This is a genomic window from Bradyrhizobium sp. B039 (assembly GCF_038965675.1).
Classification (GTDB): domain Bacteria; phylum Pseudomonadota; class Alphaproteobacteria; order Rhizobiales; family Xanthobacteraceae; genus Bradyrhizobium; species Bradyrhizobium diazoefficiens.
The window spans coordinates 4,525,361-4,583,031 of sequence record NZ_CP152416.1 but is presented as its reverse complement, the minus strand read 5'-3'; the positions used below and the strand labels follow the sequence as shown (position 1 = coordinate 4,583,031).

The 57,671-nt window shown below is 65.2% G+C and carries 46 protein-coding genes, 2 tRNA genes and 1 pseudogene (2 of these 49 running past the window's edge); 13 read left to right on the top strand and 36 right to left on the bottom strand.

Annotation, left to right across the window (positions count from 1 at the left end; translation table 11 throughout):
• Both AAFG50_RS21400 and dusB read right to left on the bottom strand, forming a co-directional pair.
• Positions 1-590, bottom strand: the 5' portion of a protein-coding gene (locus AAFG50_RS21400) for an ATP-binding protein (protein WP_011087259.1). The gene continues 586 nt to the left of window position 1, outside the view; the window shows 590 of its 1,176 coding nt (coding positions 1-590); it begins with the start codon at positions 588-590; the stop codon falls past the left edge of the window.
• Positions 587-1,588 carry a tRNA dihydrouridine synthase DusB gene (gene dusB, locus AAFG50_RS21395; protein WP_028174063.1) on the bottom strand — a complete coding sequence of 334 codons (1,002 nt, stop codon included), beginning with the start codon at positions 1,586-1,588 and terminating at the stop codon, positions 587-589. The genes AAFG50_RS21400 and dusB overlap by 4 nt, the downstream gene beginning before the upstream one ends.
• 279 nt (positions 1,589-1,867) lie before the next feature.
• On the opposite strand from dusB, the gene AAFG50_RS21390 reads away from it, so the two are divergent.
• On the top strand, positions 1,868-3,064 hold the full coding sequence (locus AAFG50_RS21390; protein ID WP_011087257.1) for a bifunctional 2-C-methyl-D-erythritol 4-phosphate cytidylyltransferase/2-C-methyl-D-erythritol 2,4-cyclodiphosphate synthase: 1,197 nt from the start codon (positions 1,868-1,870) through the stop codon (positions 3,062-3,064).
• Positions 3,065-3,067: 3 nt separating this feature from the next.
• The gene (locus AAFG50_RS21385; RefSeq protein WP_028174064.1) at positions 3,068-3,676 is read left to right on the top strand and encodes a CinA family protein; all 609 of its coding nucleotides are present in this window, start codon (positions 3,068-3,070) and stop codon (positions 3,674-3,676) included.
• Between the two features lie 133 nt (positions 3,677-3,809).
• Here AAFG50_RS21385 and AAFG50_RS21380 read toward each other — a convergent pair whose 3' ends face one another.
• Complete coding sequence (locus AAFG50_RS21380; protein WP_129557617.1) at positions 3,810-4,010, bottom strand: hypothetical protein; 201 nt, start codon at positions 4,008-4,010, stop codon at positions 3,810-3,812.
• A gap of 189 nt (positions 4,011-4,199) precedes the next feature.
• Here AAFG50_RS21380 and AAFG50_RS21375 point away from each other — a divergent pair, with 189 nt between their 5' ends.
• From AAFG50_RS21375 to AAFG50_RS21350, 6 genes are read left to right on the top strand one after another with little or no spacing between them, the layout of a single operon-like run.
• Positions 4,200-4,811: a c-type cytochrome gene (locus tag AAFG50_RS21375; protein WP_231166733.1), complete on the top strand. Its 612-nt coding sequence runs from the start codon at positions 4,200-4,202 to the stop codon at positions 4,809-4,811.
• An 11-nt stretch (positions 4,812-4,822) separates the two neighbouring features.
• Entirely contained in the window at positions 4,823-6,067 is a 1,245-nt protein-coding gene (locus AAFG50_RS21370; RefSeq protein ID WP_161534963.1) for a cytochrome c, read from the top strand.
• Positions 6,068-6,085: 18 nt separating this feature from the next.
• Entirely contained in the window at positions 6,086-6,262 is a 177-nt protein-coding gene (locus tag AAFG50_RS21365; protein ID WP_028174068.1) for a hypothetical protein, read from the top strand.
• Positions 6,259-6,822: a cytochrome c oxidase subunit II gene (locus AAFG50_RS21360; RefSeq protein ID WP_028174069.1), complete on the top strand. Its 564-nt coding sequence runs from the start codon at positions 6,259-6,261 to the stop codon at positions 6,820-6,822. The genes AAFG50_RS21365 and AAFG50_RS21360 overlap by 4 nt, the downstream gene beginning before the upstream one ends.
• The gene (locus tag AAFG50_RS21355) at positions 6,809-8,431 is read left to right on the top strand and encodes a b(o/a)3-type cytochrome-c oxidase subunit 1 (protein WP_028174070.1); all 1,623 of its coding nucleotides are present in this window, start codon (positions 6,809-6,811) and stop codon (positions 8,429-8,431) included. The genes AAFG50_RS21360 and AAFG50_RS21355 overlap by 14 nt, the downstream gene beginning before the upstream one ends.
• Positions 8,431-9,246, top strand: coding sequence for a c-type cytochrome (locus AAFG50_RS21350; protein ID WP_028174071.1), 816 nt, complete (start codon positions 8,431-8,433; stop codon positions 9,244-9,246). The genes AAFG50_RS21355 and AAFG50_RS21350 overlap by 1 nt, the downstream gene beginning before the upstream one ends.
• A gap of 110 nt (positions 9,247-9,356) precedes the next feature.
• Here the strand turns inward: AAFG50_RS21350 and AAFG50_RS21345 are convergent, their stop codons facing one another.
• Both AAFG50_RS21345 and lipA read right to left on the bottom strand, forming a co-directional pair.
• Positions 9,357-9,827, bottom strand: a complete 471-nt coding sequence (locus tag AAFG50_RS21345; protein ID WP_027542754.1) for a type II toxin-antitoxin system RatA family toxin — start codon at positions 9,825-9,827, stop codon at positions 9,357-9,359.
• 6 nt (positions 9,828-9,833) lie between these two features.
• Positions 9,834-10,790 (bottom strand): lipoyl synthase, encoded by a 957-nt coding sequence (lipA, locus tag AAFG50_RS21340; protein ID WP_028174072.1) that lies wholly within the window; start codon positions 10,788-10,790, stop codon positions 9,834-9,836.
• A 130-nt stretch (positions 10,791-10,920) separates the two neighbouring features.
• Between lipA and AAFG50_RS21335 the strand changes: the two genes are divergently transcribed.
• A complete protein-coding gene (locus AAFG50_RS21335) occupies positions 10,921-11,523 on the top strand; it encodes a DNA-3-methyladenine glycosylase (RefSeq protein WP_028174073.1) in 603 nt (200 codons plus the stop codon).
• A gap of 89 nt (positions 11,524-11,612) precedes the next feature.
• On the opposite strand, the gene AAFG50_RS21330 is transcribed toward AAFG50_RS21335, so the two are convergent.
• The 14 genes and pseudogenes from AAFG50_RS21330 to AAFG50_RS21265 all read right to left on the bottom strand — a co-directional run bounded on the left by AAFG50_RS21330 (position 11,613) and on the right by AAFG50_RS21265 (position 28,404).
• Positions 11,613-14,489 (bottom strand): valine--tRNA ligase, encoded by a 2,877-nt coding sequence (locus AAFG50_RS21330; RefSeq protein ID WP_028174074.1) that lies wholly within the window; start codon positions 14,487-14,489, stop codon positions 11,613-11,615.
• A 141-nt stretch (positions 14,490-14,630) separates the two neighbouring features.
• Positions 14,631-15,410 carry a DUF2497 domain-containing protein gene (locus tag AAFG50_RS21325; RefSeq protein ID WP_028174075.1) on the bottom strand — a complete coding sequence of 260 codons (780 nt, stop codon included), beginning with the start codon at positions 15,408-15,410 and terminating at the stop codon, positions 14,631-14,633.
• A 306-nt stretch (positions 15,411-15,716) separates the two neighbouring features.
• Positions 15,717-17,117, bottom strand: a complete 1,401-nt coding sequence (locus AAFG50_RS21320; protein ID WP_028174076.1) for a TolC family outer membrane protein — start codon at positions 17,115-17,117, stop codon at positions 15,717-15,719.
• Between the two features lie 206 nt (positions 17,118-17,323).
• Positions 17,324-17,986, bottom strand: a complete 663-nt coding sequence (locus AAFG50_RS21315) for a protein-L-isoaspartate O-methyltransferase (protein ID WP_028174077.1) — start codon at positions 17,984-17,986, stop codon at positions 17,324-17,326.
• Between the two features lie 138 nt (positions 17,987-18,124).
• Positions 18,125-18,304, bottom strand: coding sequence for a hypothetical protein (locus AAFG50_RS21310; RefSeq protein WP_011087243.1), 180 nt, complete (start codon positions 18,302-18,304; stop codon positions 18,125-18,127).
• 217 nt (positions 18,305-18,521) lie between these two features.
• A tRNA-Asn gene (locus AAFG50_RS21305) sits at positions 18,522-18,596 on the bottom strand.
• Positions 18,597-18,733: 137 nt separating this feature from the next.
• Positions 18,734-19,102: a hypothetical protein gene (locus AAFG50_RS21300; protein ID WP_028174078.1), complete on the bottom strand. Its 369-nt coding sequence runs from the start codon at positions 19,100-19,102 to the stop codon at positions 18,734-18,736.
• Positions 19,103-19,313: 211 nt separating this feature from the next.
• Positions 19,314-20,093 (bottom strand): annotated as a pseudogene (locus tag AAFG50_RS21295) (flotillin domain-containing protein); the annotation flags it as partial.
• Positions 20,094-20,869: 776 nt separating this feature from the next.
• Complete coding sequence (locus tag AAFG50_RS21290) at positions 20,870-21,253, bottom strand: RidA family protein (protein ID WP_011087239.1); 384 nt, start codon at positions 21,251-21,253, stop codon at positions 20,870-20,872.
• A 17-nt stretch (positions 21,254-21,270) separates the two neighbouring features.
• On the bottom strand, positions 21,271-23,601 hold the full coding sequence (locus AAFG50_RS21285; protein ID WP_028174079.1) for an acetamidase/formamidase family protein: 2,331 nt from the start codon (positions 23,599-23,601) through the stop codon (positions 21,271-21,273).
• Positions 23,602-23,883: 282 nt separating this feature from the next.
• Entirely contained in the window at positions 23,884-25,125 is a 1,242-nt protein-coding gene (locus AAFG50_RS21280) for an acetamidase/formamidase family protein (protein WP_028174080.1), read from the bottom strand.
• A gap of 43 nt (positions 25,126-25,168) precedes the next feature.
• Entirely contained in the window at positions 25,169-26,791 is a 1,623-nt protein-coding gene (locus tag AAFG50_RS21275) for an amino acid ABC transporter permease/ATP-binding protein (protein ID WP_028174081.1), read from the bottom strand.
• The gene (locus tag AAFG50_RS21270) at positions 26,791-27,720 is read right to left on the bottom strand and encodes an ABC transporter substrate-binding protein (protein ID WP_028174082.1); all 930 of its coding nucleotides are present in this window, start codon (positions 27,718-27,720) and stop codon (positions 26,791-26,793) included. The genes AAFG50_RS21275 and AAFG50_RS21270 overlap by 1 nt, the downstream gene beginning before the upstream one ends.
• A 420-nt stretch (positions 27,721-28,140) precedes the next feature.
• Complete coding sequence (locus AAFG50_RS21265) at positions 28,141-28,404, bottom strand: hypothetical protein (RefSeq protein WP_028174083.1); 264 nt, start codon at positions 28,402-28,404, stop codon at positions 28,141-28,143.
• A gap of 247 nt (positions 28,405-28,651) precedes the next feature.
• Between AAFG50_RS21265 and AAFG50_RS21260 the strand changes: the two genes are divergently transcribed.
• On the top strand, positions 28,652-28,846 hold the full coding sequence (locus AAFG50_RS21260) for a hypothetical protein (RefSeq protein WP_028174084.1): 195 nt from the start codon (positions 28,652-28,654) through the stop codon (positions 28,844-28,846).
• 81 nt (positions 28,847-28,927) lie between these two features.
• On the opposite strand, the gene AAFG50_RS21255 is transcribed toward AAFG50_RS21260, so the two are convergent.
• The 7 genes from AAFG50_RS21255 to AAFG50_RS21225 all read right to left on the bottom strand — a co-directional run bounded on the left by AAFG50_RS21255 (position 28,928) and on the right by AAFG50_RS21225 (position 39,390).
• Positions 28,928-29,074, bottom strand: coding sequence for a hypothetical protein (locus AAFG50_RS21255; RefSeq protein WP_165448159.1), 147 nt, complete (start codon positions 29,072-29,074; stop codon positions 28,928-28,930).
• Positions 29,075-29,275: 201 nt separating this feature from the next.
• Positions 29,276-29,349 (bottom strand) — tRNA-Cys (locus AAFG50_RS21250).
• A 152-nt stretch (positions 29,350-29,501) separates the two neighbouring features.
• Positions 29,502-30,236 carry a tRNA-uridine aminocarboxypropyltransferase gene (locus AAFG50_RS21245; protein WP_028174085.1) on the bottom strand — a complete coding sequence of 245 codons (735 nt, stop codon included), beginning with the start codon at positions 30,234-30,236 and terminating at the stop codon, positions 29,502-29,504.
• 37 nt (positions 30,237-30,273) lie between these two features.
• Entirely contained in the window at positions 30,274-33,381 is a 3,108-nt protein-coding gene (locus tag AAFG50_RS21240; RefSeq protein WP_028174086.1) for an efflux RND transporter permease subunit, read from the bottom strand.
• Positions 33,381-36,530: an efflux RND transporter permease subunit gene (locus AAFG50_RS21235; protein WP_028174087.1), complete on the bottom strand. Its 3,150-nt coding sequence runs from the start codon at positions 36,528-36,530 to the stop codon at positions 33,381-33,383. The genes AAFG50_RS21240 and AAFG50_RS21235 overlap by 1 nt, the downstream gene beginning before the upstream one ends.
• A 36-nt stretch (positions 36,531-36,566) precedes the next feature.
• The gene (locus AAFG50_RS21230) at positions 36,567-37,949 is read right to left on the bottom strand and encodes an efflux RND transporter periplasmic adaptor subunit (protein WP_028174088.1); all 1,383 of its coding nucleotides are present in this window, start codon (positions 37,947-37,949) and stop codon (positions 36,567-36,569) included.
• On the bottom strand, positions 37,939-39,390 hold the full coding sequence (locus AAFG50_RS21225; protein ID WP_231166477.1) for an efflux transporter outer membrane subunit: 1,452 nt from the start codon (positions 39,388-39,390) through the stop codon (positions 37,939-37,941). The genes AAFG50_RS21230 and AAFG50_RS21225 overlap by 11 nt, the downstream gene beginning before the upstream one ends.
• A gap of 749 nt (positions 39,391-40,139) precedes the next feature.
• On the opposite strand from AAFG50_RS21225, the gene AAFG50_RS21220 reads away from it, so the two are divergent.
• Positions 40,140-41,174, top strand: a complete 1,035-nt coding sequence (locus tag AAFG50_RS21220; RefSeq protein ID WP_028174090.1) for a cysteine synthase A — start codon at positions 40,140-40,142, stop codon at positions 41,172-41,174.
• Positions 41,175-41,193: 19 nt separating this feature from the next.
• On the opposite strand, the gene AAFG50_RS21215 is transcribed toward AAFG50_RS21220, so the two are convergent.
• From AAFG50_RS21215 to AAFG50_RS21185, 7 genes are all read right to left on the bottom strand, one after another.
• On the bottom strand, positions 41,194-43,431 hold the full coding sequence (locus AAFG50_RS21215; RefSeq protein WP_028174091.1) for a tetratricopeptide repeat protein: 2,238 nt from the start codon (positions 43,429-43,431) through the stop codon (positions 41,194-41,196).
• Positions 43,432-43,547: 116 nt separating this feature from the next.
• Positions 43,548-45,818 (bottom strand): glycosyltransferase family 41 protein, encoded by a 2,271-nt coding sequence (locus AAFG50_RS21210; RefSeq protein ID WP_028174092.1) that lies wholly within the window; start codon positions 45,816-45,818, stop codon positions 43,548-43,550.
• A 203-nt stretch (positions 45,819-46,021) separates the two neighbouring features.
• Entirely contained in the window at positions 46,022-48,262 is a 2,241-nt protein-coding gene (locus AAFG50_RS21205) for a tetratricopeptide repeat protein (RefSeq protein ID WP_028174093.1), read from the bottom strand.
• Between the two features lie 101 nt (positions 48,263-48,363).
• Positions 48,364-49,101: an amino acid ABC transporter ATP-binding protein gene (locus AAFG50_RS21200; RefSeq protein WP_028174094.1), complete on the bottom strand. Its 738-nt coding sequence runs from the start codon at positions 49,099-49,101 to the stop codon at positions 48,364-48,366.
• Positions 49,102-49,112: 11 nt separating this feature from the next.
• Positions 49,113-50,633 (bottom strand): amino acid ABC transporter permease, encoded by a 1,521-nt coding sequence (locus AAFG50_RS21195; protein WP_011087220.1) that lies wholly within the window; start codon positions 50,631-50,633, stop codon positions 49,113-49,115.
• Positions 50,630-51,835, bottom strand: a complete 1,206-nt coding sequence (locus tag AAFG50_RS21190) for an ABC transporter permease subunit (RefSeq protein WP_028174095.1) — start codon at positions 51,833-51,835, stop codon at positions 50,630-50,632. Before AAFG50_RS21190 ends, AAFG50_RS21195 begins: the two co-directional genes overlap by 4 nt.
• Before the next feature lie 23 nt (positions 51,836-51,858).
• Positions 51,859-52,875, bottom strand: coding sequence for an amino acid ABC transporter substrate-binding protein (locus AAFG50_RS21185; protein WP_028174096.1), 1,017 nt, complete (start codon positions 52,873-52,875; stop codon positions 51,859-51,861).
• A 381-nt stretch (positions 52,876-53,256) separates the two neighbouring features.
• Here AAFG50_RS21185 and metC point away from each other — a divergent pair, with 381 nt between their 5' ends.
• Together metC and AAFG50_RS21175 are read left to right on the top strand one after the other, a co-directional pair.
• The gene (gene metC / locus AAFG50_RS21180) at positions 53,257-54,441 is read left to right on the top strand and encodes a cystathionine beta-lyase (RefSeq protein WP_028174097.1); all 1,185 of its coding nucleotides are present in this window, start codon (positions 53,257-53,259) and stop codon (positions 54,439-54,441) included.
• 155 nt (positions 54,442-54,596) lie between these two features.
• On the top strand, positions 54,597-56,288 hold the full coding sequence (locus AAFG50_RS21175; RefSeq protein WP_028174098.1) for a Na/Pi cotransporter family protein: 1,692 nt from the start codon (positions 54,597-54,599) through the stop codon (positions 56,286-56,288).
• Here AAFG50_RS21175 and AAFG50_RS21170 read toward each other — a convergent pair.
• The 3 genes in view from AAFG50_RS21170 to AAFG50_RS21160 are tightly spaced (at most 24 nt apart) and all read right to left on the bottom strand, a layout consistent with a single transcriptional unit that may run on beyond the window.
• A complete protein-coding gene (locus AAFG50_RS21170) occupies positions 56,259-56,699 on the bottom strand; it encodes a DUF3592 domain-containing protein (RefSeq protein ID WP_028174099.1) in 441 nt (146 codons plus the stop codon). The two genes, AAFG50_RS21175 and AAFG50_RS21170, sit on opposite strands and share 30 nt — an antisense overlap.
• Before the next feature lie 24 nt (positions 56,700-56,723).
• A complete protein-coding gene (locus tag AAFG50_RS21165; protein WP_011087215.1) occupies positions 56,724-57,038 on the bottom strand; it encodes a lipid-A-disaccharide synthase N-terminal domain-containing protein in 315 nt (104 codons plus the stop codon).
• Positions 57,031-57,671, bottom strand: the 3' portion of a protein-coding gene (locus AAFG50_RS21160; RefSeq protein WP_028174100.1) for a glycosyltransferase family 2 protein. It continues 100 nt past the right edge of the window; 641 of the gene's 741 nt are visible here — the last part of the coding sequence; its start codon lies beyond the right edge, outside the window — the gene reads right to left on this strand; its stop codon occupies positions 57,031-57,033. The genes AAFG50_RS21165 and AAFG50_RS21160 overlap by 8 nt, the downstream gene beginning before the upstream one ends.

The window sequence follows — 57,671 nt, the reverse complement described above, 5'->3', positions numbered from 1 at the left end:
AACACCTCCATGCGGTCGACCAGCGTCACGATGCGGTCGGCCTCGTCGCAGATCAGCCGCGTCAGCATGCGGTCCTCGGACGAGGCCTGCTGCTCCAGCAGCTGCGCCGCGCCGCGGATGCCGGAGAGCGGATTCTTGATCTCATGCGCGAGCATCGCTGCTAGCGCTATCACCGAGCGCGCGGCGCTGCGATGGGTGAGCTGCCGATCCATCTTGTCGGCGATGGTGCGCTCCTGAAGCATCACCACGATATGGCCGGGCCGCTCGGTGAGCGGGGCGACGTGCAGATCGACCTGGCGATCGCCGCCCATGCGGGGCGTGCCCAAATCGACCTTGTATTCGTTCACCGGCGAGTTCGACGAGCGCACCTGGTCGATCAGCGCCAGCAAGGGGCTGCCGAACGGCACCAGCTCTTTCAGCGACTGCCGCTTCAGGAATTGCGTCGAGATCTCAAAGAAGGCTTCGGTTGCGATGTTGGCGGCGACGATCTTGCCGTCCGGCCCGATCAGGAGCACGGGATTGGGAAGCGCGTCCAGGATCGCATCGCTGTCGGACGGTAGCGGCCGACGTTGTTCAGCGGCTGAGCTCATGCAGCAGCGCTCCATGCGAAGTCGTCGAAGGCATCTTGCAGTGACTGGTGGACGAGGCGGGGATCTTCGGACGTCAGAATTGTCCGGCGCCAGGATTTCAGCTTCTCGACCGGCGCGCGGCTCGCATCGGCGGCGACGTCGAGCGCCCAGCCGAGATGCTTGCGGGCATGCTTGAGACCGACGCGCAGGCCGTAGAGCGCGCACACGCCTTCATAAAGCGTGCGGACATAATGGAGTTGCGTCGCGAGCGACGGCGTGGCTTCCGCCGCCCCGCCCTTCAGGCGCCGGCCGATCTGGCCGGGCAGCCAGGGCTGGCCCTGTGCGCCGCGGCCGATCATCACGGCGTCGGCGCCGGAGGATTCGAGCGCCGCGAGCGCCTTCTCGTACGAGGTGATGTCGCCGTTGACGATGAGCGGAATCGAGATCGCCTCGCGCACGGCGCGGATCGCATCCCAATCGGCCTCGCCCTTGTAGAACTGGCAGCGGGTGCGGCCATGCACGGTCACGAGCTTGATACCCGCGGCTTCCGCGCGCCGCGCCAGTTCCGGCGCATTGCGGCTGCGGTCGTCCCAGCCGAGCCGCATCTTCAGCGTCACCGGCACCTTCACCGCCGCGATCGTCGCATCGATCAGGCCGACAGCGTGGTCGAGATCGCGCATCAGGGCCGAGCCGGACTGGCCGCCCGTGACGTGGCGGGCCGGACAGCCCATATTGATGTCGATGATATCGGCGCCTTCCGCTTCGGCGATCCGGGCGCCTTCGGCCATCCAGTGCGCCTCGCAGCCGGCGAGCTGCACCACGTGCGGACCGATTCCGGTCGCTTCGCAGCGCAACCGGGACATCCGGTGGCCGTTGGCGAGCTCATCGCTGGCGGTCATTTCGGACACCACCAGACCTGCCCCAAGCTCGGCGACCAACCGCCGGACGGGCGAGTCAGTCACTCCCGACATCGGTGCCAGGAAGACCGGGGTGGCGACCTCAATATCGCCTATTTTCAAGGGCTTGGAGCCTGATCCTGCCGAGCCGGTCACAGTGGTCTCATTCACTCGCAGGGCCTCATCGCACCTGCCATGACCTATCTTGCGCACAATTCTTGTGCAGTCAAGCGTCATGCCTACAGTTTAGACAGTTCTGCAAATCTTTCAAGTGCAGTGCAGCAAATTGCTGTTTCCCACAATCCAGGGAAACCCCCTTTTTTTGCGGGCCTGCCGTGCTAGAGGCATGCCGGCAATCACCCACTTCCGACTCTTTCATTAGCAACTGAGTATTTGAGTCCTATGGCGAAATCACAGCGCACCGCAGTCGTTCTTGTCGCGGCAGGTCGCGGCCTGCGCGCCGGCGCCGGCGGGCCGAAGCAATATCGCGAGATCGGCGGCCAGCCCGTGATCTATCGCGCCATGGAAGCCTTCAGCCGCCACCCCGACGTGTTTGCAGTGCAGCCCGTGGTCAACCCCGACGACAGCGCCATGTTCACGGCAGCGGTCGCAGGATTGAAGCACGAGCCGCCGACCAATGGCGGCGCCACGCGCCAAGCCTCGGTGCTTGCCGGTCTCGAAGCGCTCGCAAAGCACCAGCCCGACATCGTCCTGATCCACGACGCCGCGCGTCCCTTCGTCTCGGACGGTGTGATCTCGCGCGCGATCGATGCGGCGAGCCGCACCGGCGCCGCGATCCCCGTCGTTCCCGTCACCGACACCATCAAGCTCACCGGCGCGAGCGGCAACGTCGAGGACACGCCGGATCGGGCCCGCCTGCGGATCGCGCAGACGCCGCAATCCTTTCGTTTCGACGTCATCCTCGAGGCGCATCGTCGCGCGGCGAAGGACGGACGCAGCGATTTCACCGATGATGCCGCGATTGCCGAATGGGCGGGATTGACGGTTGCAACCTTTGAAGGCGATGTTGCCAACATGAAGCTCACCACTCCCGAAGATTTCGTGCGCGAGGAAGCGCGCCTGGCCGCCCAGCTCGGCGACATCAGGACCGGCACGGGCTACGACGTCCACGCCTTCGGCGAAGGCGACCACGTCATGATCTGCGGCGTTCGCGTGCCGCACAGCAAGGGGTTCCTGGCGCATTCCGACGGCGATGTCGGCCTGCATGCGCTGGTGGATGCCATCCTCGGCGCGCTGGCCGACGGCGACATCGGCTCGCACTTCCCGCCGAGCGATGCGAAGTGGAAGGGCGCCTCCTCCGACCAGTTCCTGAAATACGCCATCGAACGCGTCGCCCAGCGCGGCGGCCGCGTTGCCAATCTCGAGGTGACGATGATCTGCGAGCGGCCAAAGATCGGCCCCCTGCGCGACACCATGCGCGCGCGCATCGCCGAGATCTCCGGCGTCGACATCTCGCGCGTCGCGGTGAAGGCGACGACCAGCGAGCGGCTCGGCTTCACCGGCCGCGAGGAAGGCATCGCGGCCACCGCGAGCGCCACCATCCGCCTGCCGTTTAACGAGAAGACTTGGAGCGTCTAGGCCATGGCCGGCAGCGACGCACGCGCCCTCTCCCGCTCGCTGCTCGATTTGTGCCGGATGCGCAAGCTGACGATCGCCACGGCCGAGTCCTGCACCGGCGGGCTCGTTGCCGGCGCGCTGACCGACATCCCCGGCTCCTCCGACGTGATCGACCGCGGCTTCGTCACCTATTCCAACGACGCCAAGCGCGCGATGCTCGGCGTTGAAGCAGGTACGCTCGCCAATTTCGGCGCCGTCAGCAAGGAGACCGCAACCGCGATGGCGATCGGCGCGCTGGAGCGTGCCGGCGTCGACCTCGCGGTCGCCATCACGGGCATCGCCGGCCCTGGCGGCGCCACGCCCGGCAAGCCGGTCGGCCTCGTGCACTTCGCCGCCGCCGCACGCGACGGCCGCATCATCCACCGCGAGCACCGTTTCGGCGCGATCGGCCGCACCGCGGTGCGTCAGCGCTCCGTCGTCGAGGCGCTGCGCATGCTGATGGATCTCGCCCGCGGCCCGCAAGTCACGGCCAAGCCACAACGCGCCGCCGCGAGCCGCTTGCGCCCCCGTGTGACACGCTCGCCGCGCCGGCATGCGGCAAAGCGCAGGCCGTCGCGGTCACCGCGGGGGTGAGTCCCGTAGCCCGGGTGAGCGAAGCGATACCGGGACGCCGCAGCAGAAGTCCCGCATGTCGCCAGATCGGTGTCCGCGATTTCCTTGAAGATCGTCAGAGTAATGTGGTCCACGGTCAATCCCTGTAGGCCACTCAACATCCGTTAGCTTCAGCGTAGCGATCTTCCGCCTTCTGAACCCAGCTGTGTTTTGTGTCGAGGTCAATGGAAGCACGAAACAAGGCTCGGGCAAGACGCGCGGCGAGACTGAGATGCCGCGCTTGCTTTTCAAAAAGCACGCAAATCTTGTCGAATCCGATCGTTATATGCAGTGCAAGAGCGCGACCAAACGTCATCGTCCCCATCCGAACTTGCGCGCGACCATATTGGCGCAATAATGCCGCTCTATGTTGTGGTCCGGAATCAACCGGCCCAGCCTTCTGGAGGGCGACGAATTGTTCGCTCGCACCACTGCTCTGGCCATTGCCATCTTGGCCGCCCTTGACGGCGCAGCCGCACAAACGGCCAACCAGCCGCCGGATACGATGGCGGCGCGGGTCGAGGCCTGCACGCCCTGTCACGGCAACAAGGGCGAAGGCACCAGCGACGTCTATTTCCCGCGCCTCGCCGGCAAGCCCGCCGGCTATCTCTACAACCAGCTCCTCGCCTTCCGCAGCGGTCGGCGCAAATATCCGCCGATGAACTATCTGCTGGAATTCCTGCCGGATCCGTATCTGGAGGCGATGGCGGAGTATTTTGCCACCGAGCACCCGCCGCTGCCGCAACCGGCGCCGAGCGAGGTCAGCAAGGACGTGCTGGCGCAGGGCGAGCAGCTTGCGACCAGCGGCGATGCGGGCCGCAACATTCCGGCCTGTGTGAGCTGCCATGGTCCCGGACTCACGGGCATGCAGCCCGGCATCCCCGGACTGCTCGGCTTGCGCGCGCCTTACATCAGCGCCCAACTCGGCGCCTGGCGCTACGGCAACCGCACGGCGAAATCGCCCGACTGCATGCAGCTCGTCGCCGGCCATTTGACCGAGGCCGACGTCACCGCCGTTGCAGCCTGGCTCGCGACGCGGCCGGCGCCCGCGAACCCGGCTCCCGTCCCGAAAGGCACCTACGCGCTGCCTTTTGGCTGCGGCAGCCAGCCCAACTGACGAGGCGGATGATGGGCTCAAGACTGTCGATCACGCTCCTCGCTCTCGCCGCGTTCACGACGGCCACGCAGGCGCAGGACAAAGACAAGACCGGCGATATCATCGCGCGCGGCGAATATCTCGCCCGCGCCGGCGATTGCACCGCCTGCCACACCGCACCGGAAGGCCGTCTGTTCGCCGGCGGCCGCGCCATGCCGACGCCGTTCGGCACGCTCTACACCTCCAACATCACGCCCGATCCGGAGACCGGGATCGGCAAATGGAGCGCGGACGATTTCTACAGGACGATGCACAATGGCCGCTTCCCGGATGGCGGGCTGATCTATCCGGCGATGCCGTTCGCCTCCTACACCAAGGTGACGCGCGCCGACAGCGACGCGATTTTCGCCTACCTGCGCTCGATCCCGCCGGTCAGCCAGAGGAACAGGCCGCACGAGTTGCGCTTTCCCTATGACAACCGCCAGCTCATCCTCGGCTGGCGCACGCTGTTCTTCAGCGAGGGCGAGTTCAAGCCGGACCCGACCAAGTCTGCCGAGTGGAACCGCGGCGCCTATCTGGTCGAGGGCCTCGGCCATTGCGGCATGTGTCACTCACCGATCAACGCGCTCGGCGGCACCTCGCAATCGGACGCCTTCAAGGGCGGCCTGATCCCGATGCAGAACTGGTACGCGCCCTCGCTCACGTCCAACCGCGAGGCGGGCCTCGGCGACTGGAGCATCAAGGACATCACCGACCTGCTCCAGACCGGCGTTTCGGCCCGCGGTGTCGTCTACGGCCCGATGGCCGAAGTCGTGCACAACAGCCTGCAATATCTGAGCGACGAGGACACCAAGGCGATGGCGGTGTACCTCAAGGGCATCTCGGAGCCCTCCCCGCCGCCGCCGGCGAGCTCGGCGCTGCCGACCACCGAGAGCAGCCTGCTAATCAGCCTCGGCAAGACCGTTTATGACAAGAACTGCGCGAGCTGTCATGGCACGCAGGGCGAAGGCAAGCCGCCGCACTGGCCGCCGCTCGCCAACAACCAGTCGATCGAGATGCAGTCGGCGGTCAACCCGATCCGCATGGTGCTCAACGGCGGCTATCCGCCGGGCACCAAGGGCAATCCGATGCCTTACGGCATGCCGCCGTTCGCGGGCCTGCTCTCCGACAATGAGGTCGCCGCCGTCGTCTCCTACATCCGCACCGCCTGGGGCAATCGCGGCACGCCGGTCTCGGCCCGCGAGGCCAACGAGCTGCGCTCCGCACCGCTGAACTGAGGACGCTAGAGATCCATCATGATCAATTCCGATCCGCCGACCAGCCCAGCCGCCGCCGACCACGCTGTGGAGGAAGTCGTCGCGCAAGGGCCTTCCGGCGCGATCGTGCTCGCCGGCATCGCTACGGCCTGCGTGGTCGCGATGTGGCTCGCCTTCTATCTGTTCGTCTTCCTGCCGCGCGGATCGCTGCAATGAGCGCAGAGGACACCCATGGCAGCGCCGAGGTCGCGGCCCGCGTCGAGCGGCGCTGGGCGACCATCGCCGTGATCATCGTCGTGGGCATGGCGCTGCTGGCGGCTTTCGCCGGCATCCATCGCGCGACCATGCCGCAGCCGCGCGTCGAGACCACCGATCCATCGCGCATTCATCTTTCGGGTGAATTCGTCGAAAGCAATCTCGGCAGCGTGCTCGAAGCCAACGGCAATGTGACGGTGCGCGCGATCGGCCAGCAATATTCCTTCACGCCGGCCTGCATCGTGGTGCCCGTGGACACGCCGATCACGCTCCGCGCCACCAGCGCCGACGTCGTGCACGGCATCCTGATCCAGGGCACCAATGTCAACACCATGCTGGTGCCGGGCTACATCTCCGAGCAGCTGATGCGCTTTACCAGGACCGGCGACTATCTGATGCCCTGCCAGGAGTTTTGCTCCTTCGGCCACGAGGGCATGTGGGGCAAGGTCGAGGTGATCGACAAGACCGACTTCGCCGATCGGGCGAAGGGCGGCGGGAGGCTGAGCTGTGTTGGCCAATAGGAAGCTCATCCTCGCCCATTTCTGGTTTGCGTTTGCGCTGTTCGGCGTCGCGCTGACGCTCGGCGCCTGGCAGATGTTCATCCGCAGCCCGATCGGCACCTGGCTCTCCAACCCCGAGCTCTACTACCGCTCTCTGACGGCGCACGGCACGGTGATGGGCTACGTGTTCCCGACCCTGGTCGCGATGGGTTTTGGCTACGCCATCAGCGAGTCCGCGCTGGAGCAGCGCCTGGTCGGCGTGCGCTGGGCCTGGGCCGGCTTCTGGCTGATCGTTGCCGGCAGCATCATGGCTGTGATCCCGGTCGCGCTCGGGCGCGCCTCGGTGCTCTACACCTTCTATCCGCCGCTGATCGGCAACGTCTTCTACTATCTCGGCGTCGTGCTGGTCGTGGTCGGCTCATGGATCTGGGTCGCGCTGATGTCGGTCAATCTGCGCGTCTGGCGAAAAGCCCATCCCGGCGCGCCGGTGCCGCTCGCGATGTTCGCCAATGTCGCCGGCTCCTATCTGTGGGCGTGGACCGCGGTCGGTGCCGCGCTCGAGTTGTTGCTCCAGATCATTCCCGTCGCGGCGGGGCTGAAGGCGACGATCGACGCCGGTCTTGCCCGCGTCTTCTTCTCCTGGACGCTGCACGCCATTGTCTATTTCTGGCTGATGCCGACCTACATCGCCTATTACACCATCGTGCCGCGCGCGATCGGCGGCCGGGTCTATTCCGACAGCATGGCCCGGATCTCCTTCATCCTGTTCCTGGTGGTGGCGATGCCGATCGGCATGCACCACACCTTCGCCGATCCGCAGGTCGGCGCCGGCTTCAAGTTCATCCATTCGGCCTTCACCGCACTGGTCGCACTGCCGACGCTACTGACGGTGTTCACGATCTGCGCCTCGGTCGAGATCGCGGCGCGCCTGCGCGGCGGCCGCGGCCTGTTCGGCTGGATCCGGGCGCTGCCCTGGGACAATCCGATGATGCTGGCGCTCGCGTTCTCGTTCGTCATGCTCGGCTTCGGCGGCGCTGGCGGCCTCATCAACATGAGCTATCAGCTCGACGCGTCGATCCACAACACGCAATGGATCACCGGCCATTTCCACCTGATCTTCGGCGGCGCCATCGTGATCATGTATTTCGCGATCGCCTATGATCTGTGGCCGCATCTCACCGAGCGCGAGCTGACCGACCTTCGCCTGATCCGCACTCAGCTCTGGCTGTGGTTCGTCGGCATGATCGTCACGACATTCCCCTGGCACTGGGTCGGCATCCTGGGCATGCCGCGCCGCATGGCCTATTTCGACTTCGGCGATCCCGCGATCGCGCCGCAGGCGCTCTCCGTCACATTCTCCGCGATTGGCGGTTTCATCCTGCTGACCTCGGGCATCCTGTTCCTGGTCATTCTGGCCCGAGGGATGCGTGCGCCTCAGGCTGATGCCGGCCCCTATCGCTTCGCGCTGGCGGTGCATCAGCCGGCGACGGTGCCGGTCGCGCTCAACACCCATGCGCTGTGGGTGGCGCTGATGATCGCCCTGACCATCACCAATTACGGCTATCCGATCCTGACGCTGGCACTGACCGAGGGCACGTCGGTGCCGGCCGTCTATGTGGGAGCGCAGTGATGAGCACGCGCGACCTCTTCACCTTCCGTAACGGCCATTTCAAGATTGGCGTTGGCATCACCGCCGCGATCCTCGTCGTGACGGCGATCGCAGGCTTCATCGTGCTGCCCTTCGCGCAGCCCTGGGTGCAGTTCGCCAATGTCTGGGATGCGATCTGTAGCGCCGCCGGTGTGCCGCGGCGCGCGGCAAGCGTGACGGCGCCCGAGCAGAGCATGCGTCTGTCGGAGGTCGTGCTCACCTCGCACACGCTGTCGCGTCCGAGCCAGGAGGCGATTGGCCGCGGCGCCACGCTCGCGCAGCGCTGCGCGATCTGCCATGGCCCGACCGGCATCAGCCGCGCGGACTCGCCCAACCTCGCCGGTCAGTATGCGGCCGTGATCTACAAGGAGCTGCACGATTTCCGCTCAGGCGCGCGCACCAATGCCGTGATGTCGCCGTTTGCCGTCAACCTGACCGACCAGGAGATCGCTGACCTCGCGAACTACTACGCCTATCTGCCGCGGCTACCAGCCTATCATCCGACGCCGCTTCTGCCGAAACCCAACATCGTCATCTACGGCGCGCCGATCCGCGGCATCGCGCCGTGCGGCGCCTGCCATGGCAGCCTCGACAACAAGACCGGCAGCCCGTGGCTGGAGGGGCAATCCGAGGCCTATATGAAGGCGCAGCTGCAGGCCTTCGCCTCAGGCGAGCGGCGCAACGACATCAGCCAGCAGATGCGCAACATCGCCCGCGCGATGACGCCACAGGAGATCGAGCAGGCCGCGGCGTATTATGCCTCGCAGCCGCCGGATATCGTGAAGGCCGTTGATTGAGCCCCGCTGTCATTGCGAGCGTAGCGAAGCAATCCAGAATCCATCCGCGGAAAGGCTCTGGATTGCTTCGTCGCAAGGGCTCCTCGCAATAACGGCGGAGAGGCTACGCCTTACGTCGACGCCAGCTTCGGCCGGCCGTAGATCGCATCCGCGCGCTTCTCGAACGCGGTGGAAAACCGCGCGAACGCGGCGTCGAACATCGAGCCCATCAGCATCGCCAGCATGCGGCTCTTGAACTCGTAGGCGAGGAAGAACCCGACGTCGCAGACGCCCTCGCCCTTGGGCTCGAACGTCCAGCGGTTTTCCAGATTACGGAACGGGCCTTGCAGATATTCGACGAGGATTTTCAGGTTGGCGCGGTCGAGCGTCACGCGGCTGGTGAAGGATTCCTTGACCAGCTTGAACGACACCGTCATGTCGGCGACCAGCACCTCGGTGCCGTCGGGCTTCGCCATGCGCTGGCGGACCTTCAGCGCGCTGCACAGCGGCACGAACTCCGGGTAGCGCTCGACATCGGCGACCAGATCAAACATCTCGGACGCACTGTGGTTGACGCGGTGCTTGCTCGAAACTCGATGCATGATACGTCAGCTGGCGTGAGCTGCCCGCGCAGCCTTCAGTCTCGCGAAATCCTCGCCGGCATGATGCGACGAGCGGGTGAGCGGACTCGCCGACACCATCAGGAAGCCCTTGGTGTAGGCGACCTTTTCATAGGACGAAAACTCGTCCGGCGGCACGTAGCGCATCACCGCGTGATGCTTACGGGTCGGCTGGAGATATTGCCCGATGGTCAGGAAGTCGACGTCGGCCGAGCGCAGATCGTCCATCACCTGCTGCACCTCGTGGCGCTCTTCACCCAGGCCCACCATGATGCCGGACTTGGTAAAGATGGACGCATCGAGCTCCTTGATCCGCTGCAACAGCCGGATCGAATGGAAGTAGCGCGCGCCGGGCCGTACCGTGAGATAGCGCGACGGCACGGTCTCGAGATTGTGGTTGAAGACGTCGGGCCTCGCCGCGACGACGACCTCCAGCGCGCCTTCCTTGCGCAGGAAGTCCGGCGTCAGGATCTCGATCGTGGTCGAGGGGCACGCGGCCCGGATCGCGCGTATGGTCTGGGCAAAATGCTCGGCGCCGCCATCGGCGAGGTCGTCGCGGTCGACCGAGGTGATAACGACGTGGGCGAGGCCCAGCTTGGCCACGGCCTCGGCGACGTTCTGCGGCTCGGCCGCATCCAGCGCGTTGGGCAGGCCGGTCTTGACGTTGCAGAAGGCGCAGGCACGGGTGCAGGTGTCACCCATGATCATGAAGGTCGCGTGCTTCTTGTCCCAGCACTCGCCGATATTCGGGCAGCCCGCCTCCTCGCACACCGTGTGCAGGCCGTTCGCCCTCACGATGTTGCGGGTGTCGGCATAGCCGCGGGTGTTGGGCGCGCGCACACGGATCCAGTCCGGCTTCGGCGGCGAAGCAGAATCGGGGCGATTCACCTTTTCGGGGTGGCGCGGGCGCAGCGGGTTCGAGATGGTATCGACAATAACGACCATGAGGTGTCCGGTCTGTTCAGGTCCTACCTAGTCGGTCTTGCCCGGCATCGCAACCCGGCTCGCACCGCTTCAGGGAACATGGCAGATATGGGCAATATCCTGCTCTGTTCTCAGACGATTCTCACCTCGAATGGCTCCAACCTCGAAGACTTCTCCTCCGCGGCTCGGCAAGCCCCTGAAGCGCGCCTTTTTTGGCCGCAGCGTCCGCGAGGTCGCCCACGACCTGATCGGCGCCACCATGCTGGTCGATGGCGTCGGCGGCCTCATCGTCGAGGTTGAGGCCTATCATCATACCGAGCCGGCGGCGCACTCCTACAACGGCCCGACGCCGCGGAACCATGTCATGTTCGGCCCGCCCGGCTTTGCCTATGTCTACCGCTCGTACGGCATCCACTGGTGCGTGAACTTCGTCTGCGAGGCGGAAGGCTCGGCCGCGGCGGTGCTGATCCGCGCGCTGGAGCCGACGCACGGCATCGCCGCAATGCGCCGCCGCCGTCATCTCCAGGACGTGCACGCGCTGTGCTCGGGCCCGGGCAAGCTGACGGAGGCGCTCGGCATCACCATCGCGCACAATGCCCTGCCGCTGGACCGGCCGCCGATCGCGCTGCATGCGCGGACGGAGGATTTGGAGGTGGCGACAGGCATCCGGATCGGCATCACCAAGGCCGTCGAGCTGCCCTGGCGCTATGGCGTCAAGGGCTCGAAATTCCTGAGCAAGCCGTTTCCGAGGTAGTTGTCATTCCGGGATGGTCCGAAGGACCAGACCCGGAATCTCGAGATTCCGGGTTCGGCTCTTCGAGCCGCCCCGGAATGACAGCGAGGCTACGACGCCTGCTTGAGCCGCTCCAGCGCCTCCAGCAGCTTGGCCTTGCGGGCCAGCGCCGCCTCTCGCTTTTCGCGCTCCTCCTCGACGACCTCCTCGGCCGCGTTGGCGACGAATTTCTCGTTCGCCAGCTTGGACTCGGCGCGCTTGATGTCGGCGTCGGCCTTGCCGATCTCCTTGTCGAGACGGGTGCGTTCGGCGGCAACGTCGATCACGCCCTTGAGCGGCAGCGCGGCCACCTCGCCGCGCACCAGGAACTGGACGGCGCCGTCAGGCGCGCGGTCGGCGAAGGAGATGTCCGACAGCCGCGCCATACGCTTGATGACGTCGGTCCAGCGCGGCGCGCGTTCCCTGGTCTCGGCCGAAGCGCCGGCGAGGACCAGCGCCGTCAGCGTCGCCGGCGGGATGTTCATCTCGGCGCGCACCGAGCGGATCTGCGTGACGAGGTCGATCACCCAGCCGATCTCGGCTTCAGCCTTGGGATCGGTGAAGTCGGCATGGTCGAAGATCGGCACGATCAGGGCCGGCGAGATCAACGGATCGGTGGGACCTGCGGCTGCGGCAAACATCGCCAGTTGCTCCGGCGTCGGCTCGGCCGGCTTCAGCGGCCACGCGGCCAGCGCCAGCAGGCCGTCGCGCTTCGCCGTCACCTCCCACAGCTCTTCGGTGATGAAGGGCATGAAGGGGTGCAGCAGCTTCAGGATCTCGTCACGTGCCCAGGCGACCATGGCGCGGGTCTCGTCCTTGGCGGGGCTGTCCGGGCCAAGCAACACGGGCTTTGCGAGCTCGACATACCAGTCGCAATAGACGTTCCAGACGAAGCGGTAGATCGCGCCGGCGGCATCGTTGAAGCGATAGGCCTCGATCGCCTCGGTCACCTCGCGCGTGGTGTGCGCGCTCTCATGCGCGATCCAGCGATTCAGCGTCTCCTTCGCCTTCGCCGGCTCGAAGCCTTCGGGCACGGCGCAGTGGTTCATCTCGGCAAAGCGGGACGCATTCCAGAGCTTGGTCGCGAAATTGCGGTAGCCCTCGACGCGGCTGGTGGCGAGCTTGATGTCGCGTCCCTGCGCCGCCATCGCGGCCAGCGTGAAGCGCAGCGCGTCCGCACCGTATTCGTCGATCAGGTGGAGCGGATCGATGACGTTGCCCTTCGACTTCGACATCTTGGCGCCCTTCTCGTCGCGGACGAGGGCGTGGATGTAGATCGTCGAGAACGGCACTTCCTTCATGAAGTGCAGGCCCATCATCATCATGCGGGCGACCCAGAAGAAGATGATGTCGAAGCCGGTCACCAGCGCGTTGGTCGGGTAGTAGCGCTGCACCTCGGGTGCGTCTTCGGGCCAGCCCAGCGTCGAGAACGGCCACAGCGCCGAGGAGAACCAGGTATCGAGCACGTCCTCATCGCGGGTGATGAAGCCTTCGCGCTTGTTGCGGTCGAGCGCCATCTCGCGGCCCTGCTCGGCCGTGATGACCTCCTGCTCGACGTAGTAGCCGAGCGCGTGGCTGATCGCCTCCTCCTCGGTCTCGGCGACGAACACCTTGCCGTCCGGCCCGTACCAGGCCGGAATCTGGTGGCCCCACCAGAGCTGGCGCGAGATGCACCAGGGCTGGATGTTCTCCATCCACTCGAAATAGGTCTTTTCCCAGTTCTTCGGCACGAAGCTGGTTTCGCCCGAACGCACCGCCGCGATCGCGGGCTTGGCCAGCGTCTTGGCGTCGACGTACCACTGGTCGGTCAGGTACGGCTCGATCACGCTGTTGGAGCGGTCGCCGTGCGGCACCATGTGGGTGTGCGGCTCGATCCGCTCGACGAAGCCGAACGATTCCAGCCGCTCGACGATGCGCTTGCGCGCAACGAAGCGGTCAACCTTGTTGAACTCCTCGGCGAATTGCGCGGCGCCTTCCGGCAGGTCGCGCAGGTAGTCCTCGTTGTCGAGGAGATCGAGGCAACCTTCCTTGTCGAGCACGCTGATCCGGCGCAGGCCGTGGCGATTGCCGACCTCGAAGTCGTTGAAGTCGTGCGCCGGCGTCACCTTCACCGCGCCGGAGCCCTTCTCCGGATCGGAATAGTCGTCGGCGACGATCTCGATCTTGCGGCCGACCAGCGGCAGGATGACGTGCTTGCCGACCAGCTTCTGATACCGCTCGTCATCGGGATGCACGGCGACGCCGGTGTCGCCGAGCATGGTCTCCGGGCGCGTGGTGGCGACGACGATGAAGCTCGAGGGATCCTCGGGGCTGAAGGTCTTGCCCTCGATCGGATAGCGCAGATACCAGAGGCTGCCCTTGACCTCGGTCTGCTGCACTTCGAGATCGGAGATCGCGGTCAGGAGCTTGGTGTCCCAGTTCACCAGCCGCTTGTCCTTGTAGATCAGGCCGTCGCGGTGCAGCTCGACGAACACCTTGATGACGGCCTTGGACAGGCCCTCGTCCATGGTGAAGCGTTCGCGCGACCAGTCGCAGGACGCGCCGAGGCGCTTGAGCTGGTTGATGATGGTGTCGCCGCTCTCGGCCTTCCACTGCCAGACGCGCTCCAGGAACTTCTCGCGGCCCATCTCGCGGCGGCCAGGCTGCTGGCGCTCCATCAGCTGCCGCTCGACCACCATCTGGGTGGCGATGCCGGCATGGTCGGTGCCGGGCTGCCACAGCACGTCGCGGCCGCGCATGCGCTCGAACCGGCACAGAATGTCCTGGAGCGTGTTGTTGAGGGCGTGGCCCATATGCAGCGAGCCCGTCACGTTCGGTGGCGGGATCACGATGGTAAAGGGCACTGCGTCGCGGCGGTCGGGGCGGCCGGCCTTGAAGGCAAGGCTGTCCTCCCACACCACGGACATGCGGGCTTCGATATCGGCGGGCTGGTAATTTTTCTCGATCATGGGGCTGCTAGAAAGCCGCGCGCGGAGGGCAAGTCAACGAAAAGGTCAACGGAGAGCCTAGCGGCAAAACGGCTTCCCGGCCCGGTCGAGAGGCCAAATGTGACATACAAGCGGGGCTTTATGAGGGCTCCGCGACCGGCGCTACCTGCCGCCGCGCGAGACCCGCTCGATTTCGGCCTTCACGATGCGTTCAACCAGGCCCGGCAGGTTGTCGTCGAGCCACGACTTCAGCATCGGGCGCAGCATCTCCTTGACCAGGTCCTCCAGCGTCCGCGCGTTGCTGCTGAGCACCGTATGAGCCAGCGAGTTGAAGGCGGATTCGACCGCCGAGACCGTCGATTGCGCCAGGATCGGCTGCTGCGGCGGCAGCGGCGGCGCATCGAAATCCACCGACGCGTAGGACGGCGGCGGCGACGGGCGTGGTGGGGGCGATTCGGCGAATTCGAGATCGTCGCGCGGCTCGACCTTGCGGAAGCTCGGCGGCGGCGGAGGCGGCGTCGGCTCCGGGTCCATCGCCATGTCGTCGGTCAATTCGAGCACGTCGGGCTCGGGCTCGGGCTCCGGCTCGGGATCCGGGGCGCGGACCTCGGGCGCCGACGTGGCTGTGTCGAGCCCCGCCAGCAGCGCGTCGATATCGTCCTGGCTGTTTGGCCCGACATCCGCGGCAGGTGCAGGCGGCGGGGGCGGCGCCGGCTTTGCGGCCGGCGGCGGAGCGGGCTTCTCGGCAGCGGGCTTGGCGGGTGCGACCTTGGATGGCGGAATGTCGTTCATCGGCTTCGGCGGCGCTGCCGGCGCCGCGGCTTTCTCGGGCTTCGCGGTGTCTGCCGGCGGCGGCTTGGCCTCGTCGTCGGCAATGATGCGCCGGATCGAGGCCAGAATCTCCTCCATCGAGGGTTCTGTGACCTTTGCAGGCTGCGTCATCTCCGACTCCACATCATCAACGCCCTCGCATGCGTTGTTTTACACCAAGCACGGCAGGATTGGCCGGTTCCGCAACGGACGCCCCGACATTTTCGTCGCGGCAGGCCGACTTGTCCCCAGATCACGGCTCAACGTGCGGCAGTGCGCCCCTGCCCTCGGCACTCAAGCTTTACGCACACGACATCAGGTGCGGGGGCGAATCGACCCGCATCTTCTTGGCAAGGCTATGTCAGGGATTTTGATGATTGCAAGCAAAGCGCCGGTCGGCCTCGGCTGTTTGCGAGGCTGACCGGACACTTATGGGAATCAGCGCCCGTCGGGCGTGCGCACACCAGCCCAGCTGTCGCGGATCTGCTGGTAGTGCACGCTCGGATCGTAGACCGTGGTGTTGAGACCGAGCACCTGCGGCGCGAGGCGGCCGACCGCGTTGAGCACCGAATAGGACGCCACCACGCGGTCATGCTGCGCAGTGACGAGCGCAACGCGTGCGTTCACCAGCGCCTGCTGCGCGTTGAGCACGTCGAGCGTGGTGCGCTGGCCGGCCTTGGCTTCTTCGCGCACGCCGTTCAGCGCGATTTCGGAGGCCGTGACCTGCGCCTGCGCGGACTGCACCTGCGCCTTGCCGGCTTCCAGCTGGCCCCAGGCCTGCACTACGTTGGCGCGGGTCTGATCGCGAGTGGTTTCAAGATTCAGGCGTTGCTGCGCCAGGTTCTCTTTCGATTGGCGGATGAGCGAATATTCTGCGCCGCCCTGAAAAATCGGCACGGAGGCTGTCGCGATAGCGGAGGCCGTATTCGTCCGGAAAACCGTCAGGGTCTGCTGGTAGGATGTGCTGACGGCAGCCTGGACCGTGACCGTCGGCAGCAGCGCGCCTTCGTTGATCTTGACCTGGAGATAGTTGACGTCGATGCCGTACATCGCAGCGGTGACGCTGGGGTTCTCCACCAGGCCAAGATTGACGGCGGAGGCGATCGTCGCGGGCAGGAAACGATCGACCGGCGAGCCCGGGGCAAGATTCGTCGGCTCGTTGCCGATGATGCGGCGGAAATTCGCGCGCGTCGTCGTGAGATTCGATTCGGCGGTCAGCGCCTGGGTCCTGCCCGCAGCCAGCTGCGCTTCGGATTGCGCCACGTCTGTGCGCGTAACTTCGCCGACATTGAAGCGATCGCGCGTTTGCTTGAGCGTCTGTTCGAGCACGCGCACGTTGCTGCGCTGAACTTCGAGCGTTGCCGCATCACGCAGGTAGTCCATGTAAGTTGTGGCGGCCTGCAGCAGCACCGTCTGCTCAAGCACACGCAGCGCCTCGCGAGACCCTGAGACCTGGCTCTCCGCAGCACGCGTCCTGTTGGCGGTCTGATTGCCGTTGTAGAGCGTCTGGTTGACGGTCAGGCTGGCGGCGTTGGGCTGAAGCAGACCGGAGATCGACCTGGCGCCGGGGGGGACGACGTTCTGCTGCGCCTGGATATCCTGATATTGATACCCAGTGCCGAGGGTCACATTGACCTTGGGGCGGTAGCCCGACAGCGCCTGCGGCACGTTTTCGTCAGTCGAGCGCACCTGGGCGCGCTGTGCGTTGAGCTGCGGATTGTTCTGATAGGCGCGCACCAAGGCGGCCTCGATCGTGTCCGCCAAGGCAGGCGTCGGCCCGGCAAGCGCCAGCACCAAGACCGAAACCGCAGCTCCGGTGAAGAGCTTCACCCCATGCATCCCAAAAATTCCGTTCATTCTAACGTCCGGCTCGTGCCCGCGAGCTGGGTTACCGTCTACCGAGTGGAGTCGTTGCCCCGTCGCAACATAGGACGCGGATTGGCGCGACGGAACTACCTCAAGGTAGTTCTCGGTGGAAACTCTTCACGTGCAGCATCCCGGCCACACTTCTGATTCAGAACGGGATTTTAACGGGCTTTGGAGCGTCAGAAGACGAAGGCGGCGGCCCGTTCCAGCCCTGGGAGGACCGGCGCAGCGGCATCGAACAGCGCCCGATGGCCGAATTCGCCGTGGGTATGGGTCACGATCACGGCTCGCGGCGGCCGGGATTCGGCAGATACCCCCACCAGACGCCCGCCTTCCCTAAGCTGCCCGAGCAGCCCTTCCGGCGTCACCTCGACAGCGCCATTGAGGATAATGACATCATACGGTGCGGCAGAGGGGTCACCCTCGGTGCAGGAAGCGGCCTTGCAAGTGACATTGGTAAGCCCGAGGGCGGCGAAGGCGTCCTTGGCTTTGGCAACCAGGGCCGAATCGCATTCCGTCGCGGTAACCCGACCCGCCAGCTTGGCGGCCAATGCCGCGAGGTAGCCCGTGGCGCAGCCGACGACCAGCACGTTGTCACCCTCGCCGATCTCGGCTGCCTGGAGCAGCTTACCGGTCAGCTGCGGCTTGATCAGGAACCGCTTGCCACCGCCCTCGCTCACATCGAGGTCGAGGTCGAGATAGGCCAAGGCCCGGCGGCTGGCCGGCACGAAGGCCTCGCGCGGAACCGTGAGCATGGCGTCGAGGACACGGCGATCAGTGACGTCGTTGGTGCGCACCTGGCCATCGACCATTTTGAGGCGCGCGGTCGAGAAACCGGACATTTGCGGACCCTGAAATGCGGACGATGCCGCGGACGAAAGTTGCCGGCATCTTTGGAACATGCCCGGCGAAAACGCAACATGGCCGTTGGCCTCCGCCGGCCAACGCCTCCGCGACTCGCCGCATCAGGGGGCGATGGACTATTCGATCGTCACCGCGAGGCGGCCGATCAGAGCGGCGACCTCGTCCAGCCGCGCCGAATCGGGCGTCTCGACCGCGCGCGCCAGGCAGGCGATGCATTCGTCGTCGCTGAGCTCGGGAATGTCGGCCGGCAGAATCGAGGGAGCCAGGTGGGCACGGTCGATCTGGATGTGGGGCATGGGAATCAGCTCCGTAAGAGTCCGGCCCTGCCAAGCTTGATTTGAATTAAGTCGATTTGGTGCCAAGCCGCACGGAGGCGAAGCTGCGGTCGGGACACGTTTGCTTGAACACTATTCTGCGTCGGATTCGGGCACGCACCGTGTTGAGAGATGGCCCGAGCGACATCGCGCGCCACATCAAGGCACGACTGCAAGCTACTGAAATTAAGGCGGAATTTGGCTCCCCGGGCTGGATTCGAACCAGCGACCATCCGATTAACAGTCGGATGCTCTACCGCTGAGCTACCGAGGAAAAGGCGAACCGTTCGTTCGCGCGCGGCTGCGTATAACAAAGCCGGTTGCGCTTGCAAAGGACGAATTCGTCATCTTCCGCAACGCGCCTGAGGAAGGGCCGGACGGCCCCTCCTCCGGGCCATGTCGGGCGGAAAACTATTCGGCGACGAAGGACGTGGTCTTGGTGCCGGAATCGTAGCGCAGCCGCAGCGCGGTGAACTTGCAGAGGTTGACGTTCTTCCAGAGCACCGACTCGTCGTAGTTCTGCCAGTCGACGCGGATGTTCCAGACGCATCCCTCGTCGTCATCGTCGAACTCGACATAGGTGCTCGCCTGGTTCTGCAAAACCTTGTCGAGCTCGTTGTCCCATTCGTCCAGGCCATCGTCCGGCGCGTTGAAGCCCAGGAATTTGATGGCATAGCCGGTCTCGTTGACGACGGTGACGTTGCGGGCGTCCGCCGCGAACGACGGTGTGGCGGCGATCGAAAGACCGATCGCGACCAGTGCAGCCAGAAAATCCTTCATGTGAAATTCCCCCGATCGAAACAGGCTTTAAGCGCCTGACGTCGATCGGCGCAGGCGCCGCGGCAACCAATGGCGTTGCCTCCAACGGTTCGTCCAGAGCGTGATCGAAAGGTTCAACACGCCTCGATCAGCACTCCGGAGCCGTGCGCGACGCGAGACGCGCACGGGGATTTCTTATCGATTCGAATTCTCCGCAGCAATGAACGGGCGTTCATAGATCGGCGGCGTTCGTTTTCTCCGCCGCGGGCGCCGGCACCGCGGCACCGTTGCTCTTGCCCGTCACGGCGCCGACCAGCGCCTGCACGGGATCATCGCCCGGCGCAAAACCGCTCTGGCGCAGGATCTCGTCGATCATCGGACGCAGCGCGTGCACCTTGAGCAGCTCGCCCGCGAGCCCTTCGCCGAAGCCGACATTGCCTCCGCCGGCGCCATTGCCGCCGAATGCGCCGCCGGTGTGCAGGATGCGGACGTCCTTCAGGTTGGCGATCGGCTTGACCATCTCGGCGAGGGCCGACGGCATGATCTCGATCCGCTTCTTTGCGATCTCGAAGTCGATGACGTTGTTGCCGAGCTTGTTCTGCGCCTCGTTCTTCATGGTGATGACGGCAGCTTCCGCCTCGCCGATGTTCCGGACGCCGACCGCCTTGATCTTGTTGGACTCGGCCTCCGCCGTCGCCAGCGTCTTGGTGGCCTCGGCGCGATCGAGCGCGGCTCTCTTCTCGGCTTCGGCCGCCACGATCACCTCGGTCGACTTGCGCTCGGCCTCGGTGCGCGCGACAAGCACCTGGGTGAGACGGGCACGATCGGCGACCTCGACGGCACGCGCGGTCACGACCTTTTCCTCCGCGGAGACGGCGATCGCTTCGGCCGTCTTGGCCTCGGCGACGGCTTCCGAGGCCTGCTTGCTCTTGGCCGCGATCTGGATCTCGTTCTTCTGGGTCGCGATCTGGATCTCGCGCTGCGCGTCGGTCTTGCGCTTGTTGATCGCCAGATGATGGGTTTCGCACGTGCTCTACCCATCCTACGACCTTGCAGACACACCTTCGTGTCCTCGCGGCTCATCTCGCCCGAGCTTTGCTTCATCGCGACACCCTCCGATGTCAGAGGGCGCAGGGAAGGCCGGGTGCCGACTGGCACCCGAGGTCCACTGTGCGAAAGGTGGCTACAAAATCTGCACAGCGGCATACAGGTGAAGCCCAACACACGGCCTTCCCTGCGCAGTGGTTTGACGGCTTATGCCGCGCTCTCCCCGGGGAGCGATGCACTATTGCCCCCGTCGCCTTGCGGATCGCTGATGCGCGTGCCCGGTCGGGCCGCCGCATCACCACAAGACTTGGCGCACAGACCCCGGGCGCCAGGACGACACGGTTTTGCCGTACGCAGATCACACCGGTCGTGTGCGCGACGGCCTTCGCTCACGGTTGCCCGCCCTGCGATGCCCATCGCGCCGATGTGACTAGCGTCCACCGCAGCTCACCCCGCGTGTCGTGACGATCGCGATACGCCCCTCTGACCGGGATGAGGTGGCGCACGAATACGCCAAAGCCGAATTTCGGTAAAGTGGAATCTTTTCGCCTGAGCGGATTGACCCGCGGCTTGGGTGTCTTGCCCGACGGGCAACGCAAGGGATTGTGGGGTCGCAGGGTGGGTTAGCGCAGCGTAACCCCACCCTGTCTATCTCCGCAGAAGCAGAAGTGGTGGGTTACGCCAGCCGACCAGCGCTTCGCGCAGCCGCTCGGCTAACCCACCCTACAAAGCACACATGCCTCACGGCCGCCGGCACACCAGGTCGATCTCGATCAGCGCGTCATAGGCAAGCCCGGTGACGCCGACGCAGGTGCGGGCCGGCAGCCGGTCGGGCGCGAAGTAGGTGCGGTAGGTCTCGTTCATCGCGGCGTAGTCTTCCTTGAAACGCGTGAGGTAGATCCGCGTCATCACGACGTGCTCGAGGCCGAGATCGATGCCGGCCAAAACCACTTTCAGGTTCTCCATCACTGCTCGCGTCTGCGCCACGATGCCGTCGGGCAGCACGCCCGGCGACTGCGGCGTGTCCGGCATCTGGCCGGTGACGAAGACAAAGCCGTCGGTCTCGACGGCGTGGCTGAAGGGCGCGACCGGCTTCGGTCCGCCGCTGATCATGTGGAATTTCACTTGGGATATCCTTGGGGTTAGGAGGCGTTCTCGAACAGGCGCTTGCTGAGGATGGCGTGCACGCCCCAATTGCCATCGACGACTTGCGTGACGCCGAAATCGACGGCGGCCGACATCAGCGCGATCGCCTCGTCCTCGCTGAGGCCCTTCACGTTCATCAGGAAGCGCCGCATCTTGCGGAAGGCATCCTTCATGGCAAGGTCGAGCGAGGACTTGGCGTAGACCTCGCTCTGCCCCTGCGCGCCGAACTCGGCGAGATAGTTGGGATGGCTGAAGCCGGTCAACACCCAGTCGGTCGCGGTCTCGATCAGGGGATAGGAGAGATCGGCGAAAGGCTGGCCGGCAAGGTCGGCCTTCTTGTGCAGGATCACCTCGAAGGTGCCGGTCATCGAGCACTCGATCGCGGTGCCGCTGAGTTCGCCGTCGCCCTGGGCTGCGTGGGGATCGCCGACCGACAGCAGCGCGCCGGGGACGGAGACCGGAAGATAGACGGCCGCCCCCTTCCCCAGCCGCCAATTGTCGAGATTGCCGCCGAAATAGGACGGCGGCACGGAGTCGACGAAATCGACCTCGCGCGGCGCCACCGCGATCACGCCGAAATGCGGCCGCAAGGGAATGCGGATTCCGTCGAGCACGGCGTGGCGGCGCTTGATCGTGGCGGGCATGACGGGAATGCCGGGATAGTCGTAGGTCGCGTGCACCACGCCGAACGGATCGGTCTGGGGCTCCCAGCGGTAGGAATACAGCGCGCGGGCGTGCGGCGCGTCGGTGTCGTCAAATATCTCGTAGATCGTCACGGCTTCGCGCGGCTTCGGACCGCCGAGAAACTCGTTGTAGTGATAGCCCCACCACGCCGCGACCGAGGAGCCGAACACGCGGCCGGCATGGATCGGATTGCGGCTTGCGCGCGGCACGATGTCGAGGATGCGCACTTCCAGAACGTCGCCGGGCTGGGCGTCCTTCACCGCGACGGGCCCGGTGCAGATGTGCACGCCAAACCCCTCGCCGGCGCCGCGGCCGAACACGCTGGCATCCATCGGCCCTGCCCCGCGGCGATCGACGTTCTTTCGATCGCGCGTCCATCCGAACACGCTCTCGGCGCCGGCATCGCCCGCGATCATCATGTCGGGTGCGTCGGAGGCGTGTTGGGTCAGCGTCTCGATGGTGATGGTGTCACCCGAAGCGATCTCGATCTGTGGCGGCAGTGAGCGGCTGAAATAGCCCCAATGGACGCGGCTGGCCCCGACCGGGAGATGGTGATGCCTGCGCTCCGTTGTCGTGCGCTCCTCGGCGCCGGCACACGCGACGCTGCTGCGTGCCTCCACGCTTGGATGCACCCGGAGCTGCGCCAGCGCCTCCTGCGGCCAGCCACGCTGACCGGCGACGCCGTGCTGCGAGGTCGCCCGCTCCGCCTCCTGCTGGCGGAACTCGCGCGGCGGCAGGCCGAAGCGATGGCGGAAGGCGCGGCTGAAATGCGCGGAATCGCCAAAGCCATAGGCGTAGGCGATCTCCGAGATCGAGCGATGCGCCTCCGCCGGATTGGACAGGTCGGCCCAGGCGCGCTGGAGCCGGCGTTCGCGGACGTAGTGGGTGAAATTATCGCCGACCGTCTCGAACAGCTTTTGCAGGTAGCGCTCGGAAATCCCCTCGGCCTCAGCGACGCGCGCGGGCACCAGCTCGGGATCGTCGAGCCGGCGCTCGATGGTCTGGCAGATCCGGTGCAGGAGCGCCGCCTGTGTCGCGCTCGAGCCAGCCTCGGACGTCGAGGCCGCCAGTTGATGCGCGAGCGTCAGGAGGAGATCGACGAGGCTCTGCGCGACCGCATTCCATTCGGCATCGCTCAAGCTGTCGAGCGTGCGCGCGGTCGCATCGAGCAGGCGCGCGAACACATCGGCAAAGCCGCCGGGCGGCACGACGCGGGGCTCGCCGAGCCGCGGCTTGCCCGAGAAGCGCCCGTGCAGCGCTTCGGAGGTCACCGACAGCACGATCGCGCGCATGTCGCGCTGGAACACGATGCTCCAGTCCCCGATGCGCGGCAGCAGCACGAGATGTCCGACGGGAACGATGCGGTGGCCGCCGGCGCTCTTCAGCACCATGCCGTCCTCGACCGGCATCAGTGCGATCGGAATGTCTTCGTTGAATTGCGAGAGCGGACCGATGGTCTGCGCGCCCGCGGCCATGCGCGTCAGCGCGACGCCCGCAGTATGGCGATGCGATGCGGTTGCATGTCCGTCAAGGAAGGAATGGCCGGTCGCCGGTTGCAGGCCGACGGCAGCCAGCACGTCCCGCCAGGCTTCGGGGCGGTCGTCTTGCGCGTAGGACTCGCTCGTGAACGGCCGGAAGCTCATCGGATCAACCCAGATTGCAGTTGATCGAAGCAACCTCTGTGCCAGACGCACGCGATCCTCCGTCGCTGCGACGGGCCGCAAATGGGGCTCGTTGGTCATCTGCTCATTCCGAAAACAGTCTAACTTTCAACATGTTAGAGCATGATGAGCTCGTCTTGACGCTCGTCATTCCGGGGCGTGCCCAAAGCGCGAACCCGGAATCCATCGGGCGCAGAAGACGGTGGTGAAATGGATTCCGGGTTCGACGCTTTGCCTCGCCCCGGAATGACAAGACGGAGAGATCTAATCGCACCGGAAGATGTTCTTGCGGATCGTGCCGTGGACGCCCCAATTGGCATCGACCACCTGGGTGACCCCGAAATCGGCGCCGACCGACAGCAGCGAGATCGCCTCGTCCTCGCTGAGGCCGTGCACGGTCATCAGGAACCGGCGCAGCTTGCGGAACGCATCGCGCATCGCACGGTCGAGGCTACTGTGATTGGCGATCTCGGTTTGTGCGTCGGCCCCGAGCGCGGCGAGATAGTTCGGAAAGGTGAAGCCGTAGAACGACCAGGCCTGCTCGGTCTCGAGCATCGGATGGTCGAGGCCTTCCAGATTGGTGCCGGCCAGATCGGCCCTCTTGTGCAGGATGAATTCGAAATCGCCGGTCAGCGAGGTCTCGATCGCGGTGCCGCCGAGCTCGCTGTCGCCCTGGGCGGCGTGGGGATCGCCGACCGAGAAATAGGCGCCGGGAACCGCGACTGGATAGAACATTCGCGCGCCCTTGCCGATGCGCCAGTCGTCGATGTTGCCGCCAGTGTAGCTCGGCGGGATCGAGCTGACGAAATCGGCTTCCGACGGCGCAAGGCCCATGGTTCCGAAATGCAATCGTGCGGGCACCTTCATGCTCGCGAGGATGTTCTCGCGCTTCTTAATGGTGGCGTGGTCGACGCGGACCCCGGGATAGTCGATGGTCGGATGCACGATGCCATCAGGGTCGGTCTGCGGCGTCCAGACATAGTTGTACACCGCCTTCGCGTAGGGCTCGCCCGAGGTGTCGAGCTCGAAGATGGTGACGACCTCGCGCGGCTTCGGCTCCTCGATCAGGTCGTGGTAGTGAAAGCCCCAGTTCGCTGCGACATTGGAGCCGAAGCAGCGGCCGGCATGGCAGGCGCTGCAGCTCGGCCGCGGCCTGATATCGAGGATGCGCACTTCGAGAATGTCGCCGGGCTCGGCGCCTTCGATCGCGACTGGGCCGGTGAGGAGGTGCACGCCGATCCCCTCGCCCGCGCCGCGGATGAACGGGCCTTCGACGGGGCCCGAGCCGCGCCGCGCCACCGCCTTGTGCTCCCGCGTCCAACGGAACACGCTCTCGGCGCCGGGATCGCCCTGGATCATGCGCTCGTAATCGTCGTTGGCGTGATGGGTCAGCGTCTCGATGGTGGCGCGGTCGCCCGAGCGCAGCGTCAGGGCCGGAGCGACCGTCTTGGAGAAATAGCCCCAGTGAACGGTTTTCGGCGAAACCGGCAGCGTGAAATGCGTCATGAGGTGGCCTCTTCGGGAGTCTTGAGCCTTGTGGACACTGCGCTCATCGGACCGCCTCCGGTGTCTTGTCGGCTTCCATTACGCTGAGGAAACGCGCGGTGAGCGGATTGCGGGGGGTGGAGAGCACCTCGTGCGCCGGCCCCTCCTCGATGATCGTGCCGCCGCTCAAGAAGGCGACGCGGTCGGCTACTTCATCGGCGAAGCGGATCTGGTGCGTCGAGATGATCATGGTGAGGCCGTCGTCGATGGCGAGGCGCCGGATCACCTCCAGCACCTCGTTGACGAGCTCGGGATCGAGCGCGGAGGTCGGCTCGTCCAGCAGCAGCACGCTGGGGTTCGGCGCAAGCGCCCGCGCAATGGCGACGCGCTGCTGCTGGCCGCCGGAGAGATGCCGCGGCAGCGCATCGGCGCGGTGCGACAGCCCGACCCGGTCGAGGAGCTCGGTGGCGCGGCGCTCGGCATCGATCCGGGGCATGCCGTGGACCCATCGCAGAGGACCGGCGATGTTCTCCTTTGCCGACAGATGGGCAAACAGATTGAACTGCTGGAACACCATGCCGACGCCGACCGTCGCCCGCTCGTTGGCGATCGCCCGCGGCGACAGCAGCTTGCCGTCGTCGTCAAAACCGAGACGCCGGCCGCCGACGCGCACGGTGCCGGCGTCCCAGTTTTCGAGATGATTGATGCAGCGGAGCAGCGTGCTCTTGCCGGAGCCACTGGGGCCGAGCAGCGCGACCACCTCGCCGACGCGGACCGTGAGGTCGAGACCTCTAAGCACCTTTTGCTGGCCATAGCTCTTGGTGAGGTTCTTGGCCTCGACCGCGATGTTGTTGCGCGCGATCGTCGCGGCGCGGCGGGTGCGCTCCTCGCGGGTCAGCGCCAGCGGCGCGGTGTCCGCGAGCTCTGCCTGTGCGGGCTCCGGATCATCAACGGTGACGGCTGCAAGTTCGAGCTTGGTGCCGAGATCGACGCGCCGCCACGGCAGGTAATCAGCAAGCTTGCGCTCGCGGCCCTTGGCACGGTCGAGGTCGAGCAGCCATTCGACGAACAGCTGGATGACGCTGATGGTGGCGGTCAGCACGAGATACAGAAGGCCCGAGGCGAAGAAGATCGAGAAGAAGTCGAAGGTCGAGGACGCCAGCTGGGTCGAGCGCAGCGTCAGCTCCTGGACCGCGACGACGGAGGCGAGCGAGGAATTCTTCAGCGCGCTCACCGCCTCGTTGCCGAAGGCCGGGATCATGGTGCGGATCGCCTGCGGCGCGATCACCCGCCACATCAGGATCCGCGGCGTCATGCCGAGCGCCTGGCCGGCGGTCACCTGCCCGCGATCGACGCCGAGCACGCCGGCCCGCAGCATTTCGGCGATGAACGGCGCCTCGTTGCAGGCGAGCGCGAGGCCGGCAGCCAGCACCGCCGGCAGCTTGATGCCGATATGCGGTAGCGCGTCGTAGGCGAACACCATCTGGAGGATCAGCGGCGTGCCGCGGAAGATCACGGTGTAGGCCCTGGCGATCGCCGCCAGCAGCCAGAAGCGGGAGAGCTGCATGCCGGCGAGGATCAATCCGAGGATCAATCCGCCGCCGAGCCCGAGGGCGGTCACCTCGAGGGTGAGCTCGATGCCCTCGAGCAGATACGGCATGCTCAGGTAATGGAGGAACAGCGACATCAGTCAGCCGTCAGGATGTCCGGCTCCTTGAAGTTGTTCACGTCGAGCCCATGCTTCTTGAGAAGCTCCATATGCGTGCCGGCCTTCTGCACCTCGATCAGCGCGGCGAGCACGGCGTCGCGGAATTTCGGCTTGTCCTTCGGGACGGCAATGCCGACCGAATACGGGATCGTCACCGCGATCGCCTTCTCCAACTTGTCCGGATAGGCCTTCACCGCGCTGTCGACGGTGTTGACGTCGTTGACATAGGTGTCGGCGCGGCCGGCGAGGATCGCCTGGATGCAGTTGGCGTTGTTGTCGTAGAGCTGGATGGTCGGCTCCGCCTTACCGGCCTTCTTGCATTCCGGGATCAGGGCCTGGATCAGGGGCACCTCGACATAGCCGGTGTTTTCCGCGGCAGCCGCACCGCACATCGACATGTTGATGCCGTTGATGCCCTTCGGATTGCCCTTGGCGACCAGCACGCCGTCGAACACCTTCGAATAGGTGATGAAGTCGGCGGCCTTGGCGCGCTCCTTGGTGGCGTAGATGTCGGAGATGACGATGTCGGCCTGTCCGGCGGCGAGCGTGGTCAGGAGCGCCGCGAACACCACGGGCTTGTAGGTCAGCTTGAAGCCGAGGCATTCGCCGATGGCTTCGCCAAGATCGATGTCGAAGCCGATATATTTGCTGGGATCCTTCGGGTCGATCGTCTCATAGCCCGGCGTGTGCGGGTTGATGGCGTTGACGAGCGTCTTGCCCTTCCAGTCCGGATATTTCTCCTGGAGCGCGGCGCAGGCGGCGGGCGCTGCGGCCTGCGCGCTGAGCGGTGCGGCGAGAACGCCGAGAGCGATGGCGGCGCCGAGCGCGGCCTTGTGCCACGGCAACGATGAGCGTGCGATCCCCCGCCGCACGTTCCTCCGTACGTGGGGCAATACCCGTCTCTCCATATCCAGCTCCTTCGAATTGTCATGGCACTGGCCATGTTCCAGATCTCGGGAGCGAGCCTAGGTGGAGTGCGCCGGGGAAAGCTTGTCCGCGGGCGTACAAAAAATTGGATGGAGGGGGCCCGCAATTTGGGCAAGCCGCTGCACAAAAACTGTTCGCAGGCTTTGCGCGCGGTGAACCGATATTCCGAATTCGGCGGAACCAAATGATCTCGTATCACGTAGGGGTCTGCACGATCAGGGAACCATTCGATTGGGTCATTTGACAGAGATGTGACGCGTTACGCGCGCATCTGCGTGCGATATCCGAAGCAAATCACCGCCCCTCCACAGCCTGTCCGCAGCATATCCACAGGGTGGCTATGCCGGATTCGCGAGGCCGCACGAGCCACTTGCTGCGCACAAACTCACAGACCCGCTATGTCAGCCGCCGGCCTGATCGAACACGGAGCGGCAAGCCTCGCTCAAGCTTGACCGGTTACGGCGCAGGCAGGCCGTGATGGCGCGGACATTGGGGATCTCGCCGGCGCAGAGCCGGTAGACGTCGGGGGTGCAGGCCCGGCGCTGCTCCGCCGTTCCCTGCTGCGCGTGAGCCGCGGAGGCAAACAGCGTCAGGAACAGTCCGACCGTGGAGGCGCGGCGCGCCCGGCTCTTCACACCCGCAAACCGCAAGAACCTTGCCTTCATGACGAAGTCTCCTGTCTGCGCTGCCCGCGTTGGCCGGTGTGTGCAGGGGTAGGAGAAATAAATCGCGGAGAATGTGATCCCTTTCACACTGGCAGCCAGCCCGGGACGCCTAAGTTCCCGCGGGGATTTTCAGGAATCGCTAACCATACGGGACCTGATCGCCGGATCGTTAAAATGCGAACGATCGGCTCAATCGGGCAACAAACCGGCTTTGCGACATTGCGCCATCCGCGTTCCGGAGGGTGCGATGAGCGAAGCCGAATTCAACTTGCTGCTGGATGCCGTCCGCGACGCCATCGTCCATGACGATTTTGCGCCCGCGCCGGAGGAGGAATTCGTGCCCCGCTCGTGGAGCTTCGACGCAACGCCCAAAGCCGCCAATGACAATGAGGGCGCCTGGCCCATGCTGCCGTTCCCGGACGGCTGGTACGCGGCCTGCTGAGGCCACCTTCACCGTGAACGGATGCGCCCGCCTGCTGGGCGGTTTGGCATCGCCATGCGCCGGGACCCGGCGCGGCCACGATCAATTCTTGACGCGCTCCTCGCCGTCCTGCGGCACCCGGTCGGGTGCGGCCGGCGGAAAGATGCTGTCATAGATCGCACGGGCCTCGCGAATGAGACGGGCCCGCTCCAGCTCGGATTTCGGGACAAATCGAACGACGTCGCTCACGTGCTCTCCAGCTTTCAGGGTTCGTGACGCATCACTTCGCAGATGCGAAGTCTATGCCATCGGGCCTGAATCGCTGGTTTCCGCCAAGCCCCGGGCAAACCCGGTGGCCGCGTCCCGCCCCACCGCGACAGCCGACGGCGAGCGGCATCGGTGGAACCTGCGCCGAATTTGATTTTTGGCTGAAAAATCAGAAGCTTGTGATGGAGGCCACGACCAGAATTGAACTGGTGTACACGGTTTTGCAGACCGTTGCGTAACCACTCCGCCACGTGGCCCCGTAAGGGCGGACCAATATAGGGGATCAATGGCTTAGGCAACCCCGACCGGGCGGCTAAGCCTTCGCGCCAGCGAGATATCGGCCGAGAATCTCCTCGGTCGCGCCGGCAGCGGCGAACCAGCAGGATCGCGCGGATGATGTTGGCCGACCTCAGGCTCGCTTGCCCCGCCGGACACCGCGCCGGCGGTCCTTGACCACCGGCTTCGGCGCCAGTTCAGGCATCTCCGCCTGCACCTCGCGATAGCGCGTCAGCATCCGCTCGAAGCTCGCATGCAGCGTCTCGGCGATGTCGGGGCGCCGCTCTAGGCCTGCCAGGATCGCAGCAGCCGCTTCGATGGTCGACAGCCCGTCCTTGCGCGGCTCCTTGCGCAGGCGCCCGTAGCGCGAGGGGCGCGACGGGTTGAGGATCACGCGCTGGCATTTGAGCATCCACGGATTGCGCCACCACAGCGCCTTGGCCTGGCTCCAGGTGCCGTCGAGCAGCACGACGCCTTCGAGCTTGCCGAGGATCGCGCGCTGGTTGTCCGCGACCTCGCCCTTTCGGTTGAGCGCGACGATCTCGGCCTCGGCTTCGAGATCGGCCGCGCGGGCCGAGCCAAGATAGAGCACGGCCCAGTGGGAGGCATTCTCGACCGGCTGCCCGAGCGCCTTGGACAGGCTCGGCCAGGACAGGCCGACGCGCACCACGGCATTGGGGAAATGCTTCGCGGTCAACCGCGCGGTACCGAGCGCCCTGTCCTGCTCCTGCGGATGCTGGAGGATCAGGAGCCCGAGGCGATTTTCGATGGGCGCGACGCTGTCGCAGATGCACAGCGGCATCGGCTTCTGGCAGTGCGGGCATTCGGGGATCGGGTCGGCCGGCGCGGCGGCGGTGGGGTTCGACATGGCCGCCGCTATACGCTTTGCACCGCGGTTCAACAACCTATTCCGCCGGTGCGGGCAGCGGACGCGGCCCTGTTCGCCGCCGCAGGCGGTCGATCAGCAGGTAGATAACGGGCGTGGTGTAGAGCGTCAGGATCTGCGAGACGAACAGGCCGCCGATGATGGTGATGCCGAGCGGACGGCGGAGCTCGGTGCCGGGCCCGGTCGCAACGACCAGCGGAATGCCGGCGAACAGCGCCGCCATCGTCGTCATCAGGATGGGGCGAAACCGGGCCTGGCAGGCCTCGAAGATCGCCTCCGCCGAGGACAGGCCGCGCTGGCGCTCGGCGTCGAGCGCGAAGTCCACCATCATGATGCCGTTCTTCTTGACGATGCCGATCAGGAGGATGATGCCGACGAAGGCGATCACCGTCAGCGGCGTGTTGGTGATCTGCAGGGCCAGCAGCGCGCCGAGGCCGGCCGAGGGCAGCGTCGAGATGATCGTGAGCGGATGGGCGAGGCTCTCATAGAGCACCCCTAACACGATATACATCGCCACCAGCGCGCCGAGGATCAGCAGCGGCTGGCGGCCGCTGGTCCTGGCAAAATCGCCGGCATTGCCGTCAAAACTGCCGCGGATACCTTCCGGCATATGCAGCTCCTCGACCGCCCGCTGGATGTTCTGCGTCGCAGCCTGGAGCGGCACGTCCGGCAGCAGGTTGAACGACACCGTGGTCGAAGGGAACGACTGCGAATGATAGACCGCGAGCGCGGCAAGGCCGCGCGTCGCGCGCACCACGGCCGACAGCGGCACCTGCACGTCGCCGGCGCCGGCGACATAGATGCGATCGAGGTTGGAAGGATCGACCTGGAATTTCGGGTCGATCTCCAGCACGGTCATGTACTGGTTACGCTGGGTGTAGATGATCGAGATCTGCCGCTGCGAGAACGCGTTGTTCAGCGCGTTGTCGATGTCCTGAACCTTGACGCCGAGCGCCGAGGCCTTCTGGCGGTCGATGCTGAGCGTCAGTTGAAGCCCGCCGGGATCGCGATCGCTGGAAATGTCGGTGATGCCTTCGACGCTCTCCATGCGCTTGGCGACGATCGGCGCCCATTTCTGCAACAGGTCGAGATCGGTCGAGGAGAGCGTGTACTGGTAGTCGGAATCGCTCTGCCGTCCGCCGGCGCGCACGTCCTGGGCGGCGAACATGAACAGGCGGATGCCGGGCACCGGGAACAGCGCGCGCCTGAGACGGTCGATCACGACCTGTGTCGAGACGTGGTCGCGCTCCTCCGGCGGCTTCAGGCTGATGAACATGGTGCCGCGGTTCGAGGTCGCCGCCCCCGGGCCCCCGCCTCCGCTGCCGACGGTCGAGCCGATGCCGGCCACGGCCGGATCCTGCATCACGATGTCGGCGAGCCGCTGCTGGAGGCTGAGCATCGACTGGAACGAGATGTCGGCCGAGGCCCGCGTCGCGCCGATGACGAAGCCGGAATCGTCGGTCGGGAAATAACCCTTGGGGACCTTGATGTAGAGCGTCACCGTGAGACCGATGGTGGCGAAGAACACCAGCAGCGTCAGCAGCGGGAATTCCAGCACGGTGCGCAGGGTGCGGGTGTAGAAGGCGACGATGCGCGACAGCGAGCCCTCGATCAGGCGATCGAACAGCGTCGCCGTGCCGGAGGTGGTCTGCCGGATGTAATGGGCGCAGATCATCGGCGTCACGGTCAGCGACACCAGCGTCGAGACCAGGATCGCGAAGGTGAGCGTCAGCGAGAATTCGCGCAGCAGGCGGCCGACGATGCCGTCCATGAAGATCAGTGGGGTGAAGGCGGCGATCAGCGACAGGCTGATCGACACCACGGTGAAGCCGATCTGCTTGGCCCCCTCCAGCGCCGCCTGGAACGGCCGCATGCCGTGCTCGAGATTGCGGAACATGTTCTCGATCATGACGATGGCGTCGTCGACCACGAAGCCGACGGAGATCGCGAGCGCCATCAGCGACAGATTGTCGATCGAGAAGCCCGCGACCCACATCCCGGCGCAGGTGCCGGCCAGCGCCAGCGGCACCGAGATTCCGGCCGCGATCGTCGGCGTCACGCGCCGCAGGAACACGAACACGACGAGCATCACGAGGATGGCGGTTGCCAGCAGCGTCCACTGCATGTCCAGGACGCTGGCGCGGATCGTGCTGGTGCGGTCGACCAGAGTGGAAATGTCCACGCCGGCCGGAATCCATTGCTTCAGCTCGGGGATCAGCGCCTTCACGCGGTCGACGGTGTCGATGACGTTGGCATCGCCCTGCTTGGTGATCTGGATCAGCACCGCCGGCTGCTTGTTGAACCAGGCGATCGAGCGGGCGTTGCGGACGGAGTCCTCGATTTCGGCGACGTCGGAAAGCCGGACGAAATTGCCGTTGGAGCTCTTGATGACGATGTCGCGGAACTCTTTCGCGGTGCGCATCTGCTTGTTCAGCGACAGCGTCTCGCTCTGGCGCTCGCCGTTGAAGATGCCGACGGGACCAAGCGGATTGGCGTTGACGATTGCGGTCCGCACGTCGTCGGTGGCGATGCCGGCGTTCGACAGCGCGACGGGGTTCAGCTGCACCCGCACGGCCGGCTGGTCGGCGCCGCTGACCGTCACGTCGCCGACCCCCGGCACCTGCGAGATGCGCTGCGCCAGCACCGTATCGGCGACGTCGTAGATCGCGCTCGCAGACAGTGTCTTCGAGGTCAGCGCCAGCACGAAGACGGGCGCGCCGGCCGTGTTCGCTTTCCGGAAGCGCGGCAGGGTCGGCAGATCGCTCGGCAGGTCCACCAACGAGGCGTTGATCGCGGCCTGCACGTCGCGCGCGGCCTTGTCGATGTTGCGGCCGATGTCGAACTGGAGCTGGATGTTGGTGACGCCGAGCGACGACGTCGAGGTGATCTGGTTGATGCCCGATATCTCGCCTAACCGCCGCTCCAGCGGCGAGGCCACAGTCGCCGCCATCACGGAAGGGTCGGCGCCGGGCCGGCTGGCCGAGACGAAGATGGCGGGGAAGTCGACGTTCGGGACCGAGGCGACGGGCAGGAACTCGTAGGCGACGACACCCAGCAGGAACAACCCGATCGACAGCAGCGTGGTCGCGACCGGGCGGCGGATGAAGGGCTCCGAGATCGATGCCATCACTGCATCCCCTCGGTTGCGCCCGCGACCGGCGGGCCGCCGGATTCGGCAGGCGGCAGCGCCTGCTCGAGGCGGCGGTTAATGCGGTCGAGCGCCAGGTAGATCACGGGCGTGGTGTACAGCGTCAGGAGCTGGCTCAGCAGCAGGCCGCCGATGATGGAGATGCCGAGCGGAAAGCGCAGCTCGGCGCCGGTGCCGCTCTCGATCGCCAGCGGCAGCGCGCCGAACAGCGCGGCCAGCGTCGTCATCATGATCGGGCGGAAGCGCAGGAGACACGCCTGCACGATCGCCTCGTTCGGCGACATCCCCTGCCCGCGCTCGGCCTCGAGCGCGAAGTCGATCATCATGATCGCGTTCTTCTTGACGATGCCCATCAGCAGGATGATGCCGATCAGGCCGATCACCGAGAGATCCTGTCCGCACAGGACCAGCGCCAGGATCGCGCCGACGCCGGCCGAGGGTAGCGTCGACAGGATGGTGATCGGATGGATGTAGCTCTCATAGAGCACGCCGAGCACGATGTAGATCGTGATGACGGCGGCGAGCAGCAGCCAGGGCTGGCCGGCGAGCGCCTTGGCGAATTCGGCGGCATCGCCGGCATAGACCCCGACGATGCTGTTGGGCATTTCGATGCGGGTCTCGATCGTCTTCACCGCTTCGACGGCATCGCCGAGGGCTGCGCCCGGCGCGAGGTTGAAGCTGAGCGAGATCGCCGGGAATTGCGCCTGGTGCGAGATCGCCAGCGGCGCCGTGGTGCGCTTCAGCGTCGCCACCGCCGACAGCGGCACCTGGGCGTTGGGCGCGCCGACGATGGCGCTCGCGGCGCCCGGCAAATAGAGCTTTGACAGGATCGAGGGATCGCGCTGGTACATCGGCAACGCCTCCAGCACGACGCGGTACTGGTTGGCCTGGCCGTAGATGGTCGATATCTGCCGCTGCGCGAAGGCGTCGTTCAGCGTGTCGGTGATGCCTTGCAGGCTCACGCCGAGCTGGCCCGCCCGCGTTCGATCCACATCGAGCTGCGCCCGCAGGCCGCCCTCCTGCGCCTCCGAGGAAACGTCGCGGAACAAGGGATCGCGCCGCATCTCCGCAACCAGCTTGCGCGCCCATTCAGACACCAGCGCCGCATCGGTGCCGGTCAGCGTGTACTGGTATTGCGAGCGGCTCGACTGGGTCGAGATCTGCACGTCCTGCACCGGCTGGAAATAGACGGTCATGCCGGGGATGCCCGACACCCTCTGCTTCAGCCGGGTCACGACCACGCTGACGTCGTCACGCCGCTCGCCGCGCGGTTTCAAGGTCATGACGAGACGGCCGACATTGGTGGTCGGATTGACCGAGCCGGCGCCGATCACCGAGACGACGCCGACCACGTCGGGGTCTGCCTTGATGGCGTCGGCGGCCTCGGCCTGCCGCTTCTGCATCTCCGCGAACGAGACGTCGGGTCCGGCCTCCGTCACCGCCGTGATCGAGGCGGTGTCCTGAAGCGGCAGGAAGCCCTTTGGCGCCACGACGTAGAGGACGAGGGTTGCGATCAGCGTGGCGAAGGTCACGACCAGCGTGGCGCGCTGGCGCTCCAGAACCCAGAGCAGCGTGCGGTGATAGAACTCGACGGTGCGGTCGATGAAGCGGCTGATCGCAGCGAGGCCCGGCACCGCCACTTCCTCATGGGCGTGCCTCAGCAGCCGCGAGCACATCATCGGCGTCAGCGTCAGCGAGACCACGGCCGAGGTCACGACCGCGATCGTCAGCGTCAGCGCGAATTCGCGGAACATGCGCCCGACGAGGCCCGACATGAACAGAAGCGGGATGAACACCGCGATCAGCGACACCGTCAGCGAGATCACCGTGAAGCCGATTTCGCTCGCGCCTTTCAGCGAAGCCTCCATCGGCCCGTCGCCATTCTCCATGTGGCGGACGATGTTCTCGATCATCACGATGGCGTCGTCGACCACGAAGCCGGTGCCGATCGTAAGCGCCATCAGCGACAGATTGTCGAGGCTGAAGCCGGCAAAATACATGATGCCGAAGCTCGTGATCAGCGACAGCGGCAACGCCACGCCCGCGATCAGCGTGGCCCTGAGCGAGCGCAGGAACAGCAGCACCACCAGCGTCACCAGCACGACGCTGAGGATCAGCGTGAACTGCACGTCGCGCACCGAGGCGCGGATGGTGACGGTGCGGTCGGAGACGATGGTGAGGTTCACGCCGGCCGGGATCGCGCGCTGGACCTTCGGGATTTCGGCGCGGATCTGGCTGACGACGTCGATGACGTTGGCGCCGGGTTGGCGCTGGATGTCGATGATGACGGCCGGCGTGCCCTGGTACCAGCCGCCAGTGCGGTCGTTCTCCAGGCCATCGACGATCTGCGCGACGTCGGCGATCGTGACCGGCGAGCCGTTGCGATAGGCGATGATGACAGGCTTGTAGGCCTCGGCGGCGGCGATCTGGTCGTTGGCGGCGATGATGTAGGATTGCTGCGCGCCGTCGAGCGAGCCCTTCGGACCCGAGACGTTGGCATTGGCGATCGCGGTGCGCAGATCCTCCATAGCGATGCCATAGGCCGCCAGCCGCGCCAGATCCGCCTGGATGCGCACGGCCGGCTTCAGCCCGCCGAGCACGGAGACGCGCCCGACGCCGGAGATCTGGCTCAGCCGTTGCGCCAGAAGCGTATCGGCGATGTCGCTCATCGCCCGCAGCGAGATCGTGTCCGAACGCAGCGCCAGCGTCATGACAGGCGCATCCGCCGGGTTCACCTTGGCGTAGGTCGGCGGATATGGCAGCGTCTTGGGCAGCACGCCGGCTGCGGCGTTGATCGCGGCCTGGACGTCCTGGGTCGCGCCGTCGATGTCGCGGTTGAGGTCGAACTGGAGCGAGATCTGGCTGACGCCGAACGAGCTCGTCGAGTTCATCGCCGACAGCGACGGGATCTGGCCGAGCTGCCGCTCCAGCGGCGCGGTGATCAGCGAGGCGATCACGTCGGGGCTGGCGCCCGGCAGCTGCGTCGTCACCTGCACGGTCGGGAAGTCGACCTGCGGCAGCGCCGAGACCGGGAGCGAGAAATAGCCCAGCAGCCCGCCGATCAGGAGCGCGATGCCGAGCAGCGAGGTCGCGATGGGACGGCGGATGAAGGGTTCGGAGACACCCATGGGATGCGCCTGCCGCTCAGGCGGCTGTTGTCGGGATCATGGCTGCTTGGCTCCACTTCCCGTTGCCCCGGGTCCCGGTGCCGGCCCGGTCTGTCCCTTCTGGTCGCCTTCGCTGCTGCTCCGCTTGGCGCGGGGCTCGCCGTCCTTTTGGCCGTCCTTGGCGCCATCCTTTTTCTGAGCGTCCGGCCCGCGCGAGCGCTTGCGCGGCGCGAGGTCGGCCGACGGCGTCTGGTCGTCGCGTCCGACGACGACCTTTGAGCCATCGGACAGATTGGCAAAGCCTGTCGTCACGACGCGGTCGTTCGCCGACAGGCCGCTAGCGATGACGGCGTCATGCTCGTTCTGCTGGGTCACCGTCACGGGCTTGGCCGAGACGACGTTGTCTTCGCCGATGACATAGCTGAAGGTGCCGATCGGACCGCGCTGGACCGCCGACGTCGGGACGACCAGCGCCTGCATCAAGGTCTCGACCTTGAGGCGGACATTGACGAACTGGCCCGGCCAGAGCTGGTAATTGGCGTTGGGGAACTCAGCCTTGAGCCTGAGCGTGCCGGTGGTCTGGTCGACCTGGTTGTCGATGCCGGTCAGCTTGCCGGTGTCGATCACGGTGACGCCGTCGTTGCCGAACACGTCGACCGCGAGCGCGCCCTTGGCGGCGGCCGCATTGACTCGCATGATCTGCTGCTGCGGCAGGCTGAACCACACCGCGATCGGCTGCAATTGCGTGATGACGACGAGGCCGGTGGTGTCGGCGGCGTGGATGATGTTGCCCTGGTCGACCTGGCGCAGGCCGGCGCGCCCCGAGATCGGCGCAACGATCTTGGTATAGCTCAGCGTCGCCGCCGCATTGTCGATCGCGGCCTGGTCGGCCTTCACCAGCGCCTCGGTCTGGGCGACCAGCGCGCGCTGCGTATCGGCCTGCTGCTTGGAGCCGGCGTTGGAGGCGGCGAGCTGCTCGTAGCGGGTGAGGTCAATGCGCTGGTTGGCGAGCTGGGCCTGGTCCTGCGCCTTCTTGGCGACCGCCTGATCGTACGTCGCCTGATAGAGCGCTGGATCGATCTCGCCGACCACGTCGCCCTTCTTGACGTCCTGGCCTTCGGTGAAATTGACCGCGATCAGCTTGCCGTCGACCTGCGAGCGCACGGTCACGGTGTTGAGCGCGCGGATCGCGCCGACGCCGTCGAGATAGACCGGGACGTCCTGGATGCGGGGCGTTGCCGCCAGCACCGGCACCGGCAGATCGGGGCGCTGGTTGCGGCCGTTCGCCTGCTGCGGCTGCTGATGCCACACGGTCCAGCCGAGATAGCCGAGGCCGCCGAGGATCGCGAGCGTGACCAGAGTCAGGATGAAGCCGCCGCGCGACGATTTCCTCACCGTCCCCGCCTTCGCGTCAACCTTCTTATCCGGCTTAAAGAGCATTGACCGGTTTCTCCATCCTCGGTTCCCAGCCGCCGCCGAGCGCCTGATACAGGCTGACGATGGCGAGAAGCCGTGCGAGTTGGGCCTGCGACAGCGCGTCTTCCGCCTGGAACAGGGTCAGCTGGGTGTTGAGCACGGTCACGATATCGGCGGTGCCGGCGCGCAATTGCTGCTCCGACAGATCGAACGCGCGCCGCGAGGCGGTGACGACATCGCGCTGCAATTGCAGCTTGATCGTAGTCTGCTTGATCGAGAACAGCGCATTGTCGACGTCGGCGAAGGCCTGGACGATGGTCTTGCGGTAGGTCTGGAGCAGTTCGTCCTGCCGCGCCTTGGCAAATTCGAAATTGCCGAGGATCTTGCCGCCGTCGAAGATCGGCTGGGTGGCACTGCCGACCAGCTGGAAGAAGGCCGCATGCGGCTGGAACAGCGACACCAGCGCCGAGCTCTGATAGCCGCCATTGCCGGTGAGCTGGATGGTCGGAAAGAACTGCGCGCGGGCATTGCCGATGTTCGCGGTCGCCGAGGCGAGCTGCGCCTCCTGCCGGCGGATGTCCGGCCGCTGCGTCAGCAGCTCCGACGGCAGGCCGGGCGTCACGCGCGGGATCGCGATCCGGTCCAGGGAGCCGCCGAGCACGCGCACGCTCTCGGGCGGGCGCGAGACCAGCACGGCGAGCGCGTTGACGTTCTGGTCGAGCGTCTGGCGCAGCGGCGGCACCAGCGCCTTCTGGTTGGCGACCACGCTCTCCTGCTGGGCAACGTCGAGATCGGTGCCGGTGCCGGCCTTGCGACGCTCCTTGACGGCATCGAGGATGCGTTGCGCGCTCGCGATGTTGCGCTGGGAGGTCCTGAGGCGATCCTGCGAGGTCAGCACCTGGAAATACGCGTTGGCGACACTCGCCAGTGTCGTGAGCGCGACGACGTCACGATCGAAGCGGTTGGCGTTCGCTGTCTCCTCCGCGGTCTGGAGTGCGTCGCGATTCTGGCCCCAGAAATCGAGTTGGTAGCTCGCGCTGAGCGAAGCCGAATAATTGACGACCTCGCGGCCGCCGTTGGTGAGACCCGAGGACGACGAGCCCGAGGTGCGTGAATAGGTTTCCGATCCGCCGGTCGACACGCTCGGCAGCAGCGCAGCGCCCGCCTGCCGCGCCTGGGCGTCCGCCTGGACGATGCGCGAGACGGCGGCGGCGATGTCGAGGTTGACGGTCTGCGCCTCCTCTATCAGCTGCGTCAGCTCGGCGGAACGGAAGCCGCGCCACCAATCCAGCGACGGCGGCGTATCCCCCTTCCCGGCGTATTTGTACTGCGTGGGAACATCGAGCGCGGGATCCGGAAGATCCTGCGTCAACACGCAACCGCCTGAACCGGCGGCGAGGCACAGCACCGCAAGCCAGCGCGCCGCACGACGCGTCCGGGACGCAGAACCTAGAGACCGCCGCATGACGGTCGCCAGAACATGCTGTGTCACTTCCACCCCCCGCCGGGCAGACCGAGCCGCCACCGCGCAGCCGGATTAACCGATTCGCGGCCGGACAGTCGGGGGGCTTTGTGTAGCTCGATCACAACGGTGATGCTTTCAGCGGAACTTTGAGCTTCATACTAGCCGGGCGCGGAACAGCGGGACAGTCCCGCAGGTGCGAGATGGCGACCCGGATGCGCGGATATCCGCGCCATGAAAGTGCAAGATATGGCTGTCTTGCAAAGACTTCTCGTATTTTTCCGCCATCGCGAAGCGGATTCAAGCTTACCAAGATTTCATGTGATATTGGCGCCACACCCACACGGATCCGTTTGATCCGGCGGAGCATTGGTCGGCAACAAGCTTTATGCGGCTTTGGCTCCACCTCAAACCACGGCGGGCCATCGTCACGAAGCCGGCAGTGATCGAGAAGGAATATGCAGCTGTTGTGCAGATGTGTCGTCCGCCATCTCGCCCCGGCGGAGATTGGGCGCCAAGGTTCATCGCGACGACCATTATCTTCCATGCCCTGACAGTTGTCGGACAAATCATTCCACCGAAATCCGGCGCCGCAGCTCAGGATCGCCCGCGCTCATCTTCCCCCGAAATATGGTTGCCCGGAGGGGCACTTCCACCCGTTTCGCCGCAGCGCAAAAGCCTTCCCCTTTGGCCTCCCAGGCACTAGGTTCTGGCCAACCTGATCAACCCCTTGCCAGTGATTTCCCCCTGACATGACCATTCGAAACGACGTTGTCGAAGCCATTGGCAACACCCCGCTGATCAAGCTCAAGCGCGCCTCGGAGGCGACCGGCTGCACCATTCTGGGCAAGGCCGAGTTCATGAATCCCGGCCAGTCGGTGAAGGACCGCGCCGGCAAGTGGATGATCCTGGAGGCCGAGAAGCGCGGCGAGCTCAAGCCCGGCGGCCTCGTGGTGGAAGCGACCGCCGGCAATACCGGCATCGGGCTCGCGGTCGTGGCGAGTGCGCGCGGCTATCGCACGCTGATCGTGATCCCGGAGACGCAGAGCCAGGAGAAGAAGGACTTTCTCAAGCTGTGCGGCGCCGAGCTGATCGAGGTGCCGGCGCTTCCTTACGCCAATCCCAACAACTACCAGCATGTCGGCCGCCGGCTCGCCGACGAGCTGCGCAAGACCGAGCCTAACGGCGTGCTGTTCGCCGACCAGTGGAACAATCTCGACAATGCGAAAGCGCATTACGAGTCCACGGGGCCGGAGATCTGGGAGCAGACCGGCGGCAAGGTCGACGGGTTCGTCTGCTCGGTCGGCAGCGGCGGCACGCTCGCCGGCGTCAGCCGCCTTCTGAAGGAAAAGAACAAGAACGTCCGGATCGCCTGCGCCGACCCGCACGGTGCCGGGATGTTCGAGTATTTCAGGACCGGCGAAGCCAAGGCGACGCCGGGCGGTTCGATCACCGAAGGTATCGGCCTCAACCGGGCGACCGCGATCGTCGAGAGCGCGAAGGTCGATGACGCCTATCTCATTCCCGACACTGACGCCGTCACGGAGATCTACGACCTGCTCCAGCACGAGGGCCTGTGCCTCGGCGGCTCGACCGGCATCAACATCGCCGGCGCGATACGCCTCGCCAAGCAGCTCGGCCCCGGCAAGACCATCGTCACCGTGCTCTGCGATTCCGGCAGCCGCTATCAGTCAAAACTGTTCAATGCGGACTTCATGCGCGCCAAGAACCTTCCGGTGCCGGAATGGCTGGAGAAGCGCAGCAACATCAAGCCGCCCTTCGTTTGATCGTCGCGGTTCGGCTGGTTCACGCCACCTCGCCGCGTTCCGAGGCAACCGCACAATAGTCGCGCCAGAACTGGCGATAACCCGCTTCGACCTCGCGCGTGTAGATCTCGACATTGCCGGCGGGCGAGGCCGCGATCTGAGCCGGCAAATCCGCGCGCAACTTCGCCAGATGAGCGGGCTGCGCCGCAAATTTGCACGCGATCGCGGCATAGCCCGCGTCGTCATCGGCAACCCAGTCGGCAAGACCGACGGCCGCCACGATGGAGGCACCGGCGCGCGAGGAGGCACCTTTACCGAGCTTGGCGACGACCGGAACGCCCGCATAGAGGGATTCCCAGGTGCTGACGCCGCCATTTTGCGGGAACGTGTCGAGCGAAATATCGACATTGGCAAAGGCCCGCAGATGCTCGGCGCGCGGGCTCGAGCCCAGGCAAGTGATGTTTGCTTCGGCGACGCCATGCGCCACGAACCGCGCGATCAGGCGGTCGCGCACCAAGGGATCGTCAAGCATAGTATGCTTGATGATGATTTTCGACCCGGTCACCTCACGCATGACGCGCGACCAAACGCGGATCGCCTCATCCGAAATCTTGTAAATCCGGTTGAACACGCCGAAGGTCACGTAGCCATTGCGGAGCATCGGAAGCTCCGAGGGCGGCACATCCAGGATCGGATCGATCGTGATCAGGCAGGGCAGATCATGGACCTTCTCGGCCAACAGATGGCGGGCCGATTGCGGAATGAAGACCGGATCCGCGAGCACATAGTCCATGGTCCGAAGGCCAGTGCCGGTCGCGTGTCCGAATCCAGAGACCTGGATGGGGGCCGGCTTCCGCGCAAAGACAGGGAGCCTGTTGCCGGTCGTGTGTCCGGACACGTCGATCAGGATATCGACCTTGTCGGCCTCGATGCGATCGGCCAATTGATCGTCCGAGAGCCGCCCGGCCTCGACCCAGACGTCCGCCAGCGACTCGAATTTGGCGGTCACTTCATCTCGTACCGGTGAGCACGAATAGCAGACGATTTCGAATTTGCTATGATCGTGATGAGCGAGCACTGGCAACAGCGTGAACCCTGCCGAGTGGAACCAGAACTCGGCAGCGACATAGCCGATCACGATCCTCCTGTCGGGATCGAACTGCCGGGGCGCGAGCTTCCTTTGCGCCAATTTGACGCCGATTGCGTCCCACCACTGCGTTCGGGCGGCCTGCTGAACAGCGAAATCGGCGTCGGAGAGATAGTCCAGGAAAAAGATCTTCCGCCCGATCAGGCTGGCATCCGTCACAATGGCCAGCGCGGCATCCAGCAATTCGATCGCCGGTGCGATCTCTCCCTGGTTTGCAAAACAAGCACTCATCAGCGCCATCGCGCTCGCGGAGCGCGGATTTTCCTCCAGCAACGTGGTGCAGGCCAGGATCGCCTGCGCCGTATTTCCCACGGCGAGCGAGACTTGCGCCTTCCCCTGCAAGGCAACCTCGAGCTTGGGCGAAATCGCAAGGGCTGCGTCAAAATCCGCAGCCGCCTGTTCCAACCTCGACATCTCAAAATTGAGCCGTCCGCGGTTCGCCAGGATCTTCGCCGAACCTGGCCTGATCGCGAGCGCCGCCTTGAGCGCGCCCTTTGCCTCGTCGAAGTTCTTGTGCTCGATATTGACCAAACCTTTGCCGACGAGCGCCTCCACGTTTCGCGGCTGAAACAGCAGCGCCCGCTCGAAACTTTGCCTGGCGCGATCAAGCTGGCGCAGCGCAAGCTCGGCCAGGCCACGGTTGCAGAACGCGTCGGCATAGTCAGGCTTTAGCCTGATCGCGCGATCGTACATCTCGATCGCCTGCTCGGGCAGGTTCATGTTGAGCAAGGTATTGCCGAGGCCGGTCAGGGCCGGCGTGAAATTCGGCTTCAGCGCGATCGCCTTCTCCTGACAGGCGCGAGCGGCCTCGAATTTCTGAAGAACGACGTACACGGCCGCGAGATTGTTGTGGGCCTCGTGCGAACGCGGATCGATCGCGATCGCGCGCTCGAGCAGCTGTTGCGCCTCTTCCAGGCGCCCGCCCTGTTGCACAGACAGGCCGAGCAGGTGCGTGGCGTCGAAATGATCCGGAACGGCTTGCACGATCTGGCGGCAGAGCGCCTCGGTCTCCGCATACCTGCCCTGGCCATAGGCGCTTGCCGCGGCAGAGATGACGGCGTCCGCCTGCTTTTTCAATTTCTTCTGCAATCGCGCATTCTGGAATGCGCGCGCGCCGGCGCTGCTCTGCAAGGTGTCTCTCCGGAAGATGGCCCGCGGCGAGTCTAACTGATTCGCGCGGCGGGCCGGCCGGTCGGCGGGACCGGAAATCCTTCCGGGCTATTCCGGGGCTCGCTGCAGGATCCGGCTCAGGAACCGCTAGGTGCGTCTGTCCCGCTTACCGCAGCGTCGCCGCTCTCCGAGGCGGCGGCACAATAGTCTCGCCAGAACTGGCGGTAACCCGCTTCGAGCTCACGCGTGTAGATCTCGACATTGCCGGCGGGCGAGGCTGCGATCTGAGCCGGCAATCCCGCGCGCAACTTCGCCAGATAATCGGGCTGCGATGCAAACTTGCGGGCGATCTCGACATAGCCATCGTCATCCTCGGCGACCCAGTCGCCGAGACCGACGGCGGCCACGATGGAGGCGCCGGCACGCGAAGAGGCTCCAATGCCGAGCTTGGCGACGACGGGAACGCCCTTGTAGAGGGATTCCCAGGTGCTGATGCCGCCATTCTGTGGGAACGTGTCGAGCGAAATATCGATCTTGTCAAAGGCCATCAGGTGGTCGTTGCGCGAGGTGGTGCCGAGGCACGTGATATTCTCCTCGGCAATGCCCTGCGCCACGAAACGCGCGATCAGGCTATCGCGCAGCAGGGGATCATCGAGCAGACCGTGCTTGAGGACGATCTTGGATCCCGGAACCTCGCGCATGATCCGCGACCACACACGGATCGCATCATCCGATATCTTGTAGATGCGGTTGAACACGCCGAAGGTGACGTAGCCGTTGCGGAGCATCGGCAACTCGGACGGCTGCAGATCCGAGACGGGCTCCATCGTGATCAGGCACGGCAGATCGTGGATCTTTTCGGGAAACAGATGCCGGACCGACGGCGGAATGAAAACGGGATCCGCGAGCACATAGTCCATGGTCTGCATGCCCGTGCCCGTCGCGTGTCCGAACCCAGTGGCCTGGATCGGGGCAGGCTTTCGCGCGAAAACCTGCAACCTGTTACCGGTCGTATGGCCCGAAACGTCGATCAGGATGTCGACATTGTCAGCCTGAATGCGATCGACGAGTTCGTCGTCCGAAAGGTCCCAGGCGTCGACCCAGACGTCCGCCAGCGACTTGAACATGGCGGTGTACTCGTCCGCTCCCGGCCAGGAATAATAGCAGATGATTTTGAAGTTGGCGTGATCATGATGGCGCAGCACCGGTAGCAAGGTGAGGCCCGCCGAGTGTTGCCGGAATTCGGCAGCGACATAGCCGACCACAATCTGCTTGTCCGGATCGAGCGGCCGCTTCGGCAGCGTCCGCCGCGGCAGCTTGGAGCCGATCAAGTCCCACCAATCTCGTCGTACCGCCTGCTGGAGCGCGAAATCGGCCTCGGCGCGGTAGTCCTGCAAGAAGATCTTGCCCCTGATCGCATCTCCATAGTCCGGACGGATCGCCAGCGCGCGATCGAGATATTCGATCGCGGCGTCCATCTCTCCCTGATTTGAATGAGAGAATCCCATCAGCGCCAAGCCGACCTCGGAGCGCGGATTTTGCTCGATCAAGGCCGTTGCGGCCGCCATCGCCTGCGCGGTCTTCCCCATCACGAGGCAGGCCTGTGCCTTGCCCCGGAGGGCCAGTTCGAGCTTGGGCGAAATGGCAAGCGCGGCCTCGAAATCCGCAAGCGCCGGCTCCAGGCGCTGCAACTCGTAACTGAGCCGCCCTCGCTGGGCCAGAATCCTCGGCGAGCCGGGCTTGATCGCGAGCGCCGTGGCAAGCTTGGCTGCCGCCTCCTCGTGGTGCCGGAGCTCCATGCAGACCATGCTGCTGCCGACGATTGCCTCGGCGTGACGCGGCTGAAACAGCAAGGCGCGATCGAAACTTTCCTTGGCGCGCGTGATCTGTCCAAGCACTATCTCGACCATTCCGCGATTGCAGAACGCATCGGCGTAGTCCGGCTTGATCTTGATTGCGCGCTCGTGCAGTTCGAGCGCCTGTTCGTACTGCCCCAGATGCATCAGCGTATTGCCGAGGTTGGTCAGCGCGACCACGAAATTCGGCTTCAGCGCGATGGCCCTCTCCTGACACCGCCGCGCCTCCTCGAAATTACCGAGGTCGAAGTGCACGGTCGCCAGGTTGTTATGGGCGTCATGCAGGCGCGGATCGAGCGCAATCACGCGCTCGAGCAGCTCCCGGGCCTCCTCCAGGCGGCGGCCGTCATGCGCACACATCCCGAGCAGGTGCAAGGCGTCGACATGATCCGGAAGCGCTTTCAGGATCTCACGGCATAGCGCCTCTGTCTCGGCAAATTTGCCTTGGCCATAGGCGGCGGCCGCGGCGGAGATGATGGCATCCGCCTGCTTCATCAACTTCTTCTGCAATCGCGCGTTCTGGAATGCGCGCGCGCCGCCGCTGTTCTGCAAGGTTACTCTCCGGAGGATGGCCTTACCGAGAGTCTAACTGATTCGCGGCCGAGGCCGCCCGATCGGCTGGACCGGCAACACCCCGGGATCTTCCGGTGCCCCGCGCGGGATCTGGCTCGGGACCAGCCTCGGGCATGCACCATCCAAAGCTGATGTCGATCATCTCAGGCCTCGGACGTCGCGGTCCGGCGCGGCGGACGTGCCTACGCAACGTCGCATGTTTCCGAGGCCTCGGCACAATAGTCGCGCCAGAACTGGCGATATCCCGCCTCGACCTCACGCGTGTAGATCTCGACGTTGCCGGCGGGTGAATTGGCGATCTGCGCCGGCAGATCCGCGCGCAGCTTCGCCAGATGGGCAGGCTGCGCGGCAAATTTGCACGCGATCGCAGCATAGCCCTCGTCGTCATCGGCAACCCAGTCGCCGAGACCGACGGCCGCCACGATGGAGCCGCCGGCGCGCGACGAGGAGCCATTACCGAGCTTGGCGACGACCGGGACGCCCGCATAGAGGGATTCCCAGGTGCTGATGCCACCGTTTTGCGGGAAGGTGTCGAGCGAAATGTCGACATTGGCAAAGGCCCGCAAATGCTCGCGGCGCGAGGTCGAGCCCATGCAGATGACGTTCTCCTCGGCGATGCCCTGTGCCACGAACCGCGCGATCAGACCGTCGCGCAGCATCGGATCGTCGAGCAGCCCGTTCTTGATGATGATCTTCGATCCCGCCACCTCACGCATCACCTTCGACCACACCCGGATGGCCTCGTCCGAGATCTTCAAGATGCGGTTGAACACACCGAAGGTCACATAGCCGTTGCGGAGCATGGGAAGCTCCGAAGGTGGCACGTCCAGGATGGGATCGATCGTGATCAGGCTCGGCAGGTCATAGACCTTTTCGGCCAGCAGGTGGCGCGCCGACTGCGGAATGAAGATCGGATCCGCGAGCACGTAGTCCATCGTCTGAAGGCCCGTGCCTGTTGCGTGCCCGAAGCCCGTGACCTGGATGGGGGCCGGCTTCCGCGAGAAAACATGGAGCCTGCTGCCGGTCGTATGTCCGGACACATCGATCAGAATATCGATCCCGTCGGCCTGGATACGATCGGCCAGTTCATCGTCCGAAAACTGCGCGGCATCGACCCAGACGTCTGCGCAAGCCTTGAACTTCTCGGTCATCCCATCCTGCAACGGCCAGCAGGAATAGCAGACGATCTTGAACTTGGCGTGATCGTGATGGCGCATCACCGGCAACAGGGTGTACGCCGCCGAATGCTGCCTGAATTCCGACGCGACATATCCGATCACGATTCGTCTGTCCGGATCGAGATCGCGCGGCGACAGGGCCCTTTGCGGAAGCTTGGCGCCGATCTGATCCCACCAATATTTTCGTGCCGCCTGCTGGACCACGAAATCGGCCTCCGGCAGGTAATCCAGCACGAAAATCTTGTATCCGATGGCCTCCGGAAAGTCCGGCGCGATCGCCAGCGCCGCATCGAGATATTCAAGCGCCGTCGCGATGTCTCCCTGGTTCGCATGGCAAGAGGCCAGGAGCGACATGCCCGCCTCGGATTGCGGATTGACCTCGAGCAGGGTCTTGACGCCCGCCATCGCCCCCGCCGTGTTCCTCACCATAATGTCGACCTGCGCCCTCCAGCACAGCGCGAGCTCGTTCCGTGGCGATTGCGCCAGCGCTGCATCGAAATCCGCGGCCGCCTGCTCCAGCCGGTACAGGGTCAAATGGAGCCGTCCGCGCTGCACCAGAATCCGCGGTGAGCCCGGCTTGAGCGCGAGCGAAGCTTCGAAGGCGGCCTCCGCCGCCTCGAAGTGCCGGAGCTCGAGGCTCACCATGGCCTTGCCAGCGATCGCTTCGGCGTGACGCGGCTGAAACGACAGGGCGCGATCGAAGTCCACCCCGGCGCGCTCAAACTGGCCGATCATCAGTTCCGCCATCCCGCGGTTGCAAAATGCATCGGCATAGTTCGGCTTCAGCCTGATGGCGCGCTCGTGCAGTTCGATCGCCTCCTTGGCGAGGCCGAGGTGCAGCAGCGTATTGCCGAGATTGGTCAGGGTGATCGGACAATTCGGCTTCAGCGCAATGGCCTTCTCCTGGCATGCGCGGGCATCCTTGAACCTCTCGAGCGCGAAATACACGGCCCCGAGATTGCCATGGGCATCGGGCGAACGCGGATCGAGTCCAACCGCGCGCTCAAGCAGGAATTGCGCGTCCTCGAGCCACCCGCCGTCGAACGCGCGCAGGCCGAGCAGGTGCGTGGCGTGGAAGTGATCCGGAACCTCCTTCAGGATCTCGCGGCAAAGGATCTCGACTTCGTCAAATCTGCCCTGCCCGAGCGCCTCGATCGCGAAGGACATGACGGCGTCCGCCTGCTTCCTCAGCTTCTTTTCCAATCGCGCATTCTGGTATGCGCGCGCGCCGACACTGCTCTGCAAGGTCTCTCTCCGGAGGATGGTCCGAAAAGAGGCAAGCTGATTCGCATGGTGCGAAGCTGGTGGGTCGGTTGGAGCAGCGAGGCCGCCGGATTTTCAGGCGCTCACCGCAGAATCTGGCTCAGGAACAGTTTCGTGCGGGCGTGCTGGGGGGCGGCAAAGAACTCGTTCGGGGTATTGGCCTCGATGATCTGGCCGGCGTCCATGAACACGACGCGGTTGGCGACCTCGCGGGCAAATCCCATCTCGTGGGTCACGACCAGCATGGTCATGCCCTCCCCGGCGAGGTCGACCATGGTGTCGAGGACCTCCTTGACCATCTCGGGGTCGAGCGCCGAGGTCGGCTCGTCGAACAGCATCACCTTCGGGTTCATCGTCAGTGCGCGCGCGATCGCGACGCGCTGCTGCTGGCCACCGGACATCTGGCCCGGAAACTTGTTGGCCTGGTGCGGGATCTTGACCCGCTCCAGGAATTTCATCGCGGTTGCCTCGGCATCCCTCTTGGGGATGTTGCGGACCCAGATCGGCGCCAGCGTGCAATTGTCCAGAACCGTCAGATGCGGGAACAGGTTAAAGCTCTGGAACACCATGCCGACCTCGCGGCGCACCGCGTCGACATGCTTGAGGTTCGGCCCGAGCGCGATGCCGTCGACGACGATCTCGCCCTCCTGGAATTCCTCCAGTGCGTTGATGCAGCGGATCAGCGTGGACTTGCCGGAGCCCGAGGGCCCGCAGATCACGATGCGCTCGCCCTTCTTCACCTCGAGGTCGATGTCGCGCAGGACGTGAAATTCGCCGTACCATTTGTTCAGGCCGGAAATCTTGACGATGGGGTCGGACATGGTGGCCTCGATCAGTTGCGGCGGTGGGCGTTGAGGCGGTGCTCGACGAACAGCGAGTAGCGTGACATTCCGAAGCAGAACAGAAAATAGATGATCCCGGCGAACGCGAAACCCGTGAACGCCGTGGACGGCGTCGACCATTTCGGATCCGAGAACGAGGCCCTGAGCGAGCCCAGGAGGTCGAACAGCGCCACGATCGAGACCAGCGAGGTGTCCTTGAACAGCGAGATGAAGCTGTTGACGAGGTTCGGAATGACGTGGCGCAGCGCCTGCGGCAGCACGATCAGCGAGGTCGTCTTCCACCAGGACAGCCCGAGGGCCGCCGCAGCCTCGCCCTGCCCGCGCGGGATAGCAGCAAGCCCGCCGCGAACGTTCTCGGCTTGATAGGCGCCCGTGAACAGCGCGATGCCGATCAGCGCACGCACCAGACCGTCGACCGTGAAATTGCCGGGCAGGAACAGGGGCAGCATGTAGGTCGCGAAGAACAGCACGGTGATCAGCGGCACGCCGCGCCAGAACTCGATGAAGGCGATCGAGAAGATCCGGATCAGCGGAATGGTGGAGCGGCGGCCCAGCGCCAGCGCGATGCCGATCGGTAGCGAGGTGACGATGCCGGTGACGGACACCACCAGCGTCACCAGCAGGCCGCCCCACAGGCTCGTCTCCACGACCGGCAGCCCGCCATGATCGAGCCCCATCAGCTTGATCACGATGGCGATGGCGACGAAGGTGGCAATGCTCGATGCGAGCGCACGCCAGCCGGCGCGCACACCACCGCCGAGAAGGAAGGCGATCAGGGAGACGATCACCGCGGTGATGGCGAAATCGACCCAGACCGACTGGCCCGTTCCCTGGAGCTGATCGCGCAGCCAGGTCAGCGGAAAGATCAGCCAGTAGATCGCCGTGCCGACAAGCACGACGAGGTTGCCAACGACCCACAGCAATGGGGCGATGGCCGACGTCTTGCTGAGATTGAGCAGGGCCTGCCCTGCCCCGATGATGCTGTCGTCGAACAATTGCAGGAGGCCGGCCGTCCAGCTCAGGCCAAAGCCGGTGATGCCGCCGCCGCGCAGCAGGAAGAATGCGACCACCGGAAAGGCGAAGAAGAACAGGCCGGCGTTCAGCCCTTTCGACGGCAGGCGCGGAACGAGCAGCGGCACCAGCAGGACTGCCGCCAGGATGAGCGTGAGGTTGACCCGCCAGCGCTCGGCCTCGGGATAGAAGCCGTAGATCAGTTGCGGCAGCTTGGCCTGGATGTAGGGCCAGCAGGCGCCGACCGCAAATCCGGCATTCTCGGCCAGGCAGGCCGTGCGATCCTTGCCGGCCCAGACCGCATCGACCATCAGGAACCTGACCGAGGGAATGATGGTGAACCAGAGCAGCAGGGCGCCCACGATCGTGAGCAGAATGTTGGTCGGCGAGTTGAACAGGCGCGTACGCATCAGGCCGACGAAGCCCGTGGTCTTCACCGGCGCGGGACGCTCGGTGAGCAGGTCCTGGCGAACGAAGCTGGACGAGGTGATGTCGGTCATGCGCCCAGACTCCGGCTGACGCGCCAACCGTAGACGCTCATGACGGCGCTGGTGACGAGCGAGATCAAGAGATAGACGCCCATCGTCATGGCGATGATCTCGATCGCCTGTCCAGTCTGGCTCAGCGAGGTGCCGGCGAACACCGACACTAGGTCGGGATAGCCGATGGCGACCGCCAGCGAGGAGTTCTTGGTGAGGTTGAGATACTGGTTGGTCAGCGGCGGCACGATGACGCGCATCGCCTGTGGCACGACGATCAGCCGGAGCGTGGTGCCGCGGCTCAAGCCCAGCGAGGACCCCGCCTCCATCTGTCCTTTGTGCACGGACAGGATTCCGGCGCGCACGATCTCGGCGATGAAGGCGGCGGTATATGTCGACAAGGCGACCGTCAGCGCCACGAACTCCGGGATGATCCGCGACCCGCCGGCAAAATTGAAGCCCTTGAGCTGCGGCAGCTCGAAGGTGAAGGGCAGACCGAACACCAGCATCGTGACCAGCGGCAGCCCGAACAGCAGGCCCAGCACATAGGGCCAGATGCGGATCACCTGCCCGCGCTGGAACAGCGCGCGCCGCGCATGGAAGCGCAACGCCAGCGATGCGACGATGCCGAGGACCAGCATCGCCAGGAACGGCTCGAACCCGCTCTCGCCGATCGGACGGGGAATGACGAGGCCCCGATTGCTGACGAAGGCGATGCCGAGCAGCGAAATGCTCTGCCGCGGATTTGGCAGCGCCGCGAGCACCGCCAGGTACCAGAACAGGATCTGGAACAGCAGCGGCAGGTTGCGGATGATCTCGACATAGAGCTCGCCGATGCGCGACAGCAGCCAGTTGGGCGACAGCCGGCACAGCGCGACGATAAAGCCGATCACGGTGGCGAAAAAGATGCCGACCACTGAGACCACGAGCGTGTTCAGAAGCCCGACCACGAACACGCGCAGGAACGTGTCCGAGCCGGTGTAGGAGATCAGGGTCTGGTTGACGTCGAAGCCGGCATTGTTCCTGAGGAAGCCGAAGCCGGCGGCAATGTGCTGGTTTTCGAGGTTGGCGCGGGCGTTGGAGACGATCTCATAACCGATCCAGCCCAGGATCGCCGCGAAGGCAAACTGGACGGCGACGCCGTTCCAGCCTGCCTTGCCGCCCAGAATGCGCCTGATCTTCAGCGCGATCTGGGCCGGCGGTTTTCGAGCCTCGGTGCTCATCGCCGCGTGCCGCTCAAGCGGGATCAGCGGATCGGCGGCGCGTACTGGAGACCGCCCTTGTTCCAGAGATTGTTGAGGCCGCGATTGATGGCGAGCGGCGAGCCCGCGCCGACGTTGCGATCAAACACCTCGCCGTAATTGCCGGTGGCCTTCACGATCCGCACCACCCAGTCTTTCGTCAGGCCGAGCTGTTCGCCGAAATTGCCGTCGCTGCCGAGCACGCGCTTCAGCTCAGGGCTTTCCAGTTTCGCCTTCTCGTCGACGTTCTTCGAGGTCACCCCGAGCTCCTCGGTGGTGACGAGGGCAAACAGCGTCCATTTCACGATGTCGAACCACTGGTCGTCGCCGTGGCGCACCATCGGGCCGAGCGGCTCCTTCGAGATGATTTCGGGCAGCACCATGTGGTCATTGGGATTGGCGAGCTTGAGGCGGTTGGCATAGAGGCCCGACTGGTCGGTGGTGAACACGTCGCAGCGGCCGGCCTCATAGGCCTTGACCGTCTCGTCGTTGGTGCCGAACGCGATCACCTCGTACTTCATGTTGTTGGCCTTGAAGTAGTCGGCCAGATTCTGCTCGGTGGTGGTGCCGGTCTGCACGCAGACCGAGGCGCTGTTGAGCTCGAGGGCGGAATTCACCTTGAGCGACTTCTTCACCATGAAGCCCTGCCCGTCATAATAGGTCACGCCGGTGAAGTTGGCGCCCAGCGAGGTGTCGCGCGAAATGGTCCAGGTGGTGTTGCGCGAGAGCACGTCGATTTCGCCGGATTGCAGCGCCGTGAAACGGTCCTTGGCCGAGGTCGGCACGAACTTGACCTTGGTCGGGTCATTGAAGATGGCCGCCGCGATCGCACGGCAGACGTCGACGTCGAGCCCGGTCCAGTTGCCCTTGTCATCGGGCGCGGAGAAGCCCGGCAGGCCCTGGCTGACGCCGCAGGACAGCGTGCCCCGGTCCTTGACGGTCTTGAGCGTTTGCGCATCGGCGGCTTGGGCAGTCAGGCCGGCGGCGAGAGCAAGAGTGAGAGCCAGGGTTACGCGTTTCATGGGGGGAAGGCCTTTCAAGGGTCGTCTCAAGGTCAGGAATGTTGTCTCAGGATCGTCTCTGCCAGGGTGAGCCTTGCAAGAGTCATGCTGGAAAACCTTGCCGAACACTCGCCGATCTCGGGAGGCCATACCTTAATCCCCGCCGCAGGCGCCCGCCATTATGGCTGTAGCGCAAGGTCCGGTCAGACGATGGATCGAAGGTCGCGGCAGGCCCCTCAACATGCGGCGACTGAATAGCACCTACGCATCACAGAACGACTGGCGAGCCGGGTCAAGGGGTTGACGGGACTCTTCTGTGTTCTGTTATTAACGACAGCGGCCTTTCGGCCGGCCAGCGGGGCGCATCGCGCCCGGCGGAAACGCAGTTTTGAAAGCAGGCGCATGGATTCCTCGCACCCCTCCCAGCAGCAGGCCGAGACCCGGCTGGTCACCTCCGGCCGCGACACCAAGGCGCAGAAGGGGTTTGTCAATCCGCCGGTGTTCCACGGCTCGACCGTGCTCTATCCGACCGCCGAGGACCTGCATGCCCATCGCGGCGAGTTCACCTATGGCCGCCACGGCACCCCGACGACCAGGGCGTTCCAGGACACGCTGATGGCGCTGGAGGGGCCGCAATGCGCCGGCGTCGGCATCGTGCCATCCGGGCTGTCGGCGATCTCCACCACCCTGCTCTCGGTGCTGAAGACCGGCGACCACATTCTGGTCTGCGACAATGTCTATCGGCCTTCGCGCAATTTCTGCAACGGCATGCTCGCCCGCTACGGCGTCGAGACCACCTATTTCGATCCGCTGATCGGCGCCGGCATCGACAAGCTGTTCAAGCCCAACACGCGTGCGGTGCTGGTGGAGGCGCCGGGCTCGCAATCGTTCGAGATGCCCGACATCCGCGCCATCGCCGAGGTCGCGCATGCGCGCGATGCGCTCGTCATCGACGACAACACCTGGGCCACCCCGCTCTATCATCGCTCGCTCGAGCAGGGCGTCGACATCAGCATGCAGGCGGCGACCAAATATATCGGCGGCCATTCCGACATCATGTTCGGCACCATCTCGGCCAACGCAAAAGCCTGGCCGCAGATCGCCGAGGGCATCCGCCTGCTCGGCGTCTGCGCCGGCCCCGACGACGTCTTCCTGGCGCTGCGCGGCCTGCGCACGCTATCGGTGCGATTGGCGCAGCATCATCGTTCCGGCCTCGACATGGCGCGCTGGCTCGCAAGCCGTCCCGAGGTCGCGCGCGTGCTGCATCCCGGGCTCGAGACCGATCCGGGCCATGCGATCTGGAAGCGCGACTTCACCGGCGCCTCGGGCCTGTTCAGCATCGTGCTGAAGCCGGCCCCGCAGAAGGCCGTCGACACCATGCTCAACACGCTCAAGCTGTTCGGCATGGGCTTCTCCTGGGGCGGCTTCGAAAGTCTTGCGATTCCCTTCGACTGCGACGGCTATCGCACCGCGACCAAGTGGGCGCCGGGCGGCCCTACCCTGCGTCTGCATATCGGGCTCGAAAGCACCGACGACCTCAAAGCGGATCTCGATCGCGGCTTCGCTGCCCTCAAGGCAGCAATGTGAGCCTGCTCAAAAGGCATCGCGCCTGCGGACGCGCCAACGCGCGCCGCGGGAACGCGCAGCCGCCGCAAACGTTAACGCCGACGCGCCAACAAATGGTTTGATCCCCAGACATTTGGCGCTAGCTTCACCAATCGACTCCAATCCGGACACGGAGCATGGGAACGTTGGTTCTGCTCGATCTGATGGGCGGCGTGGCGCTGTTGCTGTGGGGACTGCACATGGTCCACAGCGGGATCCTGCGCGCCTTCGGCCCGGACCTCCGCCGCCTGCTCGGCAAGGCGCTCGGCAACCGCGTCAGCGCGTTCGCCGCCGGCCTCGGGCTCACCGCGCTGCTCCAGAGCAGCACCGCGACAGCCCTGATCACCAGTTCGTTCACCGCCGAGGGCCTCGTCAGCCTCGCCGCAGCGCTTGCCATCATGCTGGGGGCCAACGTCGGCACGACGCTGATCGTGCAGGTGCTGTCGTTCAACATTGCTGCCGTCGCGCCCGTGCTGTTCGTGCTCGGCCTCGTCGCCTTCCGCTCCGGACCGCGCTCGCGGATCAAGGACGTCGGCCGCGTCTGCATCGGCCTCGGATTGATGCTGCTGTCGCTGCACATCCTGCTCGACACGCTGGCGCCGGCCGAGAATGCACCCGGCGTGCGCGTCGTGATGTCGGCGATCACCGGTGATCCCATCCTGTGCATCGTCATCGCGGCGCTCGTCACCTGGGCGGTGCATTCGAGCGTCGCCAGCGTGCTGCTGATCATGTCGCTGGCCTATTCGCAGTTCATCACGCCCTACGCGGCCCTGGCTCTGGTGCTCGGCGCCAATCTCGGCAGCGCCATCAACCCCGTGTTCGAAGGGGCCAGGCGCGACGATCCCGCGAGCTACCGCCTGCCGGTCGGCAATCTCGTCAATCGCGTGATCGGGATTGCACTGGTGCTGCCATTCCTGAGCGTGATCGCGGAGCACATGCACGCCTGGCAGCCAGATCTCGCCAGGATGACGGCCGCCTTCCACATCGCCTTCAATGTCGGCACCGCCATCATCTTCATCGGCCTGCTCGACACCATGTCGCGCCTGCTGACCCGCCTCCTGCCCGACCGCATCCAGGACACCGATCCGGCCCGCCCGCGCTATCTGGACGAGACCGCGCTGGAGACGCCGTCGCTGGCGCTCGCCGACGCCGCCCGCGAAACGCTGCGGATGGGCGACTTCGTCGAGGTGATGCTGCGCAAGGTCATGGCCGCGATGATGACGGGCGACCGCGCCCTGGTCGACCAGGTCTCGAAGATGGACAATGTCGTCGACGGCCTGGATGAAGCCATCAAGCTGTACGTGACGAAACTGATGCGGGGCAGCCTCGACGAGAGCGAGGGGCGGCGCGCGATGGAGATCATCTCCTTCGCCATCAACCTCGAACACATCGGCGACATCATCGACAAGAGCCTGAGCGAGCTTGCGACCAAGAAGATCAAGCGCCGCTTCCAGTTCTCGGCCGAGGGCTCCGAGGAGCTCGCCGCCTTCCACAAGCGCACGATGGAATCGCTGCGGATCGCCTTCGGCGTGTTCATGTCGGGCGATGCGAATGAAGCGCGCAAGCTGCTGGTGGAGAAGACCACGCTGAAGAACACCGAGCTTGCCGCCGTCGAGCGCCATCTCGACCGCCTGCGCGAGGGCCGCCCCGAGACCATCGAGACCACCTCGCTGCACCTCGACGTGCTGCGCGATCTGCGCCGCATCCATTCGCACATCTGCTCGGTCGCCTATCCCGTGCTGGATGCCGCGGGCGAGCCGTATCGCAGGACCGAGACCGAGACGGCCGCCCTGCCCGCCTCAGGCGCGGCCTCGGCGTTGCCGCGCTAGCCCGGCGCGAACAAGAACCGCGCCGCCTGCCAGCAGCAGGCCCGCGCCGCAAAGCAGGACCGGCCCAATCCACAGCGTCAGGAACGACAGCAGCCGCGCGTCCTCGGGCCGCCGGGGATCGTAGGCAATCTTGACCGGCTCGCGGTCTGAATAAGGCTGGGCGGTCGAGCCCGACGAGGACGTGAGCGTCACCGAGCGCCCGTCGATCGTCGTGAATTGAAACGACGGATAGAGAAACGTTCCGCCATGATTCCCGCCGGTCCGCGCGACGGCACCCATGAACCGCGCTTCGGTCTGCTCGGCCCGCACAAGGAACGCGACGGTGCTGCCGAGCTCGAACAGGCCGAGCCCGAGTAACAGCAGGCCGACCAGAAAGACTGACGTGAACAGGACGGCCTGTAACTTGTTCATGCCGATGAGGCACGCAAGAGCGAGCTATTCGCTCGAGACCTGCTTGCCGTTGATGATGATGAAATAGACGTTGCGGAGGTAGACGACGAGGCCAAGCGCCTGGCCCGCGATGAACACGGGATCCTTGCGATAGAGCGCGTAGACCAGGAGCAGCGCACCGCCGCCGACCGAGAAGAACCAGAACGCGACCGGCATGACGCTCTTGCGCGCACGTTCGGACGCGATCCACTGCACCACGAAGCGCATGGTGAAGAACGCCTGCGCCACGAAGCCCAGGATCACCCAGGCGTCGAATTTCACGACGAAGACGTCGTGCAGATAGTTGAGAAGGCTAGTCATGAGGTGTCACCTCGGTCACGTCGGGCGTCGGCTTCTTGCGTCGGATCAGCCACCACACGCCGGCCAGATCCATGATGCCGATCCATAGCCGGTCGAAGAAACCGTAATTTGACACGCCGGAGCGGCGCGGCCGGTCGATCACGTCGACATAGGCGATCTCGTAGCCTTCACGCCGCACCAGTGCCGGCAGGAAACGGTGCAGCCCGTCGAAATAGGGCATCGCGAGGAAGACCTCGCGCCGGAATGCTTTCAGGCCGCAGCCGGTGTCGCGCGTGCCGTCCTTCAGGATGCCGTTGCGGACCTTGTTCGCCACGCGCGACTGGAATTTCTTGAAGCCCGTGTCCTTGCGTCCGACGCGCTGGCCCGCGGCGAGCCCGACATGGGCGCCCTTCTCGACCGCCGCGATCAGGTCCGGCAGGAACGCCGGATTGTTCTGGCCGTCGCCGTCGAGCGTGGCCACGATCGCGCCGCGCGCGGCACGCACGCCGCTGCGCACGGCAGCGGACTGGCCGCCGGATTTTGCATGTCGGAGCTGACGCAGATTGCCCCGCTGCGCCATGATGGCCTTGAGCCGCTCGCCGGTCGTATCGGTCGAACCGTCATTGACGTAGATGATCTCGTAATCCCAGCGGC

Bases quoted from the DNA above. Each gene is read 5' to 3' on its own strand.
- metC (WP_028174097.1), top strand. From the start codon at position 53,257: ATGGATTCCTCGCACCCCTCCCAGCAGCAGGCCGAGACCCGGCTGGTC.
- AAFG50_RS21300 (WP_028174078.1), bottom strand. From the start codon at position 19,102: ATGAAGGATTTTCTGGCTGCACTGGTCGCGATCGGTCTTTCGATCGCC.
- AAFG50_RS21335 (WP_028174073.1), top strand. From the start codon at position 10,921: ATGGCTCCAACCTCGAAGACTTCTCCTCCGCGGCTCGGCAAGCCCCTG.
- AAFG50_RS21175 (WP_028174098.1), top strand. From the start codon at position 54,597: ATGGGAACGTTGGTTCTGCTCGATCTGATGGGCGGCGTGGCGCTGTTG.
- AAFG50_RS21330 (WP_028174074.1), bottom strand. From the start codon at position 14,489: ATGATCGAGAAAAATTACCAGCCCGCCGATATCGAAGCCCGCATGTCC.
- AAFG50_RS21280 (WP_028174080.1), bottom strand. From the start codon at position 25,125: ATGACGCATTTCACGCTGCCGGTTTCGCCGAAAACCGTTCACTGGGGC.
- AAFG50_RS21275 (WP_028174081.1), bottom strand. From the start codon at position 26,791: ATGTCGCTGTTCCTCCATTACCTGAGCATGCCGTATCTGCTCGAGGGC.
- AAFG50_RS21170 (WP_028174099.1), bottom strand. From the start codon at position 56,699: ATGAACAAGTTACAGGCCGTCCTGTTCACGTCAGTCTTTCTGGTCGGC.
- AAFG50_RS21390 (WP_011087257.1), top strand. From the start codon at position 1,868: ATGGCGAAATCACAGCGCACCGCAGTCGTTCTTGTCGCGGCAGGTCGC.
- AAFG50_RS21365 (WP_028174068.1), top strand. From the start codon at position 6,086: ATGATCAATTCCGATCCGCCGACCAGCCCAGCCGCCGCCGACCACGCT.
- AAFG50_RS21220 (WP_028174090.1), top strand. From the start codon at position 40,140: ATGACCATTCGAAACGACGTTGTCGAAGCCATTGGCAACACCCCGCTG.
- AAFG50_RS21195 (WP_011087220.1), bottom strand. From the start codon at position 50,633: ATGACCGACATCACCTCGTCCAGCTTCGTTCGCCAGGACCTGCTCACC.
- AAFG50_RS21200 (WP_028174094.1), bottom strand. From the start codon at position 49,101: ATGTCCGACCCCATCGTCAAGATTTCCGGCCTGAACAAATGGTACGGC.
- AAFG50_RS21260 (WP_028174084.1), top strand. From the start codon at position 28,652: ATGAGCGAAGCCGAATTCAACTTGCTGCTGGATGCCGTCCGCGACGCC.
- AAFG50_RS21265 (WP_028174083.1), bottom strand. From the start codon at position 28,404: ATGAAGGCAAGGTTCTTGCGGTTTGCGGGTGTGAAGAGCCGGGCGCGC.
- AAFG50_RS21315 (WP_028174077.1), bottom strand. From the start codon at position 17,986: ATGTCCGGTTTCTCGACCGCGCGCCTCAAAATGGTCGATGGCCAGGTG.
- AAFG50_RS21165 (WP_011087215.1), bottom strand. From the start codon at position 57,038: ATGACTAGCCTTCTCAACTATCTGCACGACGTCTTCGTCGTGAAATTC.
- AAFG50_RS21240 (WP_028174086.1), bottom strand. From the start codon at position 33,381: ATGGCATCGATCTCGGAGCCCTTCATCCGCCGCCCGGTCGCGACCACG.
- AAFG50_RS21380 (WP_129557617.1), bottom strand. From the start codon at position 4,010: ATGACGTTTGGTCGCGCTCTTGCACTGCATATAACGATCGGATTCGAC.
- AAFG50_RS21230 (WP_028174088.1), bottom strand. From the start codon at position 37,949: ATGCTCTTTAAGCCGGATAAGAAGGTTGACGCGAAGGCGGGGACGGTG.
- AAFG50_RS21350 (WP_028174071.1), top strand. From the start codon at position 8,431: ATGAGCACGCGCGACCTCTTCACCTTCCGTAACGGCCATTTCAAGATT.
- AAFG50_RS21320 (WP_028174076.1), bottom strand. From the start codon at position 17,117: ATGCATGGGGTGAAGCTCTTCACCGGAGCTGCGGTTTCGGTCTTGGTG.
- AAFG50_RS21360 (WP_028174069.1), top strand. From the start codon at position 6,259: ATGAGCGCAGAGGACACCCATGGCAGCGCCGAGGTCGCGGCCCGCGTC.
- AAFG50_RS21310 (WP_011087243.1), bottom strand. From the start codon at position 18,304: ATGCCCCACATCCAGATCGACCGTGCCCACCTGGCTCCCTCGATTCTG.
- AAFG50_RS21190 (WP_028174095.1), bottom strand. From the start codon at position 51,835: ATGAGCACCGAGGCTCGAAAACCGCCGGCCCAGATCGCGCTGAAGATC.
- AAFG50_RS21245 (WP_028174085.1), bottom strand. From the start codon at position 30,236: ATGTCGAACCCCACCGCCGCCGCGCCGGCCGACCCGATCCCCGAATGC.
- AAFG50_RS21370 (WP_161534963.1), top strand. From the start codon at position 4,823: ATGGGCTCAAGACTGTCGATCACGCTCCTCGCTCTCGCCGCGTTCACG.
- AAFG50_RS21270 (WP_028174082.1), bottom strand. From the start codon at position 27,720: ATGGAGAGACGGGTATTGCCCCACGTACGGAGGAACGTGCGGCGGGGG.
- AAFG50_RS21325 (WP_028174075.1), bottom strand. From the start codon at position 15,410: ATGACGCAGCCTGCAAAGGTCACAGAACCCTCGATGGAGGAGATTCTG.
- AAFG50_RS21285 (WP_028174079.1), bottom strand. From the start codon at position 23,601: ATGAGCTTCCGGCCGTTCACGAGCGAGTCCTACGCGCAAGACGACCGC.
- AAFG50_RS21345 (WP_027542754.1), bottom strand. From the start codon at position 9,827: ATGCATCGAGTTTCGAGCAAGCACCGCGTCAACCACAGTGCGTCCGAG.
- AAFG50_RS21235 (WP_028174087.1), bottom strand. From the start codon at position 36,530: ATGGGTGTCTCCGAACCCTTCATCCGCCGTCCCATCGCGACCTCGCTG.
- AAFG50_RS21185 (WP_028174096.1), bottom strand. From the start codon at position 52,875: ATGAAACGCGTAACCCTGGCTCTCACTCTTGCTCTCGCCGCCGGCCTG.
- lipA (WP_028174072.1), bottom strand. From the start codon at position 10,790: ATGGTCGTTATTGTCGATACCATCTCGAACCCGCTGCGCCCGCGCCAC.
- AAFG50_RS21375 (WP_231166733.1), top strand. From the start codon at position 4,200: ATGGCGGCGCGGGTCGAGGCCTGCACGCCCTGTCACGGCAACAAGGGC.
- AAFG50_RS21385 (WP_028174064.1), top strand. From the start codon at position 3,068: ATGGCCGGCAGCGACGCACGCGCCCTCTCCCGCTCGCTGCTCGATTTG.
- AAFG50_RS21225 (WP_231166477.1), bottom strand. From the start codon at position 39,390: ATGCGGCGGTCTCTAGGTTCTGCGTCCCGGACGCGTCGTGCGGCGCGC.